Below are 56,925 nucleotides of genomic sequence, written 5' to 3'. Positions count from 1 at the left end.
GCGATGAACAGTGTTGCCAAAATCCTGCTGGAAGGGCATATGAAATCATGTGTGCTGGAAAGAATCCAGGAAGGCGATACAGAAGTATTAGATGAGGTGCTGGTCACCATTCAAAAATTAATGAAAAAATAAAGGAGAGTTTATAATGGAAAACGTTACTCTAAATGTTACAGGCATGTCTTGCGGACACTGCGTAAAAGCAGTTGAAGGCAGTGTCGGGGAATTGAATGGAGTTCAATCAGTAAAAGTCCACTTGGAATCTGGAAAAGTAGATGTATCCTATGACTCAAGTGAAGTGACTTTGGATACCATTAAAGAAACAATTGACGATCAAGGATATGACGTTCAATAATCCCACAGAAACGTGCCAAAGGTGGCGCGTTTCTTTCGGAAAACAATATACCCCTATTGGGTATAAGGAGGGTCAATCATGAGTGAGAAAACCAAAGATATAAATTATCAAGTGACAGGAATGACCTGCGCAGCCTGTGCCTCCAGAATTGAAAAAGGATTAAAAAAGGTGGAAGGAGTCAGTGATGCAACTGTTAACTTTGCATTGGAAAAAGCCTCTGTCAAATTTGATTCCTCAATTACAGCTCCACAGGACCTGCAGCAGAAAATTAAAGATTTAGGATATGATGTGGTAACCCAAAAAGCTGAGTTTGATATAACCGGCATGACTTGTGCTGCCTGTGCTACCCGTATTGAGAAAGGCCTGAATAAAACAGATGGAGTCTCCAAAGCAAATGTAAATCTTGCACTGGAGAAGGCAACTGTTGAATATAACCCTGCCCTGGTCACAACTTCCGATTTAGTAAAAAGAGTCGAGAAGCTTGGATATGGTGCCAGAGAAACTGTTGATGAAAATCCTGAGGATACAGCTGACTACAGGGAAAAAGAAATTCAAAAGCAGCAGGGAAAGTTTATCTTTTCACTGATCCTTTCGCTGCCGCTCCTATGGGCAATGGTCAGCCATTTCGAGTTTACATCCTTTATTTACCTGCCGGAAATGCTGATGAACCCATGGGTACAGCTTGCATTGGCAACCCCTGTTCAATTTGTGGTCGGAAAGCAGTTCTACGTCGGTGCTTATAAAGCATTAAAAAATAAGAGTGCTAATATGGATGTTCTTGTTGCGTTGGGAACTTCAGCAGCTTACTTTTACAGCTTATTCTTATCGATTCAGTCAATCGGAACAAACGAAGGAATGACTGAGCTTTATTTTGAGACGAGTGCGATTTTAATCACACTGATCATCCTTGGCAAGCTGTTTGAAGCGAAAGCAAAAGGTAGGTCTTCTGAAGCGATTAAAAAGCTGATGGGATTGCAGGCGAAAACAGCCACGGTCCTTCGGGATGATGAAGAAGTCGAGATTCCGCTTGAAGAAGTAACAGTTGGAGATGTTGTATATGTAAAGCCGGGCGAAAAGGTGCCTGTTGACGGGGAAGTCCTTGAAGGACGGTCAGCGCTGGATGAATCCATGCTTACCGGTGAGAGTGTTCCAGTCGACAAGACGGTTGGCGATGAGGTCATCGGTTCTACGATTAACAAAAATGGATTTTTGAAAATCAAAGCCACAAAAGTCGGAAGAGACACAGTGCTTGCCCAAATCATTAAAGTGGTAGAGGAAGCTCAAGGATCAAAAGCACCGATTCAAAGGATGGCAGACAGAATATCCGGTATATTTGTCCCTATAGTGGTTGGGCTTGCTGTCATAACTTTTCTGGTATGGTTCATCTGGGTTACTCCTGGAGATTTTGCAGAAAGCCTGGAGAAGCTGATCGCTGTGCTTGTCATTGCCTGTCCATGTGCATTGGGGCTTGCGACACCGACCTCCATCATGGCAGGGTCCGGCCGCTCAGCAGAATTCGGCATCCTGTTTAAAGGCGGGGAGCACCTGGAAACAACTCATAACATCACGACAGTGGTTCTTGATAAGACAGGTACAGTCACAAACGGGAAACCCGTTTTGACAGATGTAGCTTCAGCTCTTGATGAAACAGAGTTTTTAAAGTTAGTCGGAGCAGCCGAACGTCCCTCTGAACACCCCTTAGCCGTCTCCATTGTGGAAGGCATCAAAGAAAAGGGTATTGATATCAGCGGGAATTCAGAATTCGAGGCGGTACCGGGCTTTGGTGTTTCAGCAGTGGTCAATGACCGGAAAGTATTGATCGGAACCAAAAAATTGATGGATCGTGAGAATATTACAATAGAAGAAGCTGTCCTTCATAAAAAGAATGATCTTGAACGTGAAGGGAAAACGGCCATGCTTGTCGGGATTGATGGTGAATATGCGGGCTTGATCGCAGTTGCCGATACGATAAAGGACACTTCAAAAGAAGCAGTAAACCGCTTGAAGGAGATGGGCCTTGAAGTCATCATGATGACAGGCGATAACCGTCAGACAGCAGAGGCTATCGCAAAAGAGGCAGGTATCGAAAATGTCATTGCAGAAGTCCTCCCTGAAGGGAAAGCGGATGAAGTGAAGAAGCTGCAGGCACAAGGTAAGAAGGTTGCAATGGTCGGTGATGGAATCAATGATGCTCCTGCACTGGCGGTTGCCGATATCGGAATGGCCATCGGCACAGGGACGGATGTAGCTATGGAAGCCGCTGATATTACGCTGATCCGCGGAGACCTTAACAGTATTGCCGATGCCATCTTTATGAGCAAGAAAACCATAAGAAACATCACACAAAATCTGTTTTGGGCATTTGGCTATAACACATTGGGAATCCCGATTGCGGCGGTGGGACTGCTTGCCCCTTGGCTTGCCGGAGCAGCGATGGCTTTCAGTTCAGTCTCAGTGGTATTGAACGCATTAAGGCTCCAAAGAGTAAAGCTGTAGGAGGACGATGACATGAAGAAGTGGGTAATATCCGCTGTGGTTTATCTTTTGCTGGTTATTGCAGGTTACACTGTCTATGATCAATCTACAAGTCCTGATAGTGGGTCCCATGAAGATGAACATTCTGCAGAGATAGGACAGTAAATCTATTTGGCACACAAGCAGTCATTTCTGCTTGTGTGCTTTTTGATATTATTTTTGATAATTCAGATCCCAAGTGATCCCAAAAGGATCTTTTACCTTTGCAAATTTCGCTCCCCAGAATGTATCCTGAAGTTCCATATGTACTGTGCTTTTAGCGGTGAGACGGTCGTAGACTTTTTGGATTTCCTCTTCACTTTCAAATTCCAGTACCAAAGAAATGCTGTTTCCCTCCTGCACTTCGCTGCCAGGGAAAGTATCTGAGGCCATCAATAGCAGATCCCCTTTTACAAATCGGGCATGCATTAACTTATCATCGATCTCAGGAGGTGTTGGGTAATCCGCTTCCCCGAATGTCTGGAGCCCGGTGATCTCCCCTTCAAACATTTCTTTATAATACTCAAGTGCTTCTTTTGCATTACCATTGAATGTAAGATAAGGTACTGCCTGTTTCATTTTTAACACTCCTTTTGAAGTTACTACTACTAGTATAGGCAATACAGGCTGAATTAACAAGAACATTTGTTCTGTTTTTAGAAAAATATTCCTTGGGTTCAACATTCTTTAGTAAGATAAAAGATAAGCACCAAAACAGGGGGATAATTATGAAAAATAAACGGTGGTACAGAATGTGGAAGGTATTATCACTGGCTTTTTCTATTTTCATTAAGGTGTATTGGTTTCAAATCAGTAAAAAAAGTCCGGCTGCAAAAGAAAAGTTGTGGGAACGGATTGGTGTCCGATTCAAGGAAACGTTGTTTGAGTTGGAAGGGCTATTGATTAAAATCGGGCAGTTGCTGAGTATCCGTTCAGACATATTGCCCAAAGGGTTCATCAAGCAAATCGAAGACCTGGTGGATAAGGTCCCGCCAGCACCCTGGGAGGAAATAAATCAAATCCTTGAAAGCGAATGGGGAGGATCACCGGAAAATGTGCTGGGATCGATAGAACCGCACGCTGTGGCCTCTGCCTCCATCGGTGAGGTATATGAAGGTAGATTAAAGGACGGCAGAAAAGTGGCCGTCAAAGTCCAGCGTCCTTCGATAGAGTCGATCGTGAAGACGGATTTCAGGTCTCTTTCCATAATTATCTGGTTCGCCCGACACTTGGCACCTGTTCCGAAAGGATTTATTAATTTCAAGCTGTTATATAAAGAGTTGAAAGAGGTCATAGAAAGAGAGCTTGATTTTGTAAAAGAAAAAGAGACAGCAGAGCAGTTCAGGGGGAGGTTCAAGGACTTATCCTTTGTGAGAATTCCCGAGTTTCACCATGAACTCTGTACATCCAAAGTGCTTGTTATGGAATGGGTTGATGGGGCGAGAATGACAGACGATGACTTTATTGACGAACATCAAATCGACCGAGAAAAACTCGCCCGCCGGCTTCTGCGGCTGTTCCTGCCTCAATGGCTGGAGTCAGGTTTGTTCCATGCTGATCCCCACTCTGGCAATGTCCTTCTGCAGAAAGACGGGAGCATCATTCTCTTGGATTATGGGATGATTGGTGAAATTACGAAAGCTGATGCCGACTATCTGCAGTCTCTGGTTGAAGCCATCTTGGTCAAAAACTATGAAAAGGCTTCGACGCTTTTGATGGATTTAGGATTTCTTCTGCCGGGGGCAGACCTGAAGATGATTGAGAGGATGCTAAAGGAATTCCTCTCGATGGACTTGGCCAATTTTAAAGAAATGGACATCTTAGCTCTCAAAAAAGAAATGAACGATCTTGTCATGTCACTTCCTATCCAGGTTCCAACCCGGTTTGTGTTCCTTGGCAGATCTTTTGCCACGATCGAAGGGCTGCTTTACAATATTGCACCGGAAACAGAACTGATGGATCTTGCTAAACCGGTGTTTATGGAATGGCTGAGGGATAATGGCATGAGCAAGTGGCGGTTTGCCTTGAAATGGCTCGGCTCACAACCGATTATGCAAGGAGTTCACTATGTAACAGATTTACTGGAAGCTCCCAAAAAGATGATGGATCAAAAAGAAATGCTTCAGGTTCGTGATTTTCAATTTACCCTTTATGAGAACCAGAAGAAGCGGTCGAGTTATTTATTTTTGGCTGGGGCTGTAGGCATCCTGACCGGCTTATACTTAAATGAGAATCTTATATGGATAAGTTCCGCAGGAGCCGGAGTTCTGGGGGCGATACGATTTGTGATAGTTGATTGGCGCCAGAAAAAATGGATGAAGTATTTGAAAATTGGTAATTGAGGCTGCAGTGAATGCAGCCTTTTTTTTGCAGGAAAAATTCCTACGGGGGCGGATCTTATTTAGAAAGGAGTGATGCAATGATCATTACACCTCGTATTGTCCACGTTGAACTTTTGCAACTGGAAGCCCTGGATGGGAGACTGCTTGAAACACATGTTGCTAAGGAACTGATCCGAGATGAGCTTGGCCGGCGAATGGCTGGCTATAAAGGAGAGGTGAATTTGAATTATCCCCTCAGCTTTCTATCTCCAGAAGATTTTCTTATCCTTCATCATATCCGTCTATTCGATGGAACTCACTATTTTCAAATCGATACCCTTATCATTACAGTGAAATTCATTCTAATTGTGGGGTTTTTGGGAATGGAATCAAGTTCAGCGGTAAACAAAATCTTATCCAAAATGAACTTACCTTCCAGAGGGGAAAAGAGGTGGAGGGTGTACTCGTTGGAAGTATTAAAGACACCTAATTTGTAGCGCTGGCTGATAGAACATAAAAAGCGGCTGATAGAGGTGTTGAGCTGGTTGATAGACTCATCAAACCGGTAGATAGAAGGGACAAAGTGGTTGATAGAATCGGAAAACCAGTTGATAGAGTTAAATAAGTCAATTTTGAAATTCCCGCTCCCCGCACAATTGCTAAAACCCCGGCATAGCCGGGGAATCAAACTAATAGTGAGAGGGTCAAGGTACAAAAAAGGAGACTGGCTGATAGAACAAGAAAAGCGGTTGATAGAGAGGCTGAACTGGTTGATAGACACACCGAACCGGTTGATAGAGAGGACAAAGTGGTTGATAGAACCCGAAAACCGGTTGATAGAGCTACATTAGTCCTTTTGAAATTCCTGCTTCAACATGAAACCGTGGCAAAACAACAAAACCCCCAGGCCAAAGCCTGGGGGCAACAAACTGCAAACTTACTTATTCATAACTCTCTTCCAGTTCATCAATCAACGATCCGACATACGCGACAGCTTCACGGATGTTATCCGGGTCAGACATATCGATGCCTGCTTTTTTGATCAGTTCCAGTGGTTCGAGTGTACCGCCTGATCTTAGGACATCGAGCCAGCGGTCGACGGCTGGCTGCCCTTCGTCGATGATCTTTTTGGATACCAGTGTGGAGACTGTCAAACCTGCTGAGTAGGTGTACGGATACAGTCCCATATAGTAATGGGGCTGGCGCATCCAAGTCAGGCTTGCTCCTTCATCTATTTCAACCGTGTCTCCCCAGAAGGATTTTAATATATCTGCTTTTTGTTCAGACAGGACGCTGGCGGTCAACGGCTCTCCGTCTTCGACAAGGTCATAGACTCTTCGCTGCAGCTCTCCTTCCAATAAGTGGGTAACGAAGTTGTGGAAGTAGGTGCCGAGCAGCTGAAGGATGACCCAGCGCTTGGTCCGTTTGTCATTATCTTTTGATAATAAATGATGGCCAAGCAGCATTTCATTCATAGTTGATGGTGCCTCTATGAAATAGCGTGAAGGACGAGTGTTGGTCATCCGCTGATTTTTTCCAGCTAGATAGAAGTGGCCGGCATGCCCGAGTTCGTGGGCGAGAGTGAATGTCCCTCTCATGGTATCAGGCCATGTCATGAGTACATATGGATGAGCTCCATAGGGACTGGAACAGAAAGCGCCGGTGGATTTACCCACATTATCTGCATAGTCGACCCATCTTTCGGACAGTGCCGTGTCAATCATTTCGTTATATTCGTCTCCCATGATTTTCAGGGCTTCTTTTACCGTCTCGGCTCCTTCTTCATAGCTGGTTTCAATTTTGAAGTCAGGGTCAAGAGGTGCTTTTAAGTCGGCATAAGTAAGCTTATCCAGCCCGAGTTCACGTTTTTTCAAGCGGGCGTACTTTCTCATATGCGGGGCAAGCTCTTCCTGAATGATGTCCAGCTGGTTGTTATACATTTCTTTTGTCACCTGCTGAGGTGCCAGAAGCATGTCTGTAACAGAGTCATAGTTTCTCAGTCTTGCGGTGATCACTTCCTGATTAACTTGAGTAGCATAGGTGGCAGCAAAAGCATTTTTGTACTGCTGCAATGTTTTGATGAATGATTCATAAGAATTTCTTCGGACCTCAGATGAAGGCGATGAACTGTACTTTCCTTCATAAAGGGCGAAAGATAACGGCATTTCATTTCCTTCTTCATCGGTGAAGGAGTCGAACTGCATGTCCGATAGTTTTCCACGGTTATAAATATTGTAAGGTGCCGAGAAGACAGAACCCAAAGCTGCGAGTGTCTCTTCCGTTTCCTCCCCAAGTGTGTGAGGCTTTCTGTCTTGCAGGTCATTTAGATATTTCTTAAAGCTTTCAAGATCCTTTTCTTCACTAATGAATTGATTCAATGTATCTTTTGGCAGAGCGGTGATTTCCGTTTCCACAAAAGCAAGGGACGCGTTGATCCGCGAACCTGCTTCATCCACTCTTGCTGCATCTTTCTGGCTGGTTGTGTCTGTATGGTCCACCGTCTGCTTCAATGAGGCATACGAGGACACAAGGTTAAAGCGTTTAAGAAGTTCTTCTTTAGCCTCCAGGCACTGAAGCAGGACATTGCTGCTTTCATTGAGGCGGTCTTTATATTGGGTAACTGATTCTACATCTTCCTGCACGGCTTTAAGTTCTTTTTCCCATGCTTCCCTTGAAGAGAAAATATCACTTAAATCCCATGTCTGTTTTTCTGGTACATCTTCACGTCTGATTCGATCTTTTTGGTTTCCCATTTTTCAGCCTCCCAGCATTCATATTTTTTGCCAATGCGGCCATCATTCTGATTTATACCACATCTCAAGCGGGGTAATCATAGGGGATGGCAAGGCAAAGCTTTTATTTGTATTAATTAGAAAAGTGAAATTATTCAATCAAGTATCAGCGTAACACAAAAACAAGAATAACTTAAAAAGCTGAACCATTTTCCGAATGATTCAGCCTTTTTAATTTTTACGGCAAATGTGTCACAAACAGCATATGAGGTCTATATAATGTTGGCACAAGGAAACTTTTGTGTTCTTAGGAAAGGCAGATTGTTCCTGGCGGCATTAGTTGTCCTGGCACCAGGCTGATCCTTTTTATAAAAAGAATGAAGGAAAAATATTGACTGTTAATTTGCGTGTGGAGTAAAATGTTTGCCAAGGGAAACTTTTGTTGTTTAAACCATTTTAGTAGGTGTATAGAAAAACCTGCCTGATTGCGATGTTTTTCCTTCACTTCTAATCGAATAAGAACCAGGAATACAACATATACAACAATAAACATTGAACAGGGAAAAATAACAACAGAGAAATTCAAAGGAAAAGAGGAGAATTGGAATGGATGGAAATCTACTGCTTGCCTTCGGTTTAACTTTGATGGCAGGACTTGCAACTGGGATCGGAAGCCTTCTCGCTTTTTTCACTTCCTCCACAAACACCCGGTTCTTGTCAGTGACGTTAGGCTTCTCTGCTGGAGTGATGATTTATGTCTCCATGATTGAGATTTTCGTGAAGGCAAAGGATGCCCTGACTGGTTCCCTTGGATGGGGTGTAGGAAACTGGATCACGGTCATCAGTTTCTTTGCGGGTATGCTGTTGATTGCCATGATTGATAAGTTGATCCCGAAACAGGGAAATCCACATGAGTTGAAAAAGGTTGAAGAAATGAGCGGACCGAAAAAGGCGGTAGGAGATCCGGCTCTTTTGAAAATGGGGACTTTTACAGCTCTTGCAATCGGTATTCATAACTTTCCTGAAGGGATAGCGACTTTTACATCTGCTTTACAGGATCCGGGTCTCGGAATTGCCATTGCTGTAGCCATCGCCATTCACAATATTCCGGAGGGGATTGCTGTGGCGGTACCCGTCTATTTTGCTACGGGAGATAGGAGAAAAGCCTTCAAGTTATCATTTTTATCAGGTTTGTCGGAACCGGTAGGGGCACTCGTAGCCTATCTGATTCTGATGCCGTTCCTGAATGATATCATGTTTGGTGTCATCTTTGCGGCTGTAGCGGGGATCATGGTGTTTATTTCACTGGATGAACTGCTGCCTGCAGCAAAAAAATATGATGAAACACATTTGCCTATCTATGGGCTGATTGCCGGTATGGCGGTTATGGCATTGAGCCTGCTGTTGTTTATATAGAATCTTGAAACCTTGGGGTGAAATCACTCAAGGTTTTTGTTTTTTCGGAAGTGATCACTTTCCTTAATTTAAGGCTGAATAAGTTAATATTTTATTTACAAAAAACATCTTTACAAACGAAAAACAGAGGAGTAAGATATCTTTCGTAATAGAATAATCGCTGAATCATATCGAGCGGGGGAACCATTCTTTTTGGGGTGAATCCTTTTTAAAAGGTAGGGTTAACTTTCATGACCCGAATCCGTCAGCTAACCTCGTAAGCGTTGTGAAGGAGATATCACTTGTGTGCATGACCACAGGCTTATTTCCTGGTGGTCTTTTTTGTTTTGTTTTTTTAGGCACACCGGCGCTCAACAGAGCTAAAAAGAAGATAATGAAATCAAACTGCAGAGGTTATTCTAATTAACATCAGGTCATTGGAGGAATCATTCATGAAAAAACAATTTGCAGTAATCGGTCTTGGACGTTTTGGAGGAAATCTTGTCCGGGAACTAAGTGAGCTTGGTGCGGATGTACTGGCGATTGATATTGACGAAGAAGTAGTGGAGAAGTATCGTGATGTCGCAGAACATGCTGTCCGGGCGAACGCGATGGATGAGAATGTCATAAGGGAGCTTGGATTAAGGAACTTTGACCATGTCATCGTTTCCTTCGGGGAAAATATTGAAGCAAGCATCCTTACAACGCTCCTGCTTAAAGACCTGGGCGTGAAAGAAGTATGGGTAAAGGCATCAAGTGCCTACCATCAAAAAGTGCTGGATAAGATCGGGGCAGATAAGGTCATTCATCCTGAAAGGGACATGGCTAGAAGGATCGCTCACCATATTACTTCAGAGAAAGTGATCGATTTCATCGAGCTCTCTAGAGAGCATAGTATCGTTGAAATTGTGGCATCCAACAAAGTGGCGAACAAAACACTGATCGACCTGGACGTGCGCGCCCGGTACGGGTGCAATATCATTGCGATCCAAAGAGGGGACGATATCATTGTTTCCCCTGCAGCGGATGAAGTGATCCAGAAGGATGATCTTTTGATTGTGATTGGAGATAATCGCGACCTTAACCGGTTTGAAAAAGAGGGAATCTAATAATGGGAAATAGGACTGTTAACTGGAGAAGACACTCCATTCACCTTAGTCCGCCGCAATTGCTGTTATTCATCTTTTTATTCTTTATTTTGTTTGGAGCAGCATTGTTGAAGCTGCCTATGGCTTCAACGGAACCTGTTTCCTGGCTGAATGCCTTGTTCACGTCTACTTCCGCTATGACTGTAACCGGGTTGATTGTGGTAGATACCGGGACCGTTTTTACAACGTTTGGTGAAGTTGTCATCATGGCGCTCATCCAGATAGGCGGCCTTGGGATTATGTCTTTTGCAGTACTGATTTATTTAATGCTGGGGAAGAAAATCGGCTTTAAAGAACGCTTGATTATTCAGCAGTCCCTGAATCAGACATCAGTTGGCGGTGTTATCCGGCTTGTAAAACATCTCTTCATCTTTTCTTTTGCAGTGGAAGGCCTTGCTCTGATTCTCCTTGCATCAGAGTGGATTCCCGAGTACGGATGGAAACAAGGGTTGTATTATAGTTTGTTTCATTCCATTTCTGCATTTAATAACGCCGGGTTTTCTCTGTGGGCAGATGGGCTGATGAGGTATGTAGCGAACCCGCTTGTGAATATTGTCATTTCCGGCCTGTTCATCATAGGCGGGATCGGCTTCACCGTTCTGACCGATCTCTGGTATTCAAAAAAGTTTCAGAAATTGTCTCTGCATACCAAACTGATGCTCATCGGGACGTTGGTCATCAATGTGGTTGCGATGTTTGTCATCTTCTTTCTTGAATACAATAACCCTAAGACTCTCGCAAACTTGTCAACTATGGGGAAAGTGCTGGGTGCATATTTTCAGGCAGTCAGCCCGAGGACAGCAGGCTTTAATTCGCTTGATATTGCAGGGATGGAAGATTCGACCATCATTTTCACTGTCCTCCTGATGTTCATCGGGGCAGGGAGTGCTTCAACAGGGGGCGGGATCAAGGTGACAACGTTCCTCGTCATAACCCTTACTGTAGTTGCTTTTCTGAGGCAGAGAAAGGATATCCATGCTTTCCGCCGGAGAATAGATGAGACATATATCTACAAGTCCCTTGCGATTTCTATGATTTCTGTGGTCCTTATTTTCTCAGCGATGTTCCTTCTGACCATTACGGAAAAAGGGGTTCCGTTTATCCAGATCCTTTTTGAAGTGGTATCAGCGTTCGGAACAGTCGGACTTTCTATGGGATTGACATTCAACCTGACGGCAATCGGAAAATGCGTCATTATATTTGTAATGTTTGTCGGCAAGCTTGGCCCGTTGACATTGGCCTTTTCACTCGCCAAAAAGGGGTCGGACAAAATCAGTTATCCTAAGGAAGATATTTTGACAGGGTAAGATATCCCAAGATTGGGCTAGGGCAGCCTAAACATTTTGGGTGGAGTTTCATAGGATATTATTGAGTGATGAAAGCTCAATAATCATTCTGGAGGTGTCTGATTATGCCATACGGATATGGATATGGATGTGGCGGCTACGGCTATGGCGGTGGCTATGGCAGAGGTTACGCCGGCGGTTTCGCGTTAATCGTTGTATTGTTTATTTTGTTGATTATTGTTGGAGCTGCTTTTGTTTACTAAGCTTAGCCCGGAGACACTTAAATAAATGAATGAAGGAGTTTCCCCATAGGAAACTCCTTTTTCATTATTAATCTCTATCCGTTTTATCGTTTTGATCCTTGTTGTGTTTGTTGCCTTTGCTGTTATCGCCAGCCGCGATTTCGCGGGAGAACTCTGCCTGGTTATGACCGGCATGAGGGGAGTTTTGATTTTTGCTTCCTCGGTTATATTTTTTTGTCATGCTCAGCACCTCTTTTAAGATTAGTCAATACATGAATAGTGTGTGCTTTCCGGATAAGTTTATTCCAAACAAAAGAGCAGCCTCCAAAACGAAGCTGCCTGTCATCTTTATTTATTATTTTGCAGAAATTCTTTTACTTGTTCAGGTGTCTTGGCATTGGCACTGTGAAGATGAGCTGTTTTTTCGCCGTCTTTAAAGATCAGCAGGCTTGGGATGCCCATGACATCATAGCGTTCTGCAATCTCCGGGAATTCATCTTTGTTTAACTCATACCACTTATACTGGTTGAATTCATCAATGATGTCATCGATGAACATGTTCATCCTGGTACAGTCAGGGCACCAGTCGGCAAAGAATTTAACAATGATGGGTTCTGATTGTGAGATAAGCTCCTGGAACGTTTCTTTATTTTGAATGGATTGCATAGTATTGACCTCCTCTTTTATCCATATTGTATTTTATTTTAAAAAAACTGTAAAAAAATCCGCCTTAAGCACATTACTATTTGACTTTCCATTTATGATACTATAGAGAAAACGATATCCGGAGGGGGGACGTAAAATGTACCAAACCCGCATCCTCGACCAGCAGGAACTGATTGATGAGTTGATTGTTCAAATTGCCGAAACTGTCTTTCGGCATCATCCCGAACTTCTTGAAACGTTTGGGGAGAAGGGGCGCAGCCAGACCAGGGCTGACTTGCATAAGCACTTTCATTATCTGCAGACAGCCTTTCGACTTCAGGCGCCGGAACTGTTTATTGATCATGTTAAATGGCTTTACAATGTTCTGTCTTCAAGGAAAATCGACACTTCCTTTGTCTTAACCGGCCTTTCCGTTATGAAGGAAAGTGTAATGAAATTGCCTTCAGACAGGGCTGAATTTTATTTTGAATGTCTTTCCACAGCAATTGATTGGATGAAAGAACAACGCCCTTCCTAATATATAGAGGGGCGTTTTTTATTCGACTGTACCTGATTCAAGGATTTTCACGCTGGCCTTTACTTTAATGATGGCATTAGGATATTGCTCAGCATCCCACTTTTTAAAATCCATATGGCGTACACCATGTTTCTGCCGCTGTCCGAATCCCATGGGGTCGATCCCTTTTTTCTGGAATTCCTTCAGCATTTTCAGGCAATTCTGTTCAATATCCTTTTCCATTTTGTCTTCGATACTTTTTATCTTCGGTGGTGTAAGGCTTTTCCCTGTATATTCTTTAATGATTCCCCTTATGGTAATGTTAACAGTTATCTCAACAGGGTCTGCCTTATGGTTAATATCGATTTTATGCTTTGACTTAAGGCTGGTGACGGATGCTTCAATATTTGATTGATTCATTTCACGATCTTCTGACAGCCTGACCACTTGGTTGCCTTCGCTGTATCTATCGGATAGGAGCTTGAAATAAAACATTTTTTCTTTCTCAATCTTGTCTACCATCTTGTCATTTTTGAAAAGGGCTACTCCGCTTATCCCTAAAGTAGTCTCATCAACTTTCTCAATCATAGGTAAATACGGAGTGTGCCCTTTTTGATAAAAGGTGAACAAAAAAATATGTAGATTGGACTTTGAAAGATCCCCGCGCTTGATATTATGGTCAATGAGGTTGCTGATATAGAGGGAATTCCCCTTGATTCCGTAATCCCCTTTCAATATTTCCCCAGCTGGCCCCTCGCTGACGGAAAGCAGGACCCTTGCTCCCACGCTGGCATCACGCTGGAGGGAATCAGCAATATGGAGCATTCCCTTTCTTGCCATTTCATCAGAAATAATGACGTTTTCCAACCCGCCGCGTACGAGTGGCATTTCGGATTTTTTTTCCAATAGATTCAGTACCTGCCGAGTAGATTCGGCTTCTGCCGTTAAAGTGACATTTTCAATTTTTTTATCTGCCAAGTATCTTGGGTACAATGCGGTGCCCCTAATGTTGTCTTCTCCCGCCACATCATACCCTTTCGCTGTTTCGATATTCAGGTCATCGAGGATTTCCGGTTCCACACAGCCCGACAATAAAGTGGAAAACAATACGAAAAGTAGTGTAAACTTCTTCATTTTTTTTGCTTCACCTTCTTCATCAAAAGTATCATGAGCAGAAGAAAAGGAATGAAAACAAAGTTGAGATAAAATCCAACCTTGCTGGTGATATCATTCAGGGTATTAATTTGATTTCTGTCCTGAATAGTGCTGATGACAATTATACAAAGGAGAGACAAAATAATCAGCGTTTTCCGCTGATTCATTTTAAACGAACGTTTTGCTATCCTGCTTGCACACCACAGGGTAATACAAACATTGGGAAGAATGATCAAACACCAATTGGCTATCCCGATATATTCAAACCGTTCGACAAAAGGCATTTCAACAATTTTCCACATCGACAGCGTTGCCCACACAGTTTTTTCAAGCTGTCCCTCACTGAAAAAGGCGAAACTCACCAAGGTCAAGAGGGTAAACAAGACAGTGGTAACGATAAGGCTGATATGAGCCCATTTCTTCGATTTTTCTCCTTGGCTTATATAGGGATAAAAAACCAGCAGCGTTTCATATCCGAGAAAACTGAGCGTCATATCGCGGGTGGATTTCAACATATCCAGCATTGAATGATCCCAAACCGGGAAAAGGTTCCTAAAGTCAGAAAATGGGAAAGTGAAGCCGAAGGTCAGAATCAGATAGGCGGGAAGTACGGTTCCGAAGAAAGCAGTACCGGCCACTGCCCGCAGACCTCCATTTACAACATAAATGACAAGCATGAAAAACAAAATGGAAAAAAACCATGACGCCATCCTTGGATACATCCATACTTGGACGACTTCAATATAAGTTCGGCAGATCGTGATGGCAATAAGGCAGAAGTATAGCAGGAAAACCAGATCAAAGGCTTTACCGAGCCACTTCCCGAATGCCGTTTTGTTTGCTTCAACCAAATCCCCGCCGCCGGTCTGGACAACTTTATATATGAGAAAAAGGATAAAATTTGTAAGGATACCAGCTGCGATGACGGCCATCCATGCATCGTAGCCGGCACTCTTGGCAATAATTCTTTGATAGCCAAGGACCCCTACCCCCACTTGTATGGAGTGAATGAGAAAGAATACGATAAATGGTGATATTTTTCTGTTTTCAGGAACTGGCTTCATAACAAAACCTCCGCCAACTATTCGTCAATATCGAGTTTCTTTTTGCCTTCGACCGGTTTAAATCTTCTTGGTTGCTTCGTACGCATGAATTCCGGGCGTTTGCTTTGAGCATGGAAAGGGAAGCGGATGATTGCGTCCTTCAAGTCATAAAGCCGCGGTGGATATAATGGTTCAAGAAACGGGCGCCCAAGCGAAGTCAGTCTGATAAGATGCGTCATTAAAATAGAGAAGCAAAATACGATACCGAGCAGCCCCCAAAGCTGGGCAAATAACATGAAAGGGAAACGCAGTATCCTGATGGTGTTACCCATTTTATAAACGGGTGTCGTAAAGGAAGCGAGGGCTGCTAATGCTACCAATATCAACAAGACATTACTTGTCAGTCCCGCTTCCACGGATGCGGTTCCAATAACGATACCGCCCACGATACCGATCGTCTGGCCGACCTTGGTCGGCAGCCGTGCTCCTGCCTCCCGGAGAAGTTCGATCGTCAGTTCAAGAAACAATGCTTCCAATATAGGGGGAAGCGGTATTTCCTGTCGCGAAGTAATCAACGTGGCCATCAAGTCTTTTGGTATCAGTTCATAATGATAAGTAAGTGCCGCCACATAAATGGGCGTAATCAGAATGGAGAATGCAACCGCGAACACCCGGACAAGCCTGAAAAAGGATGCCACAATATAGTTTAAAAAATAATCCTCATAGGCACTGAAGAACTCCACTAAAGTAGTGGGACCAATGAGTGCATGGGGGGACCCATCAGACAGGACGACAATTTTGCCTTCCACCAGAACTGAAGCTGCACGATCAGGCCGCTCCGTATCCAGCAGCTGCGGGAAGGGGGAATTGGCATTATCAGCAATCATCTGCTCAATAAAAGAGCTGTCATTGATTTGGTCAAAATCGATGGCTTTGAGCCGCTGTCTCATCGTCTGGACATTATCCTGATCTGCCAACCCATCAATATATAACAGGCATGTCTTGGTATGGGTCAACTTGCCGATATTAAAATCTTCAATAATCAGTTCTTTTATTGGGATTCTTTTTCTCAGCAGGTTCAAGTTCTGGTCGATGGATTCGACGAAAGCCTCTTTCGGTCCGACAACGCTGAATTCCACTTCAGGCTGAGATACTTGCCTGACGACTTCTTTCTGTGCAGCCACGAAAGCAAAGCGTTTCTTTTCATTTTCCGTTTTAAGGAGGACATATCCGTTCATCAATTTCTGTTCAATCTGGCTTTCATCATCCGAAAGCTGAATATCAATCACAGGAGCAAGCTTTTTGATATCCTCTAACTTTTCAAAGTGTTTGCCGAGTAAGGAGGGCAGCACATCTTTCTGCAAAATATCTTCATCAACCAGAGTTGAAACAAAGTTCAACCCAAATCGAAGGTCGGTGTGCTGGTTGTAATAAAAGATTTCTTTATAGTCAGTTGATTTTCTGGCTAGTTTCTCGAATGATTCCTGGGTTTTTTTCTGTTTTGTCTTATCGACTCTCTTTTTTCGGCTGAAAATAGAAAACATCAGATCACCACTTTTATGATTACTCTTATGGTAGTGTTTCCGGTTTACGGGGAATTATGAAAAAAATGGGGAGAGTAATGAAGGAAAGATTTGAAAAAGCCTGCCAAGGACTGGCAGGCTTGTGTTCATTATTGTTCTAAAAAGAATTTTTCGATATCGTCAAGCATCAGGTTTGCCGCAATGACACCGCCGGCAGTGTTCCAGATAGGATCGCTTACTTCATGGACATTGCCCTCTTGAGCAACTTCAAGCTTTTGGAATAATGGGTCGTTTATCCATTCTTCTGCAACTTTATTTCCTTCACCATCTCCTTCATCGTAAGTGAAGTAGAAGAGGATGTCCCCGTCCATTGCAGGGATTCTTTCTTTTGTTACACCTTTTTCAGCAAAGTCATCCACATCTTGTCCTTCTGGACGAGCGAATCCTAATTGATCAAGGATAACCCCAGAGAATGAATCTTTGTGATAAATACGGACGTCACTCGCCATGAAACGTACCATGGATACTTCCATATCAAGTTTATCGCCTAGCTCGGCCTTCAGGTCCTCGATACGCTGGTCATAATCAGCAATCACTTCTTGACCTTTTTCTTCTTTATTAAGTGCTTTTGAGTAAAGCTCAAAGTTTTCTTTCCAGTTGCCGCGAAGAGTTTCAGCAAAGACAGTCGGTGCAATGGCGTTCAGTTTGTCATATTGTTCTTCTTGGCGCATTTTGTTACCGATGATTAGATCAGGTTTCAATTTAGCAATTGCTTCGATGTTTAATTCGCTCTCAGTACCAACAACTTCTACATCTGTCATATCATCAGCGATATGTTCATACCAAGGATCACCCAACCAGGATTGAACCGCTCCCACTGGTTTAACTCCCAAAGCAAGAAGTGCTTCAGTACCTTCATTTGTCAAAATAACCACTCGTTCAGGTTCACCTTCGATTTCAGTTGTTCCCATTGCATGCTCCACAGTGTAGCTTGTTTCTTCAGCAGCTGAATCATCGCCGCCGCTTGCTTCTTCTTCGTTGTTGCCATTATTTGTTCCGCAGGCAGCAAGAACAAGGATAGAAGCAAGAATGAATAAGGATAATAAATAACGTAATGGACGCATATGTAATTCCTCCTGATTTGTTGATAATGATTTTCATTTGCGTTTCTCCAAAAACTATATTAGGAGATAACGGTTACAAAGTCAACAATTAATTGATAATGATTTTCAAAGTCATTGACTCGAAAACTTTTATTCTCTAAAATGGAAAGTGGAGAAAGCGTTTTTTGCACTTATAATGTATGTTTTCACAGAAGGGTAATAATTATGAGAAAATCAGGAACTCAGGCAATCATTTTACTGACAGCCTTATTGTTATTCATTTTGTTTATAGGCATGAGTATCGTTTACGGCTATACAGATACAACGTGGAAAATGGCCTACCAGGCCTTCACAAACGGCAATGACTCGACAGAGCATCTTGTTATCCAGACAGTCCGCCTGCCGCGTGCTCTCATTGCTGCTGCTGTCGGGGCATCGCTCGCAATTGCAGGAGTATTGATGCAGACATTGACAAAAAACCCGCTGGCATCACCAGGTATTTTCGGGATCAATGCCGGTGCTGGTTTCATGGTGGTCATCGCGGTGACTCTCTTTCAGATATCGAATCTGCAAAGCTTTACCTGGCTGTCCTTTTTGGGAGCGGGGCTGGCTGCCGTAGCAGTTTATGTAATCGGGTCTGCTGGAAGAGAAGGATTGACCCCGATGAAGCTCACTCTGGCGGGAGCGGCCATAACAGCTCTATTCTCTTCATTTACTCAAGGATTCCTTGTCTTGAATGAAGCTGCATTGGAGCAGGTTCTTTTCTGGCTTGCCGGATCAGTCCAGGGCAGGAGCCTGGACATTTTATATGGTGTTTTTCCTTATCTGCTCATTGGCTGGATATTGGCACTTCTTATTGGAAATAAGCTGAATGTCCTGGCGATGGGGGAAGATGTTGCGAAGGGTCTTGGATTGAAAACGGGACTGATCAAACTGGTTTCATTAGTCATTGTCGTACTCCTGGCCGGAGGGGCAGTGGCTGTTGCGGGACCGATTGGCTTTGTCGGGATTGTCGTGCCCCATATCGCCAGGAAATTGATTGGTGTCGATCATCGCTGGCTCCTGCCTTTTGCAGGATTGACCGGCGGGATACTGCTGCTGGCTGCCGATATCGGCGCCAGATATATCATTATGCCACAGGAAGTTCCTGTGGGAGTGATGACCGCCGCTATAGGCGCCCCATTTTTCATTTATATTGCAAGAAGGGGGTTTTAGCGGATGAAACAATATATCGCCAAACGCTTTTTTAAAGAAAAGCTTTCATTTCTTATAGATTTATCAGCAGTTAAGAAAGTTCTAATCTTATTTACGGTTACAGCCCTTATTTTTATATTAAGTACCGGTCTTGGTGATATGAATATCAAACCTTGGACCGTCCTGAGCGTGTTTTTTGGCGGGGGAACAGATTTGGAACAGCTTGTAGTGAAATCTTTCAGGCTGCCCAGAATCATAATCGCCTTGCTTGCCGGAGTGTCGCTCGCCGTTGCCGGGGCACTGCTTCAGGGGATGGTGAGGAACCCGCTGGCATCTCCTGATATCATTGGAATCACCGGCGGGGCTGGAGCAGCGGTGGTTGGGTTTCTGGCATTCTTCAGTGATGAAAACAATGCCCTGACCGTAAGTATTCAATGGCTTCCGCTTGCAGCATTCATTGGGGCGGGGGTTGTTGCATTTTCCGTTTATTTTCTTGCTTGGAAAAATGGTGTGTCCCCGGTCCGCCTGGTCTTGATCGGAATAGGAATTTCCGCCCTGATGCAGGCTGTCATTACGATGCTGATGATTTTGGGCCCGATTTTCAGGGCAAGCCAGGCAAACATCTGGATTACGGGAACGGTGAATGCCTCCAACTGGAAAGATGTTTATATCCTGCTTCCTTGGACAATTATATTCATTGCGATCGCCTTTATATTAGCGAGGAACGTCAATATCCAGGAACTGGGTGAAGAAATAGCCACAGGAGTGGGAAGCCACATTCAAAGACAGCGGATCATCCTGCTGACACTTGCCACAGCTTTGGTCGGAGGTGCGGTTGCTTTTGCAGGGGGAATCGGCTTTGTCGGCTTGATGGCACCACATATGGCCCGCCGTCTTGTCGGATCATCCTTCGGTGCCTTGCTGCCAGTAGCGGCATTGCTTGGCGGCGCGCTGGTCATGATTGCCGATTTGATCGGCCGGACGCTGTTTTTACCGTTGGAAGTACCTGCGGGTGTCTTCACAGCAGCAATCGGTGCTCCGTATTTCATCTATTTACTATTTAAGACAAAAAATGCATAACCTTTTTATATAAAAGTATTTTAAAATGAAATGAGAAACTCAAGTGGAATGGTCCAGCAGTTCAAACTAAAGGAGATGACCGTAAGATGACACAATCTCTTCAAACCGAATCCCTTACATTAAGTTATGGAGATAGAATTATTATAGATGAGCTTGATCTTGAGATCCCAAAAGGGGAAATCACTGTATTTATCGGAGGCAATGGCTGTGGAAAGTCAACGCTTCTTCGTTCATTGGCAAGACTTCTTAAGCCGCAGACCGGTTCAGTCCTGATTGACGGAAGTGCCATCGCAAAGCTCTCCACGAAGGATGTTGCGAAGAAGCTGGCAATCCTTCCTCAGTCACCGACTGCACCTGAAGGCTTGACAGTCCTGCAGCTTGTGAAACAGGGAAGATATCCTCACCAATCCTGGCTGAAGCAATGGTCACAAAAAGATGAGGAAATCGTGACGAAAGCACTTAAAGCTACAAAGATGGAAGAGTTTCAGCATAGAAGAGTCGATGAACTTTCAGGCGGACAGCGCCAAAGAGCGTGGATTGCCCTGACATTGGCTCAGGATACAGACATCATTCTTCTGGATGAGCCTACAACCTATCTTGATATGACTCATCAGATTGAAATCCTTGATTTGTTGTTCGAACTGAATGAAACAGAAGAACGCACGATCATCATGGTCCTTCATGACCTTAACCTGGCCTGCCGCTATGCGCATAATATTGTTGCCATCCGTGACCAAAAGATTTTTGCACAAGGAAAACCTGAGGAAGTCATCAGCTGTAACCTCGTGAAAAATGTGTTTGATATGGACTGCCAGGTGACAAGCGATCCGTTATTCGGAACACCGCTTTGCATCCCTTATGGCAGAGGCCGATGCATTATCAAAGAAGTAGCTGAGATGAAATGATTAGAGCAACTCTATCAGAACAAGAGGAAAAACAGCTTGGGGTCTTCAGGTTCTTTTCAGAAAGACCCGGTGACAGGGAGTTGACTCCTGCCAAGCAGCTGATCGATTCTGATGGGCTTGCTCAGTTCCTTCATGAGTATACGGATCAAATAGGGACCGACGATAAGATAGCTCAATCTTCCCTATTGGTTAAGCGCTATGCGTTTTTAGCTGTAATTTCGTTGTGCACGTTCTCTGTTTTCAATAAAAAGCTGAATGTATCCCCGGACAATATCTTTCTCGCAAACGGAGAAAAGAATGGCTTGTGGATGCCGGGTTTTTATTTTGAAGACCCCGCTGCCGAAGATGTTAATGACCGTGAGGCAGCGAGGGAAGAGGTGGCAGCGGAAGTATTCCGAAATCATTTGTTTCCTCTTATCAACGCTGTGAAACAAGTTTCAAACCTTTCCCATCTGATTTCATGGGAAAATATTGCTGTTTACATTTTCTGGGTTTACGAAGGCCTTGTCGAACAAGAAGAATTTCAGCATGCCCGCGGGAGAATGGAAGAGGACTTTCAGTGGCTCCTGCAAGATCGCAATGCGTGGTTGTTCGGACCTTATCAGCGCAATCCCCTGGCGAGATTCTATAGGGATAAACAATATGTCGCAGAACAGGGCAGTGAACTAAGGGTACGGAAAACATGCTGCTTCTCCTATAAGCTAAGAGGCGGGGAAAGGAACAGATGCACAACCTGCCCGCAAACCTGCAACGTGAAACAGCCAAAAGGAGTGAGGTAAATGGAGAACTTTGATGGACAATTTGACGCATTGATCGATAAATATACCGAACTGCTGTTGGGTGATACTTCCCCTGAATTAAAGGAAAAAGTAACAAAGTGGGTCATCTACACTTATATTGCCAAATCCATGCCGCCGCTGGCCAAGCATTGGAATTCGGAATTCCCGGAAGGCAAAGAAGAGATCAAGAGAATCATCTCCGAAATCAAAGAGATGAATGAAGAACATAGAGCAAAGAAGGATCAATAAGAGAGACAGCCAGCTGAAAATGGAATCAGCTGGCTGTTTTGGTTTTGCCGCAGTTTGACTCCTAGGTCTCGGCAGGCTTTAAGTTCGACAAACAGACTATAAAACGAAGAAACCGGATTCTGTTCTATCAACCAGTTTGCGGGATGTATCAACCGGTTTAGCGGTTCTATCAGCCAGTAAGTCAAGTCTATCGACCAGTTTCGCTTGTCTATCAACCACTTTGCAAGTTCTATCAGCCACTGGTGCCATCAGATTAATAATCAGGCCCCTTCAAGAGGGACCCGCCAAATCAATGCACATTATTATACGGGAACTGAGAAGAGTACTGTTGGTGCTGCTGATAAGACTGCTTAAGTTTTTGTGCATCGGCCGCCTCAAGTTTGTACCAGCCTTTGCGGAACATACTGTTGTACAGGCTGCGCTGGGTATTTTGCGTCTCGTTGAAGATCGTCAATAAATCATTATACAGAGCATCATGGCTTGCTTCATTCAATGCTGTACAATAAGAGTCGGTCATATATTTTTCCATGCTTAAGATATCATTTACCAAATCACGATCGTTCATCTGCGGGGTTTCAGGTACTTGTGTCTTTGGGTTTTGGATTTTTTGCTGTGATTGATTTTGATCCATTTCCTCACACTTCCTTTCTACATTGTTGTCGTGGCTTGTCCTGTGTTACCTTGGTTTAAATGGGAAAGAATCTGCTCATAATGACGCTGGTGCAATTGACCGCATTTATCAAGTTCTGCTTTCAGTTCAGGGTCCTGGCAGTGGCTGGCCGCAAAATGGGCTTTTTTCATTGCCAGCAAGTTCCATGAAAGCATATCATTTAAGTATAGAGAATCCTTGGTCGTTAATACTTGCGGGGGCTGCTGCATCGTGCCCTGCTGCTGATTGCTTTGCTGCTGTTGCATAATGTTCCCTCCTTTGATTTTTGCAAAGTTATTGTTCCTCCTGCATGCTCACATATACACTAAATGACAAAAACCGATAAAATTTTTCTTTTCGATGTTTGAACTATATTCAAAAACGGATAAAGGTGATAATATAAATTTATAAAATTGGAACCGATTTAAGGGGCAATTAGTCCTCGTTGACGACCTCAGCCACTTGATTGCGGACATCCAGACTAACTTAAAAGAAACCGCTTTCATAGTGAAGCAAATGTTACAGGGGGTAAATGACATGGAACAATTGATGCGTAACTTCTTTTTATTCTTGTCAAAGAATAAACCATTAACGAAAGTAGCGAAGAAATATGGTTTGCGCTTCGGGGCAGCCCGATTTGTGGCTGGTGAATCCATTGACCTCGCTGTCGAAGCAATCAAAGGATTGAATGAACAGGGATTATCCGTAACGATCGATTATCTTGGAGAGTTCATTGATAACGAAGCGGAAGCAAACGAAATGGCCGATCAGTGTATCGAAGCCATCAAAGCAATTGGACGGGAACGGATCGACTCACAGCTTTCGTTGAAGATGACATCGATGGGACTGGATCTTTCAGAAGAAATCGTCATGAACAACATGAGACGAATCCTTGAGGTCGCACAGGAGTATGGTGTATTCGTAACAATCGATATGGAGGATTACTCCAGGTGCGGTAAAACGATCGACATCTTCAAAAGGCTCAAATCTGAGTATGATAACGTCGGGACTGTTATCCAGGCATATTTGTTCAGAACAGAGAAAGATATGGAAGTGCTGAATGAATATTCTCCAAATCTCCGTCTCGTTAAAGGAGCTTATAAAGAATCGCCGTTAGTGGCTTTTCCTGACAAAAAGGATGTAGATGAGAATTTCAAAAAAATCATCAAGATGCATCTGCTGAACGGAAACTACACTGCGGTAGCGACCCACGATGATGCGATGATCGAGTATACGAAACAGATTGTTGAAGAATACAATATCCCTCATGATCAATTCGAGTTCCAGATGCTTTATGGAATCCGCGTGGAAAGACAGCTGGAGCTTGCCAAAGAAGGATACAAAATGCGCGTGTATGTTCCATACGGTACGGACTGGTACGGTTATTTCATGCGCCGCCTTGCCGAAAGACCTGCAAACGTAGCGTTTGTATTGAAGGGTGTCATCAATAAGTAATTTGCGAGATTAGCAGAATTTCAGATATAAATTTAAAGACCGCTTCAGTTTTTATACTGAAGCGGTCTTTAGTGTTTAGTTCAGCTTGGCTCAGGCTCACCTTTACCAGGCAGGATGTCTGCTTCTCAAGGGCAAGGAAGAGCAATCCCAGGGCCGAAAGTGTCTTGAGGGCGCTCCTCAAGGACGTGAACAGGAAATTCCGAGTTCGAAATTGTCTTTGAGGAAGCTGCTCAAGGACAAGAACAGGAAACTTCGAGCGCAAAAGTGTCTTGAGATTGCAGCTCAAGAACATAAACAGGAAGTCCTGAGCTCAAAAGTGTCTTGAAGGAGCTCCTAAAGAACATTTAAAAGAAGAATCCAGACCTCTTAAAGTTTTAAGAAAACTTTGCTTATTGTTTTTTGTATTGATTGTTTTGGCTGTTTACCTTTCCGCCGCCGTCAAGCTCTACAGTCGGGCCGGCATCGCCTTTCACACTTGCTGCGCTGACACCTGCTTTTGATGGGTTTTTCTTTCTTTTTGCCATGATTATCACCTCCATTTTTAGATTTTCCAAAAGAGGCCAAAAGATTATTTTTAGAAAATTTATCATTTTTTAAACTTTAAGATATTGCAGTCTTTGGTAAAATCTTATATATTAGAAGTAACAAAACTCATTCGTGATTTTTTTTGAAGAGAAAATGAATGAGTGTTCATTCAAGTAGTAAAAAGGGGGAAAAAACATTGGCTCGTAAAATTCAAAAAGCAGCGGTATTGGGATCGGGAGTTATGGGTTCGGGCATTGCAGCCCACCTGGCGAATATCGGCATACCTGCTTTGCTGCTGGATATAGTACCACGTGAGTTAACGGATAAAGAAAAAGCAAAAGGGCTGACTTTGGAAGACAAGGCGGTCCGCAACAGGATGAGTGAAGGAGCTCTGCAGAAGCTGTTGAAGCAGAAACCGGCTCCGCTTACTTCAAAGAAGAATCTTGCTTTGATCGAAGCAGGGAACTTTGAAGACGATATGGAGAAATTAAGTGATTGCGACTGGATCATTGAAGTGGTCGTGGAGAACCTGGATATTAAGAAAAAGGTCTTCGAAAACGTCGAGAAACATAGAAAACAAGGGAGCATCATCAGCTCGAATACATCCGGAATTTCAATTGAGGCTATGTCAGAAGGGCGCTCAGAAGATTTCCAAAAGCATTTCCTGGGAACGCACTTCTTTAATCCGCCTCGTTACCTGAAGCTTCTTGAAGTCATCCCAACAGAAAAAACGGATCCTGAAGTACTTTCCTTCATCAAAACATTTGGGGAAGATGTACTTGGAAAAGGAGTTGTCCTAGCGAAAGATACACCAAACTTCATCGCAAACCGAATCGGTACTTACGGTCTCCTGGTCACGGTCCAGGAAATGCTGAAAAGCGGGATAAGTGTAGGTGAAGTGGATTCCATTACAGGTCCGGCAATCGGCCGTCCTAAGAGCGCAACATTCCGGACATTGGATGTTGTAGGATTGGATACTTTCGCTCACGTGGCGAAGAATGTCTATGACCAGGTTGAGGGAGAAGAAAAGAACGTATTTGAAATTCCGGCATTCATGCAAAAGATGCTCGACAACGGATGGCTTGGATCGAAAAGCGGTCAGGGCTTTTACCTGAAACAAGGAAAAGAGATCCTTGAACTTGATACAGAAACACTTGAGTACGGTCCCCGTAAAAAGTTGAAAACAGCATCAACAGAATTAAGCAAGCAGGAAAAAGGCCTTCCAAACAAAATGAAAGCGCTTGTATATGCAGATGACAAAGCTGGTACATTCCTGTGGAATATCCTTTCACCCGTCCTTCTTTATTCTGCGGAACTACTTGGTACCATTGCCGATGATATCGTGGCAATTGACCAGGCGATGAAATGGGGCTTTGGCTGGCAGCTGGGACCTTTTGAAACATGGGACAGCATCGGTCTTGAGAAATCAGTGGGCAAAATGAAAGAAGAAGGCAAAGAAGTACCGGCATGGATTTCAGAAATGCTTGAAGCGGGTCATAGTTCATTCTATAAGGAAGAAGACGGAGAAAAGTACTTCTACCATAATGGCGAATACAACAAAATTGAGAGAAATCCTAAAGTCATAGATTTAAAGCTTTTGAAGAAGCAAGGAAAAGTGATCAAGAAAAACTCCGGTGCAAGCCTGATTGATATCGGGGATGGCATCGCCCTTCTTGAATTCCATTCTCCGAACAATTCAATCGGTTTGGATATCGTCCAAATGATCAACTACTCCATTGAAGAAGTGGAGAAAAACTTCAAAGGGCTTGTCATCGGAAACCAGGGCAAAAACTTCTGTGTCGGTGCAAACCTGGCGATGATTTTGATGGAAGCACAGGATGACAATATCTTTGAACTGGAAATGGTCGTCAGAAACTTCCAGCAGGCGATGATGAATATCAAATACAGTAAAAAACCTGTCGTGGCAGCGCCGTTTGGCATGACACTTGGCGGCGGTTCGGAAGTATGTCTGCCGGCAGCCCATATACAGGCTTCCATGGAAACCTACATGGGCCTTGTTGAAGCCGGTGTCGGCCTCATTCCGGGCGGCGGCGGAAACAAAGAATTGTATATTAAACACCTGAATATGATGCCTGAAGGAATCGAGTTTGATTTACAAAAGGTTGCCAACAAGGTATTCGAAACAATTGCCATGGCAAAGGTGTCAACATCAGGAGACGAAGCGAGAGACAATAACTTCTTATCCAATTCAGATGGTGTGAGTGCGAATGGAGATCATCTTTTATACGATGCAAAACAGGCAGCACTGGCATTAAGTGAAAGCGGCTACACACCTCCGGTCAGAAGAAAGATTCCGGTTGTCGGTGAGACAGGTTATGCAGCACTGATTTTAGGAGCACAGGCAATGTTTAATTCCGGCTATATTTCTGAACATGATCTTGTGATTGCGAAAAAGTTGGCCTACGTGATTGCGGGAGGAAAACTTCCTTTTGGAACGGAAGTCGATGAACAGTATCTCCTTGATCTTGAAAAAGAAGCATTCTTAAGCCTGGTTGCACAGCCGAAATCACAGCAGCGCATGCAGCACATGCTGGTAAAAGGGAAACCGCTGCGTAACTAATCATAATTTTAACTAGAAATGGGGGAAGAACATGCGTGAAGCGGTAATAGTAGCTGGCGCCCGTACACCGGTCGGAAAAGCAAACAAAGGGACCCTGGCAACGGTCAGACCTGATGACCTGGGTGCGCTGGTTGTAAAGGAAACACTAAAAAGAGCGGGAAATTATGAAGGTAATATAGATGATCTGATTATCGGCTGTGCCATGCCGGAAGCCGAACAGGGCTTGAATATGGCAAGAAATATCGGCGGATTGGCGGGACTTCCACATAATGTCCCGGCCATCACCATTAACCGTTACTGTTCTTCAGGTCTGCAATCCATTGCTTATGCAGCCGAGAAAATCATGCTCGGCCATTCGGATACAGCTATTGCAGGAGGCGCGGAATCCATGAGCCTTGTGCCTTTGATGGGGCATGTAGTACGCCCGAATGCGAAGCTTGCAGAAACGGCTCCTCAATACTATATGAGCATGGGGCATACGGCGGAGGAAGTGGCGAAGAAGTTCGGCATTTCCAGGGAAGACCAGGATGCTTTTGCGGTTAGAAGCCATGAAAAGGCGGCTAGAGCAATCGCGGAAGGGCGATTCCAGGATGAAATCGTCCCAGTGGATGTGACACTTCGTTCGGTAAATGAACAGAACAAAGTAGTAGAAAAAAATATCACCTTTACGACAGATGAAGGGGTCAGACCTGGAACGAACCAGGAAGTCCTTTCAAAACTTCGTCCGGTCTTTAATGTAAAAGGGTCAGTAACGGCAGGAAACTCTTCACAAACAAGTGATGGGGCCGCTGCAGTCATGGTCATGGACCGTGAAAAGGCAAATTCCCTTGGCTTGGCGCCGATGGCTAAATTCAGATCATTCGCTGTAGCAGGGGTGCCGCCGGAGATCATGGGTGTAGGTCCAGTAGAAGCAATTCCAAAAGCGTTAAAAATGGCAGGACTTCAATTGGAGGACATCGGGCTGTTTGAATTGAATGAAGCCTTTGCTTCTCAATCCATCCAGGTCATCCGCCAGCTTGGCTTGAATGAAGATATTGTGAACGTCAACGGTGGAGCAATTGCCCTGGGTCATCCGCTTGGCTGTTCCGGAACAAAACTGACTCTTTCTTTAGTGCACGAAATGAAGAGAAGAAATGTTCAATTTGGTGTTGTAACAATGTGCATCGGCGGAGGAATGGGAGCTGCCGGAGTATTTGAACTGATCAGCTAATTATGAGGGGGCTCGAAACCGGGCCCTCGGTATTATCGATAAACTGTTTTTTTAACAAAGGGAGGAAAACCAGATGACAAACCAAACAGATAAGTTGGTAAAAGGCGGCAGCTTCATTATTGAGGATGTTTCATACGAAAATGTGTTTACACCTGAAGATTATACGGATGAACAGAAAATGATCGCCAAAACGTCAGAAGATTTTGTAGTAAAGGAAGTCGTACCGCAGGTCGAGCACATTGAAAATCATGAATTTGACCGTTCCGTCAAGCTGCTTAAAAAAGCTGGGGAACTTGGCCTTCTAGGTGCGGATGTTCCGGAAGAATATGGCGGACTTGGACTTGATAAAGTAAGTTCAGCCCTTATTTCTGAAAAAATGTCCACTGCCGGCGGTTTCTCCATCACTCATGGTGCGCATGTTGGAATTGGATCGCTTCCAATCGTTTTATTCGGTAATGAAGAGCAAAAGCAGAAATACCTTCCAGTTTTAGCGACAGGTGAGAAAATTGCAGCTTACGCTTTGACAGAGCCGGGTTCAGGTTCTGACGCTCTTGGCGCAAAAACGACAGCTAAGCTTAATGAAGCTGGAACGCATTATGTATTGAATGGTGAAAAGCAATGGATCACGAATGCTGGTTTCGCTGATGTATTCGTTGTTTATGCGAAAATCGATGGTGAGCAATTCTCTGCCTTTATCGTAGAGCGCGAATACCCGGGAGTATCCACAGGTGCAGAAGAAAAGAAAATGGGGATCAAGAGCTCTTCAACCCGTACATTGATCCTTGAAGATGCAGAGGTGCCAGTTGAAAATCTTCTTGGAGAAGCAGGGAAAGGACATATCATTGCCTTCAATATCCTGAACATCGGTCGTTACAAGCTGGGGGTAGGTGCAGTAGGCGGAAGTAAACGGGCAATGGAAGTTACAATTAAGTATGCAAACCAGCGCCAGCAGTTCAAGACTCCGATCTCATCTTTCAACCTGACGAAAGAAAAGTTTGCTACGATGGCCGCAAAGCTGTATGCGACTGAGAGCTCTGTTTACCGTACTGTAGGTCTTTTTGAAGACCGCATGAGCAGATTGACGGATGAAGAGATCAAGAATGGTACAGAAGTAGCCAAGTCGATTGCTGAGTATGCCATTGAGTGTTCAATGAATAAAGTGTTCGCGACGGAAACCCTTGATTATATCGTGGATGAAGGCGTACAGATCCATGGCGGATACGGTTTCATGCAAGAGTATGAGATTGAAAGAGCATACCGTGATTCCCGTATCAACCGTATCTTTGAAGGAACGAATGAAATCAACCGTCTCCTGGTTCCCGGCACTTATGTCCGTAAGGCATTGAAAGGTGAACTTCCTTTATTCCAGAAAGCACAGGCTCTTCAGGAAGAACTGATGATGCTTATGCCGGAAGAAGTGGGCGACGCACCGCTTGAACAGGAAAAATACCTTGTGAAAAATGCGAAGAAGATCGGTCTTTTGATTGCAGGTCTTGCTGCACAGAAATACGGCAAAGCCCTTGAAAAAGAGCAGGAGATCCTTGTGAACATCGCTGATATCATCTCCAACGCTTATGCAATGGAATCCGCCGTCCTTCGTACAGAAAAGGCGATTGCAAAAGACGGAGTGGAGAAATCCAAGCAGAAGCTTCTTTACACACAAATCTTCTGTCAGGAAGCATTCAATGAAATCGAAGCACATGCAAAAGAAACATTGGTTGCTGCCGAACAGGGTGATTCATTAAGAATGATGCTGTCCGCTCTTCGTAAGTTCACCCGCTACACGCCGCTTAACACGATTGCGTTAAAGCGTGAAGCGTCTGAAAAGTTAATTGAAGCAGAGCGTTATGTACTGTAATAATTAATCCAGAACCGGCCTTCCTGTGGAGGCCGGTTTTTTGCGGTGTGGTTTTGTCGGTTGTTGTCGATTGGCCGATATTCGACAGGGAATGGTTGATAAGTGACAAAGTATGGTTGATATTCGACACAAAACCGTTGATAAACAACAAGATTTGGCCGATATACGACAAAACTCCAGATCACTGCTTTCCGATAAAATGAATTCTTCTGGCAAATACTACATACAAAAATCACTTGCACTAAAGTGAAAAACAAATTATTATATGTTTAAACGTTTAAACATTTAATAAGAGGTGACGATAGATGAATAATAAAGCAGTGGTAATTACAGGTGCATCAAGCGGTTTAGGAGTAGAGTTTGCCAAGCAGTTCGCCGGCAGGAATTTTGATCTTGTCTTAACGGCAAGAAGTGAAAATAAGTTAAATGAATTAGCTCGTGAATTGGAAGGAAAGCATGGAATCAACGTTCATATTGTACCCCTGGACTTATCGCGTTCCGGTTCAGCCAAAAAGCTGTATGAGGCTGTAAAAGCCCTTGAGGTAACTGCGGAAATCCTGATCAATAATGCAGGATTTGGCTTATTCGGTGAATTTGAGGATACTGAGATGCAGAAAGAATTAGATATGATTGAAGTCAATATCACGGCTCTAACTGAACTTACAAAGTACTTTGGAAAAGACATGGTGGCCAGAAAAAGCGGAAAAATCTTAAACGTGGCATCAACGGCAGCTTTTCAGCCTGGTCCTTTGATGGCGGTCTACTATGCTACAAAAGCGTATGTTCTTTCTCTCTCAGAAGCATTGGCCAATGAATGGAATGACAGCGGCGTCAAAGTGGCTGCACTATGTCCAGGAGCTACGGAGACAGGCTTCAGTAACACAGCGGAGCTCGGTCAGTCCAAACTGTTTCAAAGCGGCGTCATGCAAGCGGATGAGGTAGTTGCACAAGCTGTTAAATCCCTGCTGGAAACGAACAAAACGGTTATAGTCCCAGGTTTTAAAAATAAAATGCTGGCCAATTCGATCCGTTTCATGCCAAGAAAGATGGTCACTTCCGTTGTCCGCAAGGTGCAGGAACGTATATAATGTGAGATAAGATCGTAAAGAGGGAAGGAATGCTAAATTGGGTCAAAAAGCGATGGGTACATTTCGAAAGTGTATACCTTTATTTCAAGCATTGAGTGATCCCTACAGACAGGACATCATCCTCCTGCTTGCGGAAAAAGAGCCGTTGACCGTAAATGAGATTACGGAAAATCTTACATTATCCAGACCGGCAGTTTCTCACCACTTGAAAATTCTAAGAGATCAGCAATTGGTGACAACCGTGCAAAAAGGTACTCAAAGATTTTATTCCCTTGCTCTGGATCAGGCCGTCGAAGAATTAAAGGAACTGATCGATACAGTGGAAAACACTTGCACCTGATAGAAAAAAATCCCTTGATATCCTGTTTCGAATCTTTGCAGGATATCGAGGAATATTGTCGAATTAGTTATTGGTTGAAGAGGACAACTTTTGGAAGGGTGGTGAATACATGGCAATCACGTTTTATTCATATCCCAAATGCGGAACATGCCGAAAAGCAAAGAAGTGGCTTGAAGAGAACAATAAGGAGTTTAATGAAATACATATTGTCGATAATCCTCCCTCTAAGGAGGAATTAAAAAGCCTCTACGAAAAAAGCGGGCTTCCTTTAAAAAAGTTCTTTAACACCAGCGGGAAAAAGTATCGTGAACTTGGATTGAAAGACAAGGTGAACACCTCCTCTGATGAGGAATTGCTGGATATTCTGGCAAGCGACGGCATGCTGGTCAAACGGCCTTTAGCCGCCGAAGGAACAACTGTGACAGCAGGATTCAAAGAAGAGACATACGAGAATGCGTGGAATTAAATTTTTGGCAAGGTTTTCTTGCTTTTATAGTAGGAATTGTGTCAATATTGATGTGAATATAGCAATGGAGGGATAGGAATGAGCGCACCAAAAGAACTTCGTTATTCTGAAGAACATGAGTGGGTAAAAGTTGAAGGGGAAAAAGTACGTATCGGAATCACTGAATTTGCACAATCAGAATTAGGGGATATCGTATTCGTTGAACTTCCTGAAGAGGGAGATGAAATCACAGCCAACGAGCCATTCGGAAGTGTGGAATCTGTAAAGACAGTTTCTGAATTATACGCTCCAGTAAGCGGTAAAGTCGTTGAAGTTAATACTGATCTTGATGACAGCCCTGAATTCGTTAATGAATCACCATACGAAAAAGCATGGATGGTCGTTGTTGAGCTTTCTGATGCTTCTGAAGTAGACAAGCTGATGACTGCAGAACAGTATGATGAAATGATCAAAGAGAACTAATATTATTTACAAAACCCTCCAGCAGTCCCGGAGGGTTTTGTTTTGCTTTTTGGGCACGATAGTAATACATACTTGCATAAGGGGGATTTAAAATGCTTAAACCCAAAAAGCTGGATGTAACACAGCGTGTGACAGGGAAGTTGGTTGAAGGACAGCTTCATTTGTTTCTTGATGAACAGTTAGTAGGTAAAATGGATCTTTCCGATTCAGCTGAAAAGCTTCAATTAGAACCGAATTTTGAGGCTTCAGGAAACCAAATTATTCAAAACTATATGACACCTGATGATGCCGAACCTCGTTACACTGATTGTGACGAAGGCGGATGGTGCTGAAAAAGGGTAGAGGCTTCTACTCTTTTTCTGTATTCATATCTCAGTGAATCCGAAGAGTTTTTCTTTGCAATCCCCGGTGAAAAGCGAGACAATAATCTGTAATAACGAAATACCTGTTATGAAAAGAGTGAATTCAATGGAGACATTTGATGATAAAGTCATTATCGTCGAGGGGACTACTGATAGGAAAAAAGTGAAAGAGATTGTAAAGGAACCTGTTGAAATCATTTGTACAAATGGAACCATCAGCATCACAAAACTCGATGAGCTGGTGGATGAATTATTCAACCGGGATGTATATATACTTGTAGATGCCGATGAAAGCGGGGAGAAGCTCCGCAAGTTATTCAAGAGGGAATTCCCCGAGGCCGAGCATTTATATATAGACCGGATGTACAAAGAGGTGGCAGCCGCTCCCGAATATCATCTAGCTTCCATCCTCATAGCGGCTAACATAGATGTCCACACTGAATTTCTGGAAAAAAGGACGTAATGTGATTGATGAAGAATAAGCAGCTGCTGGAGCAAATTGAAAATAAAATCAACGAACAGGAACATACTGCATTTTATCTTTATACACCTATGTGCGGTACATGCATGGTTGCAGGAAGAATGGTCGATATCACGGAAAAAATGTTCCCGCAGATCCATTTTATAAAAGCCGATTTAAATTACATTCCATCCATCGCAGACCGATATTCGGTGGAAAGTGTACCGTGTATGCTGCTCTTTAATAAAGGGGTCCTTATAAACAAGATATATGCCTTCCATTCTGTTCCGTATCTTCATGAACAGCTAAATCAACTTACAAGCACTGATTCCGGATAAGGGATCGGTTTTTTTTTTTTGACTTTCTTTTACATATTTCTCGGGAAATTCTGCTTCGCGTTCAACATTTAGTCAGAATCGACACAATCATGCATTCCTGTTCAGAAGTTGTCGAGCACTTGCAAGAGGATTTCTACCCAAAAGGTGGAAATTAGTATACAAGAGAACAGACTAAGGGGATGAGCGATTGGAAAAAGAAATCGTAAGGATGCTGGAAGAGTGTAAAACGAGATATCATTTAAAAGCATTGATGCCCGATACACCTTTTATAGTCGCTTTTGATAACGGGGTTGAGGTGAAGATGGTTTCCTTTGGAAGAAATATCGAGCTCTCCATTGTAAAAGAAAAGAATTGCGAATCAGACTTAACTGTTAAAGGAAGTCCGGGATTGATAAATGATCTGCTGGATGGAAGAGAGAGACTGTCAGTCCTTTCGAGCAGACAGGAAATAGCTGTCACCGGGACATACAGGGGTCTGTTATTTGTGGAATCTGTCTTAACGTTATGCAGAATTTATGACACAGAACCTGTAGTAGTGTAGAGATGAATTTTTTTAAAAAAAGTTATTGACAGTCCATGAAAAGCCATGTAAAATCACATTCAGAAGTTAAGAAAACTTTTATCCTTTAAAGGATTAATTGAATAAAGCGAGTTTCTTGCTCTTATCGAGAGAGGTGGAGGGATGTGCCCTGCGAAGCCCGGCAACCGTCAACAATGTTGAAATGGTGCCAATTCACACAAAGCTGTAGTGCTTTGGAAGATGAGAGAAAGGTGAATGATATATTTTCATGCCTTTCTGCTCATTGCAGGAAGGCATTTTTAATTTAGGAAGACCGTTTCTAATCCAAATGATGTTTAGGAATGATTCTGAAGTAAATAATAAGACAGCAATGCTATGACAACGGCACTTAAACCTACTAATCTTATAGGTTTAGTGAGGAAGAGGTGAGGTATTTGATAAATATTTCGAATGTAAGTAAAATCTTCAAAGGCAAAAAAGGGTCCATATCAGCCGTGGATGATGTGAACCTGAAAATAGATGACGGTGAAATATTCGGGGTGATCGGATACAGCGGCGCCGGAAAAAGCACACTGATCCGGATGTTGAACGGTCTCGAAATTCCAAGTGAAGGGACCATTGATGTCAATGGCCATATCGTTTCAAAGGTAAAAGGACAGAAGCTGAGAAACGCGCGCCATGAAATCTCGATGATTTTTCAGCATTTCAACCTTTTGTGGTCGAGGACTGTAAGAGACAATATTGCATTTCCATTGGAGATTACGAATGTCCCGAAGGCAGAACGAAATAGAAGAGTTGAGGAGTTAATTGAGCTGGTTGGATTAAAGGGGCGGGAGGATGCCTATCCTTCGCAGCTGAGCGGCGGACAGAAGCAGCGTGTGGGTATCGCACGTGCGCTGGCCAACAACCCTAAAGTCCTGTTATGCGATGAAGCGACTTCAGCGCTTGACCCGGAAACAACGGATTCCATTCTTGACCTGCTGGTTGATATTAATAAACGCCTGGGTCTTACAATTGTCCTGATTACCCATGAAATGAAAGTGATCCAGAAAATCTGCCATCGGGTAGCGGTAATGGAGAATGGTAAGGTTGTTGAATTGGGGGATGTTCTTGAAGTGTTCAAAAACCCTCAGCAGAAAATCACTCAGCGCTTTGTCAGTGAAGTCTCTGAAACTGGAAATACAAAAGAAACAATTGAGAATCTGGTTTCCCACTATCCAGAAGGAAAGATTGTCAAACTAACCTTTGTAGGGGAGCAGACTGAGCAGCCTCTTATCACGAGTCTGATCAAGAATTTTGACATCAACGCCAATATCCTCCAGGGAAGCATTTCGCAGACACAAGGAGGTTCATACGGAACACTGTTTCTTCAATTGACAGGTTCTGACGAAGAGAAGGCAGTTGAATATTTGAAACAGCAAACAGTTGGGATTGAGGTGATTAATCATGATTGAAACACTCTTTCCGAACGTTGACTGGGAAAAAATGTGGGAGGCGTCACTTGAGACACTCTACATGACGGGAATGTCCGTTGCGATTACGCTCGTATTGGGAATTATTCTTGGACTTTTATTGTTTTTGACATCTCCAAATAACATCTGGGAAAACAAGGCGGTTTATGCGGTAACAAGTGCTGTGGTTAACATTTTCCGTTCAATCCCGTTCATTATCCTGATCGTTCTATTAATCCCGTTTACGAAGTTTCTCCTTGGAACCATTCGCGGAGCCAATGCTGCGCTCCCTGCCCTTATCATAGGAGCGGCGCCATTCTATGCCAGGATGGTGGAAATTGCCCTGAGGGAAGTTAACAAGGGGGTCATCGAGGCAGCAAAATCGATGGGAGCGAAAACATCGACGATCATTTGGAAGGTACTGCTTCCGGAATCAATGCCGGCATTGATATCAGGAATCACCGTAACGGCGATAGCCCTGGTCGGTTTTACAGCAATGGCGGGTGTCATCGGTGCAGGAGGCCTTGGGAACTTGGCATACCTGGATGGATTCCAGCGGAGCCGTGATGATGTGACGCTGGCCGCCACGATCATCATTTTGATCATCGTCTTTATCATTCAGTTGATTGGCAATATATTGACGAAAGCAATCGATAAAAGATAAAAAACACTTTAAAGAAAGAAGGAGAAAAAATGAAAAAATTAATTGCAGGTTTATTTACAGCAGCAAGTATCTTTACACTGGGAGCATGCGGTACAGCAGATGATGAAGGAAGCCAAGGCAACGGCGGCGGAGAAGAAGCGAAAGAAATAACAGTCGGTGCTTCTAACATCCCTCATGCTGAGATTCTTGAAAAAGCAAAGCCGATTCTTGAAGAAGAAGGAATCGAACTGAACATCGAAACTTATCAGGACTACGTACTTCCAAACAAAGATTTGGAAAGCGGCGAAATTGACGCCAACTACTTCCAGCATATTCCATACCTTGAGTCTCAAAAAGAAGAACATGGGTATGATTTCGTTAATGCCGGCGGGATTCACATCGAGCCTATCGGAGTATACTCTAAGAAATACGATTCTCTAGAAGAACTTCCAGAAGGTGCGACTATCCTTATGAGTAACTCAGTGGCAGACCACGGACGTATCCTTACTCTATTGGAAGCAAAAGGCCTGATCACTCTTAAAGAGGGCGTTGAAAAGACAGCTGCAACCCTTGAGGACATTGCAGAAAATCCAAAGAACCTTCAATTCGATTATGAATACGAAGCAGCTCTTCTTCCTCAGTTATATGAAAATGAAGAAGGTGACGCAGTGCTGATCAACTCTAACTATGCCATCGATTCAGGGTTGAACCCGCTTGAAGATTCAATCGCAATCGAAGACAAAGATTCACCATACGTAAACGTAATTGCTGTAAACAGCGGTGATGAAGACAACGAAGCAGTTAAAGCTCTTGTAGAAGTTCTTCGTTCAGAAGAAATCCAGGACTTCATTTTGGAAGAGTGGGGCGGTGCAGTCGTTCCGGTTAAAGAGTAATATAATTTTGAAAAACAGCCCTTTCTTTTAGAAGGGGCTGTTTTTTTGATTGAACCTTTAACGTAAAAAAGGCTGTAATATTAACATAAACTCATACCCTTTTGCTCATACTATTTTTGAATTGGACATTAACAGAAATGGAGCTGGAGCAAATGGAAATGGATTTCAGAAATTCAACAGAAGCTGCTCTGCATCACTATAAGCAGGGATTGGGCACATTCACTCAAAAAATGCCTGAACTGGCACATCATTATAATGCATTCACAGAGCAATGTTTTAAAGAAGGCGTTCTTTCGCAAAAAGAAAAGCAGCTTATTGCACTTGGAATCAGCTTGTACTCGCAAGATGAATACTGCATCATCTACCATACAAAAGGCTGTGTAGACCAAGGCTGTACAGAAGAGGAAATTCTTGAAGCGGTTGGAGTTACGGCTGCATTTGGCGGCGGAGCAGCAATGAGCCAGGCAGTGACGCTTGTCCAGGAATCAATCGTAGAATTGAATCAACTTAAACAATAGCCCTAAAGAAGCTGACAGCCTATGTCAGCTTTTTGTAATTTGAAAGGGCTGTCATTTTCAAAATGGAAGTATATCGTGGGAATATTGTGAAAATATAAGGTGGAGTGATACCAGCTTTTTGAAAACGTCTGTCAACTCCGCTAAATACTGGTAATCATTCGAAATGCGTTTTGTTTTTAAAACACGCGGGTAGTATCATTGTAGACGTAGTTAAAAACTTGAAAGGAATGATTCATTATCAACGACTCTCTGAATATGGAGTATACGAATGAAATGGAAAAGGCGATGCATGGAGCTCACGGAGTTGGCTATGAAACCTATAAGAGGAAGCATGATGTTCGTATGCGAGTGGAAAAGAGAAGAGAGAATGAATATATCGAAAGCAGAAGAATGATTGCTGATTTAGATCGTAAAGTACACGCTAACATATAACAGCCATATAATAGGAAGAAACTAGGGGAAAGCCGGTGTGGAGTCACGCCGGCTTTTCTTTATGTTTACTGTTAGGCTAATGTTTGTTAATCTTATTCAAGTAGAGAAATAAAAGAAGAGTTCTGTAAAACCGTTTGCTTCAGAATATACATTTGTACATGATTAAAGCATGGGAAGCAAACAATATAAAGGGTCATTTAGATGAGATTTCATATCCTTTATACTCGGCTCAAACAGTTGCTTATAGCTTTTATTTGTTATAAGATTGTAATGAGAATAAATTGAGAATGGTTAAAAACAAACTTTCTTATAAAGTCACGGAGGTATAATAATGGCAGGTTCAACTTTAACAATTAAAGATCTTCATGTTGAGATTGAAGGTAAAGAGATATTAAAAGGTGTAAACCTTGAAATTAAGGGTGGAGAAATCCATGCGGTAATGGGACCTAACGGAACGGGTAAGTCCACTTTATCTTCAGCAATCATGGGACATCCTAAATATGAAGTAACAAAAGGCAGCATCACATTTGATGGAGAAGATGTACTTGAAATGGAAGTAGACGAGCGTGCAAGAGTGGGTCTTTTCCTTGCAATGCAGTATCCAAGTGAAATCAGCGGTGTGACAAACGCAGACTTCTTGCGTTCAGCGATCAACAGCCGTCGTGAAGAAGGACAGGAAATTTCCCTTATGAAATTCATCCGTACAATGGATTCCAATATGGAAGAACTTGAAATGGATCCGGAAATGGCGCAGCGTTACCTGAACGAAGGTTTCTCCGGCGGTGAGAAAAAACGTAATGAGATCCTTCAAATGATGATGATTCAGCCTAAGATTGCCATCCTTGATGAAATTGATTCCGGTTTGGACATCGATGCTTTGAAAATCGTTTCAAAAGGTATCAACAAGATGCGTGGAGAAGATTTCGGATGCTTAATCATTACCCACTATCAGCGTCTGCTTAACTACATCACTCCAGATAAAGTACACGTTATGATGCAGGGACGTGTTGTGAAATCAGGCGGACCGGAGCTTGCGAAGCGCCTTGAGTCTGAAGGTTATGACTGGATCAAAGAAGAGTTAGGTATCAAAGACGAAACTGTCGGCCAAGAAGCGTAAGCGTTAGGGGGATTAATATGACTGTAGAAACGAAACTACCAGTAGAAAAGGATTATTTGGACTCCTTTTCAAAAGGTCAGGGAGAACCTGCATGGTTTTCTGACCTTCGTGCCCAGGCTTTGACTAAAGCTGGGGAATTGGAGCTTCCTAAACCAGATAAAACAAAAATCACAAAGTGGAACTTCACTGAGTTTAAGCAGCATACAGTTGAAAGCAAACCTTACGAGAATCTAAGTGAGCTTCCTGAAGCTGCAAAAGCATTGGTTGATCTGGACAATGAAAACAACAATTTATATGTACAGCGCAACAATACTCCTGCTTACTTGACTCTTTCTCAAGAGCTGAAGGATAAAGGAGTTATTTTCACTGATATCTTGACTGCTGTTAAAGAACATGGTGACTTGGTGCAGAAGTATTTCATGAAGGAAGGCGTCAAGGTTGATGAGCATAAATTGACGGCCCTTCATGCTGCATTGGTTAACGGGGGAGCATTTTTATATGTTCCGAAAAATGTCGAAGTAGAACAGCCGATTCAAGCTGTCTATATCCAGGACAATGCAGATACTACTCTCTTCAACCATGTATTGGTTGTTGCGGATGACAACAGCTCTGTAACGTATGTAGAGAACTATGTTTCTACGACAGATGTTGAAGAAGGTATCTACAACATCGTTACTGAAGTTTTCGCGAACAATAATGCAAAAGTGACTTACGGAGCGGTAGATAATCTTGCAAGCGGCATTACGACGTATGTAAACCGCAGGGGAACAGCTGCAAGGGATGCCCGCATTGATTGGGCTCTTGGCTTGATGAATGATGGAGATACCATTTCAGAAAATATCACCAACCTTATGGGTGACGGTTCTTATGCTGATACAAAGACAGTTGTAGTCGGACGTGGAAAGCAGAAACAGAACTTCACTACAAAAGTTGTCCACTTCGGTAAAAACTCCGAAGGATACATCCTTAAGCACGGTGTTATGAAGGATGAAGCATCTTCTATCTTTAACGGTATCGGTAAAATTGAACATGGTGCATCAAAATCAAACGCAGAACAGGAGTCCCGTGTCCTTATGTTAAGTGAGAAAGCACGAGGAGATGCCAACCCAATCCTGTTGATCGACGAAGATGATGTTACTGCAGGGCATGCTGCATCAGTTGGACGCGTAGATCCATTACAGCTTTACTACTTGATGAGCCGCGGAATTCCTAAACATGAGGCTGAACGTTTGGTTATCCACGGGTTCCTGGCACCGGTTGTAAACCAGCTTCCGATTGAAGGAGTTAAAAAGCAGCTGACTGAGGTTATCGAAAGGAAAGTAAATTAATGAATGCCAAAGAGATTCGTAAGTACTTTCCGATTCTCGACCAGGAAGTCAACGGACATCCATTAGTTTACCTTGATAGTGCTGCCACTTCCCAAAAGCCCGTGCAAGTCATAGAAGCTTTGGATAAGTACTACCGTGAATACAACTCGAATGTTCACCGCGGTGTCCATACACTTGGAACCAGGGCAACAGACGGCTATGAAGGTGCCCGCGAGAAGGTCCGCAAGTTCATCAATGCGGCTTCAACAGAAGAAATCATCTTTACCCGCGGTACAACGACGGCGATTAACACCGTTGCAGCCAGCTATGGAAGGGCAAATGTCGGTGAAGGTGATGAAATCGTGATCTCTCACATGGAGCATCACAGTAACATCATTCCTTGGCAGCAGCTTGCCAAAGAAACAGGCGCAACATTGAAATATGTACCTCTTCAAGAAGACGGGACAATTTCCATTGAAGACATTAAAGCGACGGTTACTTCAAACACAAAAATTGTGTCCATCATGAAAGTTTCCAACGTTTTGGGAACGATGAACCCGATCAAAGAGATAGCCAGGGTTGCTCATGAACATGGTGCGGTGATGATGGTTGATGGTGCCCAGGCTGCTCCTCATATGAAGGTGGATGTACAGGATCTGGACTGCGACTTCTTCGCATTCTCCGGCCACAAGATGGCAGGGCCAACAGGAATCGGTGTTCTTTACGGTAAGAAACATCTTCTTGAAAACATGGAGCCTGTTGAATTCGGCGGCGAAATGATCGATTTTGTCGGCATGTATGAATCGACTTGGAAAGAGCTTCCTTGGAAGTTCGAAGCCGGTACACCAATCATTGCAGGAGCTATCGGCCTTGGAGCAGCTATCGATTTTCTAGAGGAAATCGGTATGGATCATATCGAAAAGCATGAACATCACTTAGCTGCTTATGCGATGGAAAAGATGTCCGAAGTTGAAGGCATGACCATTTACGGAACGAAAGATCCTGCCAAGCGTGCAGGCCTTGTCACTTTCAATATCGACGATGTCCATCCTCACGATGTGGCGACTGTATTGGATGCGGAAGGAATCGCTGTCCGTGCCGGCCATCACTGTGCACAGCCCCTGATGAAGTGGCTGGAAGTGTCGGCGACTGCCCGCGCAAGCTTCTATATTTACAATACAGAAGAAGATATTGATAAACTTGTTTCAGGACTAGTGAAAACAAAGGAGTATTTCAGCGATGTCTTTTAACAATTTAGACCAATTATACAGACAGGTGATTATGGATCATTATAAAAACCCTCGCAATAAAGGCTCGCTTGAAGACGGAAGCTTGACAGTGGATATGAACAATCCTACCTGCGGCGACCGGATCCATCTCAACATGAAAGTGGAAGATGGGAAAGTGACCGATGCGAAATTCGATGGGGAAGGCTGCTCCATCTCAATGGCTTCCGCTTCAATGATGACGCAGATCGTCAAAGGCAAAGACGTTGATACAGCACTGAAGCTTTCCGAAGTTTTCTCGAATATGATGCAAGGGAAAGAATATGATGAAGATATCGACCTTGGTGATATAGAAGCCCTCCAGGGAGTGGCGAAATTCCCTGCACGGATCAAATGTGCGACACTTGCCTGGAAGGCGATGGAAAAAGGAGTCAAGGAAGGGCAGTGACCCTGAAAGATTCACATTTAGAATGGAGGAATCAACATGGCGAAAAAGATGCCTGAGATCGGAGATTATAAATATGGTTTCTCTGATAAAGACGTATCAATTTTCCGTTCAAAGCGCGGCCTTACACGTGAAATCGTTGAAGAAATTTCACGAATGAAAGAAGAGCCGCAATGGATGCTCGATTTTCGTTTGAAATCATTGGAACATTTCTATAAAATGCCTATGCCGCAATGGGGCGGAGACTTGAACGCTTTAAATTTTGACGAGATCACTTACTATGTAAAGCCTTCTGAAAAATCTGAGCGTTCATGGGATGAAGTTCCAGAAGAAATCAAACAAACATTTGATAAGCTTGGAATTCCTGAGGCAGAGCAGAAGTACCTTGCCGGTGTATCTGCACAGTACGAATCTGAGGTAGTTTACCATAACATGCAGGAAGATCTTGAAGCACAGGGTATCGTATTCAAAGATACGGATTCTGCTTTAAGAGAAAACGAAGACATCTTCCGTGAGCACTGGGCAAAAGTCATCCCTGCAACGGATAACAAGTTCGCTGCGTTGAATTCTGCTGTATGGTCCGGAGGTTCTTTCATCTATGTACCTAAAGGGATCAAAGTTGAGACACCTCTTCAAGCATACTTCCGTATCAATTCAGAGAACATGGGACAATTCGAGCGTACGCTGATCATCGTGGATGAAGGCGCAAGCGTACACTATGTAGAAGGCTGTACGGCGCCTGTCTATACAACGAATTCACTTCACTCTGCAGTTGTTGAAATTATCATTAAAAAAGATGCTTACTGCCGTTATACAACGATCCAGAACTGGGCGAACAACGTATACAACCTTGTTACGAAGCGTGCTGTTTGTGAAGCTAACGCTACAATGGAATGGGTTGACGGAAACATCGGAAGCAAGCTGACAATGAAATACCCTGCAGTCATCCTTAAAGGTGAGGGAGCAAGAGGTATGACATTGTCAATCGCGTTGGCAGGTAAAGGCCAGCACCAGGATGCGGGTGCGAAAATGACTCACCTTGCACCTAACACTTCTTCCACAATCGTTTCTAAATCGATTTCAAAACAAGGCGGTAAAGTAACATACCGTGGTATCGTTCACTTCGGCCGCAAAGCAGAAGGCGCACGCTCAAACATTGAGTGTGATACGCTGATCATGGATAACCAGTCAACTTCTGATACAATCCCTTACAATGAAATCTTGAACGACAACATTTCATTGGAACACGAAGCGAAAGTTTCGAAAGTATCTGAAGAGCAGTTATTCTACCTGATGAGCCGCGGTATTTCTGAAGAAGAAGCAACAGAAATGATCGTAATGGGCTTCATCGAGCCATTCACAAAAGAACTGCCAATGGAATACGCAGTCGAAATGAACCGCCTGATCAAGTTCGAAATGGAAGGTTCAATCGGTTAAAACAGAAATTTCCGCATGCCCCGCGCATGCGGTTTTTTTTGTGTGCGGCAAATTCGGGGCGTGACAGTCACAACTCGGTTTTTGTCGAATGACCGATAAATCCTGATAATCGCTGATAAAATCCCGAAATCGCCGATAAATCATTAGAATCGCCGATAAACTGCCGGAAATCGCTGATAAATCCAAAAAATCGCCGATAAATCCCCCGGCACCTCCTATCCCAGCCAAAGCCCAACCGGTTGCCCATCCTGAGCAAACAGTGGTATGTTTAGTATGACTGAATTGGATTTTCATCTTTGCTTTTCGGGTAAAGATGTATTACATATAAACTAGTCATATTATTTCTAAAATATGGTTTTTGTGAACTCAGTGATGACATTCATATTCGTAGGTTGATTGGAGCGGATGCTGTGCGACCTCCTGCGGGAATAGCGGGACAGGTGAGACCCCGCAGGCGCAGCCGAGGAGGCTCACCGCCCGCCCCGCGGAGTCGCGCAGCTGGAGCGGAAAGCAACTATCTTTAGAAATGGACCTTTCGAAAAAATAAAAAAGTACAAAACGAAACGGGGTGCTGTTTTGATATATATCGGATTAACCGGATGGGGGGACCATGATTCGCTGTATAGCAACACATCACAAAGGGATAAGCTGAAAGAGTATTCCGCTCATTTTCCGATTGTTGAAGTGGACTCTACCTTTTATGCCGTGCAGCCATTGCGAAATGCGGAAAAATGGGTGAAGGAGACCCCTGCATCATTCCGATTCATTGTAAAGGCCTATCAGGGAATGACAGGACACAACAGAGGCGATATCCCTTTCAAAAGCAAAGAGGAAATGTTCAAAGCCTTTCGGGATTCGCTTAAACCTTATGTAGATGCGAATAAGCTGGCGATGGTGCTCCTGCAGTTCCCTCCATGGTTTGACTGCAAAAAAGAAAATGTGGATTATCTGAGGTACTGTAAAGAGATGCTTCCGGACCTGCCGCTTGCCTTGGAGTTCCGGCACCAGTCCTGGTTTTATCCTCAGTTTAAAGAAAGGACCCTTTCTTTCATGAGGGAAGAAGGGTGGATTCACAGCATTTGCGATGAGCCTCAATCAGGAGAAGGCTCTGTACCGACCGTTCTCCAGGCAACACGGGATGACATAACTCTCATCCGTTTCCATGGAAGAAATGTACATGGATGGCAGAAGCCTAACGGGGATAACTGGCGGGAGGTCCGCTATCTTTATCGGTATAACGAAAAAGAGCTGTTGGAATGGAAAGACAAGCTTCAAATGTTAAAAGATCAAACGGAAGATATTTATATCGTATTCAATAATAATTCCGGCGGAGATGCGGCAGACAATGCCAAGCAGTTCCTGGATATGCTGGATATACAATATACGGACCTTGCCCCGAGACAGCTTGACTTGTTTTAATGGCTTGTGTTCTTGAATTGCGTTAATTAGATTTGGAGATGACAACATGGAATGGATTGTTTTAGTGCTGATTGGCCTGTTTGCAGGAGCCCTGGGTTCCCTGGTCGGATTGGGCGGGGGAGTGATCATAGTCCCTGCGCTTGTTTACTTTGGGGGCTATACATCATTGCTGGAAGACTTAGGTCCGCAAGTAGCAGTGGGGACATCATTGATCATCATGATTTTTACAGGCCTATCATCAACTTTATCCTATGTTAAACATAAGACGGTGGACTATAAAAGCGGCCTGTTGTTTTTTGCGGGGGCCGGGCCCGGCTCGATCATCGGGGCGATAGTAAACAAGTCCTTTAATATGGAATCATTCAATTTATATTTTGGTGTTTTTATGATCCTGGTTTCTTTTATCTTGATGATCAGAAACAGGATCAAACCAATTGAAACGTTTAAAACGAGCAGTTATCAGCGGAGTTTTACAGATGCTGAGGGTACAGAGTATACATATGGATTTCCACCTTTTCTGGGTGTGGCGATTGCGTTTGTTGTTGGGTTTACCTCAGGTTTATTCGGTATCGGCGGCGGTTCGTTGATGGTGCCGGCCATGATCTTGATTTTCCTGTTTCCTCCCCATGTTGCGGTGGCTACCTCGATGTTTATGGTATTTTTATCTGCTTTGGTCAGTTCAGCCACGCATATTTATTTAGGGAATATCAACTGGCTGTATGCTTTGGCAATCATACCTGGTGCCTGGTTCGGCGCAAAGGGAGGAGCGTATTTGAATTCAAAGCTGCAGTCGGCGGCACTGGTCAATATCCTTCGTATTATATTGGTATTGATCGGAATCAGACTTGTCTATCAAGGGCTTACAGGTTGATTTAGTGTACGGAAGAAGGGTGAAAGAGTGAAAGAAACTATTCATATTTATCATACGAATGATTTGCACAGTCATTTTGAAAATTGGCCTCGCATCCGTGATTTTCTTAAATTGAGAAAGCAATGGCATAAGGACGCCGATGATGAGGTTTTCATGTTTGACATCGGGGACCATATAGACCGATGGCATCCTTATTCAGAAGGAACCTTGGGAAAAGGGAACGTGGAAATGCTGAATGAAGTCGGATACGATGCGGTCACGATTGGAAATAACGAAGGGATCACCTTCTCTTATGAAGAACTGGACAGCCTCTATGAAAATGCAGAATTCGATGTGTTGCTTGCTAACCTGTATACGAAGGATCATAAGCTTCCTTCGTGGGCCAAACCGTATCAACTTTATGAGACAAAATCAGGGTACAAATTAGGTGTTCTGGGATTGACAGCTCATTTTGCTCCTTTTTATAAACCGTTGGGGTGGAATATTTATTCTCCAATGGACCAGCTGAGCTTTTGGCTGAAAGAGCTTCAGCCACAAGCAGACATGATTGTACTCCTGTCCCATCTGGGGATCAGAGACGATGAATGGATTGCTGGAAAGTTCCCTGAAGTGGATATCATCCTTGGCGCACATACCCATCATATTTTTCATGAGGGGAAAGAAATGAATGGGACCCTTATGGGGGCCGGGGGAAAACATGGGAATTACGTGGGCCATATTATGTTGGAACTGGATACCGAGTCAAAGAAGATCATTTCCCGGAAAGCTCAGTTGTATGAACAGGACCGCCTGCCGGTCTCAGAAAATGAAGAAAAGCAAATCAAAGAGTGGCATGATAAAGGACAGGAATTGTTAAATGACACGGTTGTGGTTCTGAAAAAAGATATGGAATCAGACTGGTTTAAGCCATCAATCCTTCCTCAATTGCTGTCGGACGGCCTAATGGAGTGGTGTGAAGCGGACTGTGCTTTTCTGAATGCCGGCCTGGTGTTGGAAGGGCTGCCGAAGGGTGAAGTTTCGCGGTTTGATATTCACAGGATCCTGCCGCATCCAATCAATCCCTGTGTCATTAAACTGAAAGGCTCTGAACTCAAGGAAGTGATAAAAGCAACAAGAGATGAAGAGCTGCATCATCTGCAGGTAAAAGGACTGGGGTTCCGCGGGAAGATCATGGGTGAGTTTGTCTACAGCTCAATCTCATTTGGAAAAGACATTCAGCATATATCGATCAACGGAGAACAGATTGATCCAAATAAAACCTATCAGCTGGCTACAACGGATATGTTTACATTCGGCCATTTCTTTCCGGAACTGAACAGGGCTGAAAAACACTACTACATGCCGGAATTTTTACGGGATGTGCTGACCTGGAAGCTGAAAACAGTGAACGGTCTGTGAGCCCTCACCTCTCCTTCGCTTCTTTCATAACATAACAGTTGAAAGGAGAGGATGACATTGATGAATCTTTCACCTGTAGAGATAGACGGTCACACTTTTCTTGCCGTATCGGTACAGCTCCCAAAGACCAACCTGCTTGTCGTTACAAGCGATAAAGGATATATTATGTGCGGTGCTCTGGATGTAGGCTTGCTGAATGAAAAGCTGAAGGATAGAAAAATCATCGCCGGCAGAGCAGTAGGAGTCAAAACGATAGAGCAGCTGATCGATGCCCCGCTGGAATCGGTGACGCATGAAGCTGAACAATTGGGGATCACTACCGGAATGTCAGGCAGGGACGCCTTGTTAAAAATGATATAGTGCATAAGCCTGAACCAGATTATGGTTTGGGCTTTTTTTAGATTGAAAAAATTTTTCGGAAAATGTAGGTTTACAGTTAGGATATCCGGGTAAAGGGAAGGTGGACTATTCCAACCGGTTTTGGAAGCTAGTCATAAAGAATCATTTTCAAAAAATTTAGAACAAAACGAGAAAAATAAGAAAACGGTTCGCTTGAAAATACCTTTAAATGCATTATAATGAAGATATTAGTAAAAATTGTCGAAAAATGATGGGATACATAGGAGAATTCGATGAGATTCATTTCAACCAAAACATTAAGATCAGGAATGGTCATGGCATCCACCGTTTATAATGTAAAAGGACAGGCATTGATCAAGGCTGGAGTGTCCGTGACAGAACGGATGATCCAAAGATTAATCCAACTGAATATCCAGTATGTATACATAGAAGATGGTTTATCAGCTGGAATCGAAGCAGCTGATTCCATTCCAGTAAAGGTCAGGCAGGAAGCCGTCAATAAAATTGATTCCACTTTTACTCATTTAGAAAAAAATTCTGTTTCCAATAATCTTGTCGCACTTGAGCAAAGTGCCAGCAATTTCAAGGAAGTAGTCGATACCATTCTGAATGAGATCAAAGGGAGCAAGGATCTTTTGACCTTGCTGACGGATGTCTTCACCTATGATTCGTATGTATTCCATCATTCATTCAATGTGACGCTATACACGCTGGCAATCGGGATTGAGCTCGGCATGCCGCCAAAACAGCTGGATATGCTGGGGCTGGGGGCAATCATGCATGATATCGGCAAAATGAAAGTGCCGGAAGAAATCTTAATGAAGCCCGGCAAACTTACATATGACGAATTTAAAGAAGTGGAAAAACACTCGGAGTACGGTTTTGATATTTTGAGACAGTTACATAATGTATCCCTGCTCGTAGCCCACTGTGCCTTCCAGCATCATGAACGCCTGGACGGTTCTGGATATCCCAGGGGGCTTAAAGGGGATGAAATCCACCCTTTTGCAAAAATCATTGCCGTAGCGGATGTCTTTGATGCCTTGACATCCAACCGGGTATACCGCGATGCCATGCTTCCGCACGAAGCGCTTGAAATTTTATATGCAGGTTCCGGAACATTGTTTGACTCCAATGTCATTCAGGCATTCAGGAAAGCGGTGGCAATATATCCTAATGGTATGGTGGTCGTCCTGAGTGACGGGCGCAGAGGGATTGTGGAAAGACAGAATAAAGCCCTTACCCACCGGCCGGTCATTCGCATCATAGCAGAGGGCGGGGAAGAACTGACTGAACCCTATACGCTGGATCTCGGTACAAGCCTGGATGTCACCATCACGGATTTCGATTCGGAATTTGAGAGCAGATTAATGGAAGTCAAATGAATTTTGTTGCGCTAATCCTTCCCTTACAAGCATACATATAGCTTGTAAGGGGGGATTTTTTTGATTAAGCCTAAAAAATATAAACCCCGAAGAGGACCACTGCCTTTTCGATATGTCATTTTGTTAACGTTTGTATTCTTCATGTTTTCCACAGCTGGAGGCTTGTGGATTATTAATGAAGGGTTGAAACCGACTTTGGTCAGTTATGCCGAAACCCAGACCAGCCGGATTGGTACGTTGGTCATAAATAAAGCGGTCAGCAAGAAAATTGCCAACGTTATGGACATCAATGAAGTAACGCAGGAATCCGAAACGGAGGACGGTGACAGGGGATACAGGCAATTCAATACAGAAATCATCACCCGTGTCCAAAATGAAATCGTAAACCTTGTGCAGTTGAATTTGAAGGAAGCGGAAAGAGGGAACTTGAAGGACCTGGAGTTCCTGACCGATGTAGAAATTGAGGAAGACGGAACGGAAGAAGAGGGAATCGTTTTCTCGGTTCCGCTTGGTCAGGCGACAAATAATGCGCTTTTGGGTAACTTAGGACCAAAAGTTCCAGTGAAATTCAATGCAATTGGGGATGTTGTGTCAGATGTTAAGACAGAGGTTCAGGAATTTGGAATCAATAATGCCTTGGTGAAAGTATATATCCATATACAAGTGAATGTACAAATCATCATCCCGTTTGCCACTGAAACCAAAACAATTGAACAAGATGTCCTTGTAGCGATGGGATTAATGAAAGGCGAAGTACCTCAATTTTTTAACAGCGGGGGAGATTCAGCTCCATCTATTGAAGTACCTCTTGATTAAACAGTGGAAATTCACGGCAATGAACAAATTGTTCTTGTCAGCATCTTGAATACCTGATATATTAATCTAGTGAATTTAATATTTACTACAATCATCTAAATCCGATGGGGTAGAGGCTGCACTTATTCATCAGTAAACCGAGTAAGGATGACAACTGTGATTTTGGTTGAAAGGGGATATGTGCCGAAGCAGAATGGGATTGGTCAGAATCTCTTCTGCTGGGGTTACCTTGAAAAAGGGTAACACTGTCATTATAAGGCTTATACACGATTATAATGGGGAGCTACAGATCGAGATGGAGAAATGACTATATTACGAAAGGTAATAATAGGATTCTCTATTATTACCTTTTTTTATTTTCTTCTATCATTCTGCACTTGTTCCCTCCCTATCAATACAGGAGGAGAAAAAATGGAAAACACAATCTTTTCTTTATTACCACCCCTTTTAGCCATTTTAATGGTTATCCTGACTAGAAGAGTACTGCTGTCACTCGGAGTCGGGATCATCTCGGCGGCATTGCTTCTTGCCGAATTTTCTATTGTTGAAACATTTAAGATCATCTGGGATTCGTTTAAAGGAATCTTCGTGGATGGCGGTGAGCTGAACACATGGAACGTCTATATCATCTTGTTCTTGCTGATTCTTGGTGTGATTACAGCTTTTGTAAACATCTCCGGGGGAAGCAGGGCATTCGGTGAATGGGCGCTGAAACGTGTGAAAACAAGAGCCGGTGCACAAATCCTGACTGCTGTTTTGGGTATCATCATCTTCATCGATGACTATTTCAATGCATTGGCAGTTGGACAGGTCTCCAGGCCGATTACAGACCGACACAAAATTTCAAGAGCTAAACTGGCTTATCTCATTGACTCGACTTCAGCGCCGATCTGTGTGGTATCGCCAATCTCAAGCTGGGGAGCATTCATCATCGCCCTTATCGGCGGAATCCTGGCAGATCATGCGATAACAGGATACACAGCATTCTCGGCATTCATCCAAATCATCCCGATGAACCTTTACGTCTGGGCAGCAATCGGACTTGTGTTCGTTACCTCTTACAGAGGCATTGATTTTGGGAAAATGCGTGAACACGAACTCCGTGCTATCAATACTGGTGAAGTTTATGACCCGGAGAAAGATATTCCCGGTGAATTGAAAAATGACTTGCCTGTTAGTGAAAAAGGAACGGTCGGTGACTTGATCTGGCCGATTATTGCCCTAATTGTCGGTACAGTAGGTGCCATGCTTTGGACTGGTTATCAGGCTGTTGAAGGAGAGGCTTCGATCCTGGCAATCTTTGAGAACACTGATGTATCCACTTCTTTAGTATATGGTGGATTGTTTGGACTGGTTGTTGCATTGATCTTCTTCTTCAGACAAATGTCTCTTTCAAAAGAACTCAATGGGAAAGCCCTTGGAATCGGATTCATCGAAGGAATCAAATCGATGCTTCCTGCTGTATATATCCTTATTTTTGCCTGGTCGATCGTAACGTTAATCGGCTCACTGCAGACTGGTGAATACCTGGCCGGCCTTGTGGAGCAATCCAACTTGAACATCGGACTTCTTCCAGTCATCATGTTCATCGTTGCCGGAATCATGGCCTTTGCGACAGGGACATCATGGGGATCATTCGGTATCCTTCTTCCAATCGCGGGTGAGATTGCAGCTGCGACGGATGTAAGCATCTTGCTGCCAGCGATGGCAGCCGTACTTGCGGGATCTGTCTTCGGGGATCATTGTTCTCCAATTTCAGATACATCCATCCTTTCGTCTACAGGTGCTGGAAGCAACCATATCGACCACGTCATCACACAGCTTCCTTATGCTTTGACAGGTGCTATAATCGCAGCTGTCGGATTCCTTGCTCTAGGACTGACTGGAAGCACGCTGGTCGGACTTGCTGTCACAATCATTTTGCTGGTACTGTTCGCAGTGTTTGGTAAAAGAACAACTGAAGCCGCTGGAAGCAACTAAAATATAAGAGAGATATCTCCGCATATTACGGGGATATCTCTCTTTTTTTTTGTCATGATGTTGTTTTATGCAGGATGGTCGGATATGACAGAAACTGTTCAACAAATTGTGAAATCGGATTCATTTCAAAACTATTCCAAAATATCTTTTTAGAAAAGAAAGAGCGCTCACCATCAGTATCATGGCAAGGAAAAGAAACAAATAGAAAAATAAAAATAATACTTTGACATTCGTCCTAATACTAGCTATACTGTTTTTAGATTACTAAATAATCTGAAAATACTAAACAATTAAAAACGTTAATGGGGGGAGTTTTCATGGAAAATCGTGCACAATGGGGTACGAGGGCCGGATTTATTCTGGCAGCGGTCGGTTCCGCAATCGGCCTCGGAAACATTTGGCGTTTCCCTGCAGTAGCTTATGAGAACGGCGGAGGGGCATTTTTCATTCCTTATTTATTTGCTTTGCTGACTGCGGGTATTCCACTGTTGGTCCTTGAGTTCACTCTTGGCCATAAGTACAGGGGATCGGCACCTCTTTCATTTTTCCGGATGAGCAAGAAGTCCGAGTGGATCGGCTGGTGGGCTGTATTTGTATCATTTGTCATCTCCACCTACTATGCGGTCATCATTGCATGGGCGATGTCCTACAGTGTGTTCGCGTTCAACCTCAGCTGGGGCAGCGACACAGAAGGTTTCCTATTTGGGGACTACCTGAAACTTGCAGAAGCTCCGGGACAAACAGGAAGCTTGGTCATGGGTGTGTTTGTTCCATTAATCCTTGTCTGGGTCATCACACTTGGCGTTCTTTTCAAGGGTGTTAAAAAAGGAATTGAAGTAGCAAACAAAATCTTTATCCCTGCACTAGTTATCCTTTTCTTAATCATTGTTGTCCGTGCGATCACTCTGCCGGGTGCATTGGATGGATTGAACACATTCTTCAAACCGAATTTTGATATGATTCTTGAGCCAAGTGTATGGATGGCGGCATACGGCCAGATTTTTTTCAGCTTATCCATCGCATTCGCTATTATGATTACGTATTCAAGTTACCTTCCAAAGAAATCCGATATCACCAACAACGCATTCATCACTGGATTCAGTAACTCCGGATTCGAATTGCTTGCAGGTATCGGTGTGTTCGCTGCATTGGGCTTCATGGCTAATTCTCAAGGGGTTTCTGTAGAAGAAGTCGTAAGCGGCGGTGTCGGACTTGCGTTCGTTGTATTCCCGCAGATCATCAATGAATTCCCGGCGCTGAATGGATTGTTTGGATTCCTGTTCTTCGCATCATTAGTGCTGGCTGGTCTTTCTTCATTGATTTCAATCACAGAAACATACGTTGCAGGATTCTCTGAGAAATTCGGGATTTCCCGTAACAAAGCTATCGCTTACGGAGGCGGGGCTGCGGCTCTGATTTCAATCCTTTTCGCTACACAGGGCGGATTGTTCTTCCTTGATGCAGCAGACTATTTCATTAACCAATTCGGTGTAGCGTTTGTCGGACTAGTCGAGGTTGTGGCAATTGCGTGGTTCCTTCGCAAGCTTAACAGCTTCCAGGAACATGCCAACATTGCATCTGACATCCGTCTTGGCGGCTGGTGGAAAGCATGCCTTGGCGTCATCACACCAATCGTTCTTGGTTACATGATGTTCGGTTTATTTAAGCAGAATCTGCTTCGAGAATTCCCGACTGATAGTGGGAACTATGAGAATTATTCAAATGCCTTCATTCTTTACGGCGGCTGGTTTGTAGCAGCCTTCGCACTTCTTGCAGGTGTGGCGCTGACATTCAAACGATGGGATTCCAAAACAGAAGCTGAGAGCTATAAGGAGGTAAGCTAATATGACAGGCAGTGCTATTTTCATGATGATTGTCGGTATGGTGATCATTTGGGGCGGCTTGGCAGGCAGCATCCTCAATGCAGTTAAAAAGTCAAAATAAGTGATGAGAGCTCCGGGGATTTCCCCGGAGCTTTTTTTGTGTGGTTGAGGATGTGGAGTTGAGCCAGGCACAAATTAAAATGCCTCATCTTTTCTTCTGGCGTTCCTGTCTTTCCCACACTCTCAAATATGGGTATGGATCGAATGACCATTCGGTGTATCCATTGTCTTTGTACATTCCATAATGAAGATGAGGAGGGAATTTTCCGGATGTGCCAGGAGGTCCATAACCTGAACTTCCAACCCCGCCGATGAGCATTCCCGGTTCAACTGTCTGACCGACTTCTAGATCTTTAGCGAACCCGCTTAGGTGGGCGAAATAGTGATAAGTGTTGTTAATATCACGGATACCTATACGCCAGCCGCCAAATCGGTTCCAGCCTTTCATTTCGATGATGCCGTAGCATGTCGATCTTACTGGCACTCCATAATCGGCAAAAATATCTGTGCCTTCGTGAATCCTTCTGCCGCCCCAGCCGCGCGCGTCCCCCCAGGTGTTTTTATAGCTGTAATTAAACCTTAAAGGGAGTGGAAATGATTTTCCGCCGAGGTCCAGATGGCCATACGTTTTATAAAGCTCAGCTTTTCCCATGATCAAACTTACGGTTTTGTCTCGTTGATAGTAGTTCCATAAAGCAATCCGAAAGTTATCTTTATCAATTCCGTATTTCAAGATGAAATGTGCAAAAGCCGCCAAAACATCCTCATCATTATTTCGGTCTGCAACCCCATCACTGTTTCCGTCAATCCCGATTCCCTCAAAAAGTGTAATCGTTTTTGGATTTTTATCTTCTGGGTTTGGATTCAGCGGGCCTGCCCATTCAGCGGCAGGAAAGTATATTGAAATAGGGTTCTTTGGCTTAGGTAAATCTTTCCTTGAAAAGCGGAGGCTGCGCTCGTATTGATCGACAGCAGCGAGATAGTACCAGGGAATCTGGGTAGCAGCTTCCATCTTCTTGAACAGTTCCATTCTTTCCTGCAGATGCTCTTCTTCGCCGGCTGCCTGAACATTTATATTAAAGGATGCTATAAAAAAGCTGCATATAATAAGAGCGATTATTTTTTTATACAAAGTCATGTCCACCTTTCTTTCGGAGCCTTTTTCCGCAATCCAGCTCCAACGGCCAGCGCCTAGCAGATTTCAGTCTCTCTCCTTGCGAATCCAGCTGCAAGGCCCCAACGGCTATCGAACTTCAGTCTTCCTTCTTGCGATAAGTCAACATCAACTCACTACGTTCGTTGTGTTTCCTTTATCTCATTCGGAAGCCTTCCAGTTCGTACGCCGCTGAGCGGGGCCTTTCCACTTTTTAGAGATAAGTCATCATCGAATCGCTGCCGCTCTTCGTGATCCCTTTATCTCATGCAAGAGCCCTCCAATCTGTACGGCGCTGAACGGCCGCTTCCGCTTTATAGTTTAAAGTCCTATCATTATTGTGTTACAGTCTTTCGTTTTCATAAATATCAATTACTGGTAATCCCAAGAATTGAAGCTTGTCTTACTTTTTTTAGTGTGATAAAGTGACTAAGGAACACGTTATTTTACTTGTAATATTTTTTACATATATCAAAAGGCATTCGCTTTAAATAGCGTTTCACTCTGTTTGCTTTAGACAGTGACTTCAATGAATGGAGATGAAATTATGAGTAAAAAAGAAGAACATATCCGTAAACCCGATTGGCTTAAGATTAAGCTGAATACGAACGATAACTATATGGGCCTTAAAAAAATGATGCGTGAGAAAAATCTTCATACAGTCTGTGAAGAAGCACGCTGTCCAAACATTCATGAATGCTGGGGTACCAGAAGAACAGCTACTTTCATGATCCTTGGTGACGTTTGTACCCGTGCATGCCGTTTCTGTGCTGTTAAAACTGGCCTGCCGAATGAACTGGATTTGGCTGAACCGGAACGCGTAGCAGATTCTGTTCAATTAATGAACCTGAAGCACGTCGTTGTAACAGCTGTAGCACGCGATGACCTGAAAGATGGAGGTTCTGCTGTGTTTGCTGAGACAGTAAGGGCTATCCGCAGAAAAAATCCATTCACAACTATTGAAGTACTTCCATCCGATATGGGCGGTGTTTTTGATAACATCAAAACATTGATGGATTCCAAGCCGGATATCATGAACTACAATATTGAAACAGTCCGCCGTTTGACTCCAAGAGTCAGAGCGCGTGCGACTTATGAGCGTACACTCGAATTCCTTTCCCGTGCAAAGGAACTTCAGCCTGAAATTCCTACAAAGTCCAGCATCATGGTTGGCCTTGGGGAAACGAAGGAAGAGATCATGGAAACAATGGATGATTTGAGAGCTTCGAATGTGGATATCATGGCTATTGGTCAATACCTGCAGCCAACGAAGAAGCATTTGAAAGTGCAGAAATACTACCATCCGGATGAGTTTGCGGAACTTCGTAAAATCGCCATTGAGAAAGGCTTCAGCCACTGTGAAGCTGGACCGCTTGTTCGTTCTTCCTACCATGCAGATGAGCAGGTTAACGCTGCGGCAAAAGCAAAACAGGAAATGGGAGAAGAAGCCCAGGCTCAAAAGGCATAATTCATTTCAAGATGTGAAAGGACTGATCCTAAAGCGTGGATCAGTCCTTTTTTATCATCATCCAGCTCCAGCGGCCAGCGCCTAGCAGATTTCGGTCTTCTTCCTTGCGATAAGTCATCATCGATTCGCTATGCTCTTCGTGATTCCTTTATCTCATGCAGAAGCCCTCCAATCTGTACGGCGCTGAACGGCCGCTTGCACTTTTGTTCTTAATCCGTCATCCGGT

Annotated in this window: 62 protein-coding genes and 3 riboswitches (2 of these 65 running past the window's edge); of the genes, 48 read left to right on the top strand and 14 right to left on the bottom strand. The window is 43.6% G+C overall.

The window, feature by feature from the left end; genetic code table 11:
* The 4 genes from ACOJQI_RS19630 to ACOJQI_RS19615 form a co-directional block, all read left to right on the top strand.
* Positions 1–132, top strand: partial view of a metal-sensitive transcriptional regulator gene (locus tag ACOJQI_RS19630; protein ID WP_421381259.1) — the final stretch only. Its footprint begins 207 nt before the window's first position; 132 of the gene's 339 nt are visible here — the last part of the coding sequence; its start codon lies beyond the left edge, outside the window; its stop codon occupies positions 130–132.
* A gap of 13 nt (positions 133–145) precedes the next feature.
* Positions 146–352 carry a copper chaperone CopZ gene (copZ, locus tag ACOJQI_RS19625; protein ID WP_421381257.1) on the top strand — a complete coding sequence of 69 codons (207 nt, stop codon included), beginning with the start codon at positions 146–148 and terminating at the stop codon, positions 350–352.
* Positions 353–430: 78 nt separating this feature from the next.
* Positions 431–2,848 carry a heavy metal translocating P-type ATPase gene (locus ACOJQI_RS19620; RefSeq protein ID WP_421381255.1) on the top strand — a complete coding sequence of 806 codons (2,418 nt, stop codon included), beginning with the start codon at positions 431–433 and terminating at the stop codon, positions 2,846–2,848.
* A gap of 12 nt (positions 2,849–2,860) precedes the next feature.
* Positions 2,861–2,992 carry a hypothetical protein gene (locus tag ACOJQI_RS19615; protein WP_421381254.1) on the top strand — a complete coding sequence of 44 codons (132 nt, stop codon included), beginning with the start codon at positions 2,861–2,863 and terminating at the stop codon, positions 2,990–2,992.
* A gap of 48 nt (positions 2,993–3,040) precedes the next feature.
* On the opposite strand, the gene ACOJQI_RS19610 is transcribed toward ACOJQI_RS19615, so the two are convergent.
* On the bottom strand, positions 3,041–3,445 hold the full coding sequence (locus ACOJQI_RS19610) for a VOC family protein (RefSeq protein WP_421381252.1): 405 nt from the start codon (positions 3,443–3,445) through the stop codon (positions 3,041–3,043).
* Positions 3,446–3,594: 149 nt separating this feature from the next.
* Here ACOJQI_RS19610 and ACOJQI_RS19605 point away from each other — a divergent pair, with 149 nt between their 5' ends.
* Positions 3,595–5,208, top strand: a complete 1,614-nt coding sequence (locus ACOJQI_RS19605) for an ABC1 kinase family protein (protein WP_421381250.1) — start codon at positions 3,595–3,597, stop codon at positions 5,206–5,208.
* A 77-nt stretch (positions 5,209–5,285) separates the two neighbouring features.
* Entirely contained in the window at positions 5,286–5,684 is a 399-nt protein-coding gene (locus ACOJQI_RS19600) for a nuclease-related domain-containing protein (RefSeq protein ID WP_421381248.1), read from the top strand.
* Between the two features lie 444 nt (positions 5,685–6,128).
* Here ACOJQI_RS19600 and pepF read toward each other — a convergent pair whose 3' ends face one another.
* Positions 6,129–7,940, bottom strand: coding sequence for an oligoendopeptidase F (pepF, locus tag ACOJQI_RS19595; RefSeq protein ID WP_421381246.1), 1,812 nt, complete (start codon positions 7,938–7,940; stop codon positions 6,129–6,131).
* Between the two features lie 585 nt (positions 7,941–8,525).
* Between pepF and zupT the strand changes: the two genes are divergently transcribed.
* The 4 genes from zupT to ACOJQI_RS19575 all read left to right on the top strand — a co-directional run bounded on the left by zupT (position 8,526) and on the right by ACOJQI_RS19575 (position 12,011).
* A complete protein-coding gene (zupT, locus tag ACOJQI_RS19590; protein ID WP_421381244.1) occupies positions 8,526–9,335 on the top strand; it encodes a zinc transporter ZupT in 810 nt (269 codons plus the stop codon).
* Positions 9,336–9,483: 148 nt separating this feature from the next.
* A riboswitch (cyclic di-AMP (ydaO/yuaA leader) is annotated at positions 9,484–9,613 on the top strand.
* Positions 9,614–9,766: 153 nt separating this feature from the next.
* Complete coding sequence (locus tag ACOJQI_RS19585) at positions 9,767–10,423, top strand: potassium channel family protein (protein WP_421381242.1); 657 nt, start codon at positions 9,767–9,769, stop codon at positions 10,421–10,423.
* Between the two features lie 2 nt (positions 10,424–10,425).
* On the top strand, positions 10,426–11,769 hold the full coding sequence (locus ACOJQI_RS19580; protein WP_421381240.1) for a TrkH family potassium uptake protein: 1,344 nt from the start codon (positions 10,426–10,428) through the stop codon (positions 11,767–11,769).
* A 104-nt stretch (positions 11,770–11,873) separates the two neighbouring features.
* Positions 11,874–12,011, top strand: a complete 138-nt coding sequence (locus ACOJQI_RS19575; RefSeq protein WP_421381238.1) for a YjcZ family sporulation protein — start codon at positions 11,874–11,876, stop codon at positions 12,009–12,011.
* Between the two features lie 67 nt (positions 12,012–12,078).
* On the opposite strand, the gene ACOJQI_RS19570 is transcribed toward ACOJQI_RS19575, so the two are convergent.
* A complete protein-coding gene (locus ACOJQI_RS19570) occupies positions 12,079–12,231 on the bottom strand; it encodes a hypothetical protein (RefSeq protein WP_421381236.1) in 153 nt (50 codons plus the stop codon).
* Positions 12,232–12,338: 107 nt separating this feature from the next.
* A complete protein-coding gene (locus tag ACOJQI_RS19565; RefSeq protein ID WP_421381234.1) occupies positions 12,339–12,656 on the bottom strand; it encodes a thioredoxin family protein in 318 nt (105 codons plus the stop codon).
* A 136-nt stretch (positions 12,657–12,792) separates the two neighbouring features.
* Between ACOJQI_RS19565 and ACOJQI_RS19560 the strand changes: the two genes are divergently transcribed.
* Positions 12,793–13,173 carry a hypothetical protein gene (locus ACOJQI_RS19560; protein WP_421381232.1) on the top strand — a complete coding sequence of 127 codons (381 nt, stop codon included), beginning with the start codon at positions 12,793–12,795 and terminating at the stop codon, positions 13,171–13,173.
* A gap of 18 nt (positions 13,174–13,191) precedes the next feature.
* Here ACOJQI_RS19560 and ACOJQI_RS19555 read toward each other — a convergent pair whose 3' ends face one another.
* From ACOJQI_RS19555 to ACOJQI_RS19540, 4 genes are all read right to left on the bottom strand, one after another.
* Positions 13,192–14,286 (bottom strand): Ger(x)C family spore germination protein, encoded by a 1,095-nt coding sequence (locus tag ACOJQI_RS19555; RefSeq protein WP_421381230.1) that lies wholly within the window; start codon positions 14,284–14,286, stop codon positions 13,192–13,194.
* Complete coding sequence (locus tag ACOJQI_RS19550; RefSeq protein WP_421381228.1) at positions 14,283–15,371, bottom strand: GerAB/ArcD/ProY family transporter; 1,089 nt, start codon at positions 15,369–15,371, stop codon at positions 14,283–14,285. Before ACOJQI_RS19550 ends, ACOJQI_RS19555 begins: the two co-directional genes overlap by 4 nt.
* A 17-nt stretch (positions 15,372–15,388) precedes the next feature.
* Positions 15,389–16,894, bottom strand: coding sequence for a spore germination protein (locus ACOJQI_RS19545; protein ID WP_421381226.1), 1,506 nt, complete (start codon positions 16,892–16,894; stop codon positions 15,389–15,391).
* Positions 16,895–17,022: 128 nt separating this feature from the next.
* A complete protein-coding gene (locus ACOJQI_RS19540) occupies positions 17,023–17,997 on the bottom strand; it encodes an ABC transporter substrate-binding protein (protein WP_421381224.1) in 975 nt (324 codons plus the stop codon).
* 204 nt (positions 17,998–18,201) lie between these two features.
* Here ACOJQI_RS19540 and ACOJQI_RS19535 point away from each other — a divergent pair, with 204 nt between their 5' ends.
* The 5 genes from ACOJQI_RS19535 (at position 18,202) to ACOJQI_RS19515 (ending at position 22,183) form a co-directional block, all read left to right on the top strand.
* A complete protein-coding gene (locus ACOJQI_RS19535; protein WP_421381222.1) occupies positions 18,202–19,191 on the top strand; it encodes a FecCD family ABC transporter permease in 990 nt (329 codons plus the stop codon).
* A 3-nt stretch (positions 19,192–19,194) separates the two neighbouring features.
* Complete coding sequence (locus tag ACOJQI_RS19530; protein ID WP_421381220.1) at positions 19,195–20,250, top strand: FecCD family ABC transporter permease; 1,056 nt, start codon at positions 19,195–19,197, stop codon at positions 20,248–20,250.
* Positions 20,251–20,336: 86 nt separating this feature from the next.
* On the top strand, positions 20,337–21,155 hold the full coding sequence (locus tag ACOJQI_RS19525; RefSeq protein WP_421381218.1) for an ABC transporter ATP-binding protein: 819 nt from the start codon (positions 20,337–20,339) through the stop codon (positions 21,153–21,155).
* Positions 21,152–21,934, top strand: coding sequence for an IucA/IucC family C-terminal-domain containing protein (locus ACOJQI_RS19520; protein WP_421381216.1), 783 nt, complete (start codon positions 21,152–21,154; stop codon positions 21,932–21,934). The genes ACOJQI_RS19525 and ACOJQI_RS19520 overlap by 4 nt, the downstream gene beginning before the upstream one ends.
* A complete protein-coding gene (locus ACOJQI_RS19515) occupies positions 21,935–22,183 on the top strand; it encodes a YusU family protein (RefSeq protein WP_421381214.1) in 249 nt (82 codons plus the stop codon).
* A gap of 96 nt (positions 22,184–22,279) precedes the next feature.
* Here ACOJQI_RS19515 and ACOJQI_RS19510 read toward each other — a convergent pair whose 3' ends face one another.
* Genes ACOJQI_RS19510 through ACOJQI_RS19500 form a run of 3 tightly spaced genes read right to left on the bottom strand, consistent with a single transcriptional unit; the run spans position 22,280 to position 23,098 of the window.
* Positions 22,280–22,423 (bottom strand): hypothetical protein, encoded by a 144-nt coding sequence (locus ACOJQI_RS19510; protein WP_421381212.1) that lies wholly within the window; start codon positions 22,421–22,423, stop codon positions 22,280–22,282.
* Between the two features lie 49 nt (positions 22,424–22,472).
* Positions 22,473–22,814, bottom strand: coding sequence for a spore coat protein (locus ACOJQI_RS19505; protein WP_421381210.1), 342 nt, complete (start codon positions 22,812–22,814; stop codon positions 22,473–22,475).
* Between the two features lie 17 nt (positions 22,815–22,831).
* The gene (locus tag ACOJQI_RS19500; protein ID WP_421381208.1) at positions 22,832–23,098 is read right to left on the bottom strand and encodes a hypothetical protein; all 267 of its coding nucleotides are present in this window, start codon (positions 23,096–23,098) and stop codon (positions 22,832–22,834) included.
* A gap of 271 nt (positions 23,099–23,369) precedes the next feature.
* On the opposite strand from ACOJQI_RS19500, the gene ACOJQI_RS19495 reads away from it, so the two are divergent.
* Entirely contained in the window at positions 23,370–24,287 is a 918-nt protein-coding gene (locus ACOJQI_RS19495; RefSeq protein ID WP_421381206.1) for a proline dehydrogenase family protein, read from the top strand.
* Positions 24,288–24,676: 389 nt separating this feature from the next.
* On the opposite strand, the gene ACOJQI_RS19490 is transcribed toward ACOJQI_RS19495, so the two are convergent.
* The gene (locus ACOJQI_RS19490; RefSeq protein WP_421381204.1) at positions 24,677–24,811 is read right to left on the bottom strand and encodes a YuzL family protein; all 135 of its coding nucleotides are present in this window, start codon (positions 24,809–24,811) and stop codon (positions 24,677–24,679) included.
* Between the two features lie 197 nt (positions 24,812–25,008).
* On the opposite strand from ACOJQI_RS19490, the gene ACOJQI_RS19485 reads away from it, so the two are divergent.
* The 30 genes from ACOJQI_RS19485 (at position 25,009) to ACOJQI_RS19340 (ending at position 54,139) form a co-directional block, all read left to right on the top strand.
* A complete protein-coding gene (locus tag ACOJQI_RS19485) occupies positions 25,009–27,393 on the top strand; it encodes a 3-hydroxyacyl-CoA dehydrogenase NAD-binding domain-containing protein (RefSeq protein ID WP_421381202.1) in 2,385 nt (794 codons plus the stop codon).
* Between the two features lie 31 nt (positions 27,394–27,424).
* Positions 27,425–28,603, top strand: a complete 1,179-nt coding sequence (locus ACOJQI_RS19480; protein WP_421381200.1) for an acetyl-CoA C-acetyltransferase — start codon at positions 27,425–27,427, stop codon at positions 28,601–28,603.
* Between the two features lie 73 nt (positions 28,604–28,676).
* Positions 28,677–30,461 carry an acyl-CoA dehydrogenase family protein gene (locus ACOJQI_RS19475; RefSeq protein WP_421381198.1) on the top strand — a complete coding sequence of 595 codons (1,785 nt, stop codon included), beginning with the start codon at positions 28,677–28,679 and terminating at the stop codon, positions 30,459–30,461.
* Between the two features lie 305 nt (positions 30,462–30,766).
* Entirely contained in the window at positions 30,767–31,549 is a 783-nt protein-coding gene (locus tag ACOJQI_RS19470) for an SDR family NAD(P)-dependent oxidoreductase (protein ID WP_421381196.1), read from the top strand.
* A gap of 37 nt (positions 31,550–31,586) precedes the next feature.
* A complete protein-coding gene (locus ACOJQI_RS19465; protein ID WP_421381194.1) occupies positions 31,587–31,889 on the top strand; it encodes an ArsR/SmtB family transcription factor in 303 nt (100 codons plus the stop codon).
* A gap of 109 nt (positions 31,890–31,998) precedes the next feature.
* Positions 31,999–32,355: an arsenate reductase family protein gene (locus ACOJQI_RS19460; RefSeq protein WP_421381192.1), complete on the top strand. Its 357-nt coding sequence runs from the start codon at positions 31,999–32,001 to the stop codon at positions 32,353–32,355.
* 78 nt (positions 32,356–32,433) lie between these two features.
* Complete coding sequence (gene gcvH, locus ACOJQI_RS19455) at positions 32,434–32,817, top strand: glycine cleavage system protein GcvH (protein ID WP_421381190.1); 384 nt, start codon at positions 32,434–32,436, stop codon at positions 32,815–32,817.
* A gap of 92 nt (positions 32,818–32,909) precedes the next feature.
* Entirely contained in the window at positions 32,910–33,149 is a 240-nt protein-coding gene (locus ACOJQI_RS19450; protein ID WP_421381188.1) for a DUF2553 family protein, read from the top strand.
* 136 nt (positions 33,150–33,285) lie between these two features.
* A complete protein-coding gene (locus ACOJQI_RS19445; protein ID WP_421381186.1) occupies positions 33,286–33,642 on the top strand; it encodes a toprim domain-containing protein in 357 nt (118 codons plus the stop codon).
* 8 nt (positions 33,643–33,650) lie between these two features.
* The gene (locus tag ACOJQI_RS19440) at positions 33,651–33,977 is read left to right on the top strand and encodes a thioredoxin family protein (RefSeq protein WP_421385519.1); all 327 of its coding nucleotides are present in this window, start codon (positions 33,651–33,653) and stop codon (positions 33,975–33,977) included.
* A 187-nt stretch (positions 33,978–34,164) separates the two neighbouring features.
* Positions 34,165–34,518 carry a hypothetical protein gene (locus ACOJQI_RS19435; protein WP_421381184.1) on the top strand — a complete coding sequence of 118 codons (354 nt, stop codon included), beginning with the start codon at positions 34,165–34,167 and terminating at the stop codon, positions 34,516–34,518.
* Positions 34,519–34,636: 118 nt separating this feature from the next.
* Positions 34,637–34,744: riboswitch (SAM riboswitch) on the top strand.
* Positions 34,745–34,931: 187 nt separating this feature from the next.
* Positions 34,932–35,951 (top strand): methionine ABC transporter ATP-binding protein, encoded by a 1,020-nt coding sequence (locus tag ACOJQI_RS19430; protein WP_421381182.1) that lies wholly within the window; start codon positions 34,932–34,934, stop codon positions 35,949–35,951.
* Positions 35,944–36,612, top strand: coding sequence for a methionine ABC transporter permease (locus tag ACOJQI_RS19425; protein ID WP_421381179.1), 669 nt, complete (start codon positions 35,944–35,946; stop codon positions 36,610–36,612). Before ACOJQI_RS19430 ends, ACOJQI_RS19425 begins: the two co-directional genes overlap by 8 nt.
* Before the next feature lie 29 nt (positions 36,613–36,641).
* Complete coding sequence (locus ACOJQI_RS19420; protein WP_421381177.1) at positions 36,642–37,484, top strand: MetQ/NlpA family ABC transporter substrate-binding protein; 843 nt, start codon at positions 36,642–36,644, stop codon at positions 37,482–37,484.
* A gap of 152 nt (positions 37,485–37,636) precedes the next feature.
* A complete protein-coding gene (locus ACOJQI_RS19415) occupies positions 37,637–38,002 on the top strand; it encodes a carboxymuconolactone decarboxylase family protein (protein WP_421381175.1) in 366 nt (121 codons plus the stop codon).
* Between the two features lie 273 nt (positions 38,003–38,275).
* Entirely contained in the window at positions 38,276–38,434 is a 159-nt protein-coding gene (locus ACOJQI_RS19410) for a hypothetical protein (protein ID WP_421381173.1), read from the top strand.
* A gap of 331 nt (positions 38,435–38,765) precedes the next feature.
* Positions 38,766–39,551, top strand: a complete 786-nt coding sequence (gene sufC, locus ACOJQI_RS19405; RefSeq protein WP_421381171.1) for a Fe-S cluster assembly ATPase SufC — start codon at positions 38,766–38,768, stop codon at positions 39,549–39,551.
* Positions 39,552–39,568: 17 nt separating this feature from the next.
* On the top strand, positions 39,569–40,879 hold the full coding sequence (gene sufD, locus ACOJQI_RS19400) for a Fe-S cluster assembly protein SufD (protein WP_421381169.1): 1,311 nt from the start codon (positions 39,569–39,571) through the stop codon (positions 40,877–40,879).
* Positions 40,879–42,108, top strand: coding sequence for a cysteine desulfurase (locus tag ACOJQI_RS19395; protein WP_421381167.1), 1,230 nt, complete (start codon positions 40,879–40,881; stop codon positions 42,106–42,108). The genes sufD and ACOJQI_RS19395 overlap by 1 nt, the downstream gene beginning before the upstream one ends.
* Positions 42,098–42,532 (top strand): Fe-S cluster assembly sulfur transfer protein SufU, encoded by a 435-nt coding sequence (gene sufU, locus ACOJQI_RS19390; protein ID WP_421381165.1) that lies wholly within the window; start codon positions 42,098–42,100, stop codon positions 42,530–42,532. Before ACOJQI_RS19395 ends, sufU begins: the two co-directional genes overlap by 11 nt.
* A gap of 36 nt (positions 42,533–42,568) precedes the next feature.
* Positions 42,569–43,966: a Fe-S cluster assembly protein SufB gene (gene sufB, locus ACOJQI_RS19385; RefSeq protein WP_421381163.1), complete on the top strand. Its 1,398-nt coding sequence runs from the start codon at positions 42,569–42,571 to the stop codon at positions 43,964–43,966.
* A gap of 576 nt (positions 43,967–44,542) precedes the next feature.
* The gene (locus tag ACOJQI_RS19380; RefSeq protein ID WP_421381161.1) at positions 44,543–45,385 is read left to right on the top strand and encodes a DUF72 domain-containing protein; all 843 of its coding nucleotides are present in this window, start codon (positions 44,543–44,545) and stop codon (positions 45,383–45,385) included.
* 46 nt (positions 45,386–45,431) lie between these two features.
* Positions 45,432–46,256: a sulfite exporter TauE/SafE family protein gene (locus ACOJQI_RS19375; protein WP_421381159.1), complete on the top strand. Its 825-nt coding sequence runs from the start codon at positions 45,432–45,434 to the stop codon at positions 46,254–46,256.
* A 27-nt stretch (positions 46,257–46,283) separates the two neighbouring features.
* Positions 46,284–47,654: a bifunctional metallophosphatase/5'-nucleotidase gene (locus tag ACOJQI_RS19370; protein WP_421381157.1), complete on the top strand. Its 1,371-nt coding sequence runs from the start codon at positions 46,284–46,286 to the stop codon at positions 47,652–47,654.
* A 51-nt stretch (positions 47,655–47,705) separates the two neighbouring features.
* Positions 47,706–48,014, top strand: a complete 309-nt coding sequence (locus ACOJQI_RS19365; protein ID WP_421381155.1) for a YunC family protein — start codon at positions 47,706–47,708, stop codon at positions 48,012–48,014.
* Between the two features lie 272 nt (positions 48,015–48,286).
* Positions 48,287–49,399 (top strand): HD-GYP domain-containing protein, encoded by a 1,113-nt coding sequence (locus ACOJQI_RS19360; RefSeq protein WP_421381153.1) that lies wholly within the window; start codon positions 48,287–48,289, stop codon positions 49,397–49,399.
* A gap of 60 nt (positions 49,400–49,459) precedes the next feature.
* Complete coding sequence (gene yunB / locus ACOJQI_RS19355; protein WP_421381151.1) at positions 49,460–50,215, top strand: sporulation protein YunB; 756 nt, start codon at positions 49,460–49,462, stop codon at positions 50,213–50,215.
* A gap of 102 nt (positions 50,216–50,317) precedes the next feature.
* Positions 50,318–50,509: riboswitch (Lysine riboswitch) on the top strand.
* A 117-nt stretch (positions 50,510–50,626) separates the two neighbouring features.
* A complete protein-coding gene (locus ACOJQI_RS19350; protein WP_421381149.1) occupies positions 50,627–52,195 on the top strand; it encodes a Na+/H+ antiporter NhaC family protein in 1,569 nt (522 codons plus the stop codon).
* 317 nt (positions 52,196–52,512) lie between these two features.
* Complete coding sequence (locus ACOJQI_RS19345) at positions 52,513–54,039, top strand: sodium-dependent transporter (RefSeq protein WP_421381147.1); 1,527 nt, start codon at positions 52,513–52,515, stop codon at positions 54,037–54,039.
* Between the two features lies 1 nt (position 54,040).
* Positions 54,041–54,139, top strand: a complete 99-nt coding sequence (locus ACOJQI_RS19340) for a methionine/alanine import family NSS transporter small subunit (RefSeq protein WP_421381145.1) — start codon at positions 54,041–54,043, stop codon at positions 54,137–54,139.
* An 84-nt stretch (positions 54,140–54,223) separates the two neighbouring features.
* On the opposite strand, the gene ACOJQI_RS19335 is transcribed toward ACOJQI_RS19340, so the two are convergent.
* Positions 54,224–55,168: a M23 family metallopeptidase gene (locus ACOJQI_RS19335; protein WP_421385518.1), complete on the bottom strand. Its 945-nt coding sequence runs from the start codon at positions 55,166–55,168 to the stop codon at positions 54,224–54,226.
* A 610-nt stretch (positions 55,169–55,778) separates the two neighbouring features.
* On the opposite strand from ACOJQI_RS19335, the gene lipA reads away from it, so the two are divergent.
* Positions 55,779–56,699 carry a lipoyl synthase gene (gene lipA / locus ACOJQI_RS19330; RefSeq protein WP_421381143.1) on the top strand — a complete coding sequence of 307 codons (921 nt, stop codon included), beginning with the start codon at positions 55,779–55,781 and terminating at the stop codon, positions 56,697–56,699.
* Positions 56,700–56,908: 209 nt separating this feature from the next.
* Here lipA and ACOJQI_RS19325 read toward each other — a convergent pair whose 3' ends face one another.
* On the bottom strand, positions 56,909–56,925 hold the final stretch of the coding sequence (locus ACOJQI_RS19325) for a YhcN/YlaJ family sporulation lipoprotein (protein ID WP_421381141.1). The gene runs 715 nt beyond the window's last position; 17 of the gene's 732 nt are visible here — the last part of the coding sequence; the start codon falls outside the window, past its right edge; it ends in the stop codon at positions 56,909–56,911.

Source organism: Bacillus salacetis (genome assembly GCF_049177075.1).
GTDB lineage: Bacteria > Bacillota > Bacilli > Bacillales > Bacillaceae_B > Rossellomorea > Rossellomorea salacetis_A.
This window is presented reverse-complemented; position numbering and strand designations above follow the sequence as displayed.

Bases quoted from the DNA above. Each gene is read 5' to 3' on its own strand.
- copZ (WP_421381257.1), top strand. From the start codon at position 146: ATGGAAAACGTTACTCTAAATGTTACAGGCATGTCTTGCGGACACTGC.
- ACOJQI_RS19620 (WP_421381255.1), top strand. From the start codon at position 431: ATGAGTGAGAAAACCAAAGATATAAATTATCAAGTGACAGGAATGACC.
- ACOJQI_RS19615 (WP_421381254.1), top strand. From the start codon at position 2,861: ATGAAGAAGTGGGTAATATCCGCTGTGGTTTATCTTTTGCTGGTTATT.
- ACOJQI_RS19610 (WP_421381252.1), bottom strand. From the start codon at position 3,445: ATGAAACAGGCAGTACCTTATCTTACATTCAATGGTAATGCAAAAGAA.
- ACOJQI_RS19605 (WP_421381250.1), top strand. From the start codon at position 3,595: ATGAAAAATAAACGGTGGTACAGAATGTGGAAGGTATTATCACTGGCT.
- ACOJQI_RS19600 (WP_421381248.1), top strand. From the start codon at position 5,286: ATGATCATTACACCTCGTATTGTCCACGTTGAACTTTTGCAACTGGAA.
- pepF (WP_421381246.1), bottom strand. From the start codon at position 7,940: ATGGGAAACCAAAAAGATCGAATCAGACGTGAAGATGTACCAGAAAAA.
- zupT (WP_421381244.1), top strand. From the start codon at position 8,526: ATGGATGGAAATCTACTGCTTGCCTTCGGTTTAACTTTGATGGCAGGA.
- ACOJQI_RS19585 (WP_421381242.1), top strand. From the start codon at position 9,767: ATGAAAAAACAATTTGCAGTAATCGGTCTTGGACGTTTTGGAGGAAAT.
- ACOJQI_RS19580 (WP_421381240.1), top strand. From the start codon at position 10,426: ATGGGAAATAGGACTGTTAACTGGAGAAGACACTCCATTCACCTTAGT.
- ACOJQI_RS19575 (WP_421381238.1), top strand. From the start codon at position 11,874: ATGCCATACGGATATGGATATGGATGTGGCGGCTACGGCTATGGCGGT.
- ACOJQI_RS19570 (WP_421381236.1), bottom strand. From the start codon at position 12,231: ATGACAAAAAAATATAACCGAGGAAGCAAAAATCAAAACTCCCCTCAT.
- ACOJQI_RS19565 (WP_421381234.1), bottom strand. From the start codon at position 12,656: ATGCAATCCATTCAAAATAAAGAAACGTTCCAGGAGCTTATCTCACAA.
- ACOJQI_RS19560 (WP_421381232.1), top strand. From the start codon at position 12,793: ATGTACCAAACCCGCATCCTCGACCAGCAGGAACTGATTGATGAGTTG.
- ACOJQI_RS19555 (WP_421381230.1), bottom strand. From the start codon at position 14,286: ATGAAGAAGTTTACACTACTTTTCGTATTGTTTTCCACTTTATTGTCG.
- ACOJQI_RS19550 (WP_421381228.1), bottom strand. From the start codon at position 15,371: ATGAAGCCAGTTCCTGAAAACAGAAAAATATCACCATTTATCGTATTC.
- ACOJQI_RS19545 (WP_421381226.1), bottom strand. From the start codon at position 16,894: ATGTTTTCTATTTTCAGCCGAAAAAAGAGAGTCGATAAGACAAAACAG.
- ACOJQI_RS19540 (WP_421381224.1), bottom strand. From the start codon at position 17,997: ATGCGTCCATTACGTTATTTATTATCCTTATTCATTCTTGCTTCTATC.
- ACOJQI_RS19535 (WP_421381222.1), top strand. From the start codon at position 18,202: ATGAGAAAATCAGGAACTCAGGCAATCATTTTACTGACAGCCTTATTG.
- ACOJQI_RS19530 (WP_421381220.1), top strand. From the start codon at position 19,195: ATGAAACAATATATCGCCAAACGCTTTTTTAAAGAAAAGCTTTCATTT.
- ACOJQI_RS19525 (WP_421381218.1), top strand. From the start codon at position 20,337: ATGACACAATCTCTTCAAACCGAATCCCTTACATTAAGTTATGGAGAT.
- ACOJQI_RS19520 (WP_421381216.1), top strand. From the start codon at position 21,152: ATGATTAGAGCAACTCTATCAGAACAAGAGGAAAAACAGCTTGGGGTC.
- ACOJQI_RS19515 (WP_421381214.1), top strand. From the start codon at position 21,935: ATGGAGAACTTTGATGGACAATTTGACGCATTGATCGATAAATATACC.
- ACOJQI_RS19505 (WP_421381210.1), bottom strand. From the start codon at position 22,814: ATGGATCAAAATCAATCACAGCAAAAAATCCAAAACCCAAAGACACAA.
- ACOJQI_RS19500 (WP_421381208.1), bottom strand. From the start codon at position 23,098: ATGCAACAGCAGCAAAGCAATCAGCAGCAGGGCACGATGCAGCAGCCC.
- ACOJQI_RS19495 (WP_421381206.1), top strand. From the start codon at position 23,370: ATGGAACAATTGATGCGTAACTTCTTTTTATTCTTGTCAAAGAATAAA.
- ACOJQI_RS19490 (WP_421381204.1), bottom strand. From the start codon at position 24,811: ATGGCAAAAAGAAAGAAAAACCCATCAAAAGCAGGTGTCAGCGCAGCA.
- ACOJQI_RS19480 (WP_421381200.1), top strand. From the start codon at position 27,425: ATGCGTGAAGCGGTAATAGTAGCTGGCGCCCGTACACCGGTCGGAAAA.
- ACOJQI_RS19475 (WP_421381198.1), top strand. From the start codon at position 28,677: ATGACAAACCAAACAGATAAGTTGGTAAAAGGCGGCAGCTTCATTATT.
- ACOJQI_RS19470 (WP_421381196.1), top strand. From the start codon at position 30,767: ATGAATAATAAAGCAGTGGTAATTACAGGTGCATCAAGCGGTTTAGGA.
- ACOJQI_RS19460 (WP_421381192.1), top strand. From the start codon at position 31,999: ATGGCAATCACGTTTTATTCATATCCCAAATGCGGAACATGCCGAAAA.
- gcvH (WP_421381190.1), top strand. From the start codon at position 32,434: ATGAGCGCACCAAAAGAACTTCGTTATTCTGAAGAACATGAGTGGGTA.
- ACOJQI_RS19450 (WP_421381188.1), top strand. From the start codon at position 32,910: ATGCTTAAACCCAAAAAGCTGGATGTAACACAGCGTGTGACAGGGAAG.
- ACOJQI_RS19445 (WP_421381186.1), top strand. From the start codon at position 33,286: ATGGAGACATTTGATGATAAAGTCATTATCGTCGAGGGGACTACTGAT.
- ACOJQI_RS19440 (WP_421385519.1), top strand. From the start codon at position 33,651: ATGAAGAATAAGCAGCTGCTGGAGCAAATTGAAAATAAAATCAACGAA.
- ACOJQI_RS19425 (WP_421381179.1), top strand. From the start codon at position 35,944: ATGATTGAAACACTCTTTCCGAACGTTGACTGGGAAAAAATGTGGGAG.
- ACOJQI_RS19420 (WP_421381177.1), top strand. From the start codon at position 36,642: ATGAAAAAATTAATTGCAGGTTTATTTACAGCAGCAAGTATCTTTACA.
- ACOJQI_RS19415 (WP_421381175.1), top strand. From the start codon at position 37,637: ATGGAAATGGATTTCAGAAATTCAACAGAAGCTGCTCTGCATCACTAT.
- ACOJQI_RS19410 (WP_421381173.1), top strand. From the start codon at position 38,276: ATGGAAAAGGCGATGCATGGAGCTCACGGAGTTGGCTATGAAACCTAT.
- sufC (WP_421381171.1), top strand. From the start codon at position 38,766: ATGGCAGGTTCAACTTTAACAATTAAAGATCTTCATGTTGAGATTGAA.
- sufD (WP_421381169.1), top strand. From the start codon at position 39,569: ATGACTGTAGAAACGAAACTACCAGTAGAAAAGGATTATTTGGACTCC.
- ACOJQI_RS19395 (WP_421381167.1), top strand. From the start codon at position 40,879: ATGAATGCCAAAGAGATTCGTAAGTACTTTCCGATTCTCGACCAGGAA.
- sufU (WP_421381165.1), top strand. From the start codon at position 42,098: ATGTCTTTTAACAATTTAGACCAATTATACAGACAGGTGATTATGGAT.
- sufB (WP_421381163.1), top strand. From the start codon at position 42,569: ATGGCGAAAAAGATGCCTGAGATCGGAGATTATAAATATGGTTTCTCT.
- ACOJQI_RS19375 (WP_421381159.1), top strand. From the start codon at position 45,432: ATGGAATGGATTGTTTTAGTGCTGATTGGCCTGTTTGCAGGAGCCCTG.
- ACOJQI_RS19365 (WP_421381155.1), top strand. From the start codon at position 47,706: ATGACATTGATGAATCTTTCACCTGTAGAGATAGACGGTCACACTTTT.
- ACOJQI_RS19360 (WP_421381153.1), top strand. From the start codon at position 48,287: ATGAGATTCATTTCAACCAAAACATTAAGATCAGGAATGGTCATGGCA.
- ACOJQI_RS19350 (WP_421381149.1), top strand. From the start codon at position 50,627: ATGGAAAACACAATCTTTTCTTTATTACCACCCCTTTTAGCCATTTTA.
- ACOJQI_RS19345 (WP_421381147.1), top strand. From the start codon at position 52,513: ATGGAAAATCGTGCACAATGGGGTACGAGGGCCGGATTTATTCTGGCA.
- ACOJQI_RS19340 (WP_421381145.1), top strand. From the start codon at position 54,041: ATGACAGGCAGTGCTATTTTCATGATGATTGTCGGTATGGTGATCATT.
- lipA (WP_421381143.1), top strand. From the start codon at position 55,779: ATGAGTAAAAAAGAAGAACATATCCGTAAACCCGATTGGCTTAAGATT.